53 protein-coding genes and 1 pseudogene (2 of these 54 cut by a window edge) are annotated in these 55940 nt (G+C 65.4%); 21 read left to right on the forward strand and 33 right to left on the reverse strand.

Annotated features, from left to right (window positions below; translation table 11 throughout):
• The 4 genes from MI302_RS02915 to MI302_RS02930 all read right to left on the reverse strand — a co-directional run.
• Positions 1-559: the 5' portion of a hypothetical protein gene (locus tag MI302_RS02915; protein WP_126165135.1), read on the reverse strand. It extends 320 nt beyond the left edge of the window; the window shows 559 of its 879 coding nt (coding positions 1-559); it begins with the start codon at positions 557-559; its stop codon lies beyond the left edge, outside the window.
• A gap of 57 nt (positions 560-616) precedes the next feature.
• Entirely contained in the window at positions 617-994 is a 378-nt protein-coding gene (locus tag MI302_RS02920; protein ID WP_239726152.1) for a transposase, read from the reverse strand.
• A 16-nt stretch (positions 995-1010) separates the two neighbouring features.
• Positions 1011-2044, reverse strand: a protein-coding gene (locus tag MI302_RS02925; RefSeq protein WP_239725401.1) for an IS630-like element ISTth6 family transposase whose coding sequence is annotated in 2 segments (ribosomal slippage) — positions 1011-1555 and positions 1555-2044 — 1035 coding nt in all. Because the reading frame shifts where the segments join, the coding sequence is not laid out codon by codon here.
• Entirely contained in the window at positions 2017-2403 is a 387-nt protein-coding gene (locus MI302_RS02930) for a transposase (RefSeq protein WP_239726495.1), read from the reverse strand. The genes MI302_RS02925 and MI302_RS02930 overlap by 28 nt, the downstream gene beginning before the upstream one ends.
• Before the next feature lie 251 nt (positions 2404-2654).
• Here MI302_RS02930 and MI302_RS12240 point away from each other — a divergent pair.
• A pseudogene (locus MI302_RS12240) lies at positions 2655-3342 on the forward strand (transposase); the annotation flags it as partial.
• Between the two features lie 133 nt (positions 3343-3475).
• A complete protein-coding gene (gene guaB / locus MI302_RS02945) occupies positions 3476-4960 on the forward strand; it encodes an IMP dehydrogenase (protein ID WP_239726153.1) in 1485 nt (494 codons plus the stop codon).
• 20 nt (positions 4961-4980) lie between these two features.
• Here guaB and MI302_RS02950 read toward each other — a convergent pair whose 3' ends face one another.
• A complete protein-coding gene (locus MI302_RS02950) occupies positions 4981-5172 on the reverse strand; it encodes a hypothetical protein (RefSeq protein ID WP_370687358.1) in 192 nt (63 codons plus the stop codon).
• A 40-nt stretch (positions 5173-5212) separates the two neighbouring features.
• On the opposite strand from MI302_RS02950, the gene MI302_RS02955 reads away from it, so the two are divergent.
• Both MI302_RS02955 and MI302_RS02960 read left to right on the forward strand, forming a co-directional pair.
• Positions 5213-6433, forward strand: coding sequence for an IS256-like element ISTth4 family transposase (locus MI302_RS02955; RefSeq protein WP_239725337.1), 1221 nt, complete (start codon positions 5213-5215; stop codon positions 6431-6433).
• Positions 6434-6517: 84 nt separating this feature from the next.
• On the forward strand, positions 6518-6979 hold the full coding sequence (locus tag MI302_RS02960; protein ID WP_038071460.1) for a hypothetical protein: 462 nt from the start codon (positions 6518-6520) through the stop codon (positions 6977-6979).
• 10 nt (positions 6980-6989) lie between these two features.
• Here the strand turns inward: MI302_RS02960 and MI302_RS02965 are convergent, their stop codons facing one another.
• From MI302_RS02965 to MI302_RS03015, 11 genes are all read right to left on the reverse strand, one after another.
• The gene (locus MI302_RS02965; protein ID WP_019551059.1) at positions 6990-8276 is read right to left on the reverse strand and encodes a cell wall metabolism sensor histidine kinase WalK; all 1287 of its coding nucleotides are present in this window, start codon (positions 8274-8276) and stop codon (positions 6990-6992) included.
• A 9-nt stretch (positions 8277-8285) separates the two neighbouring features.
• A complete protein-coding gene (locus MI302_RS02970) occupies positions 8286-8969 on the reverse strand; it encodes a response regulator transcription factor (RefSeq protein ID WP_239726155.1) in 684 nt (227 codons plus the stop codon).
• Positions 8966-9328: a hypothetical protein gene (locus MI302_RS02975; RefSeq protein ID WP_019551057.1), complete on the reverse strand. Its 363-nt coding sequence runs from the start codon at positions 9326-9328 to the stop codon at positions 8966-8968. The genes MI302_RS02970 and MI302_RS02975 overlap by 4 nt, the downstream gene beginning before the upstream one ends.
• 11 nt (positions 9329-9339) lie before the next feature.
• The gene (locus tag MI302_RS02980) at positions 9340-9987 is read right to left on the reverse strand and encodes a DUF502 domain-containing protein (protein WP_038071465.1); all 648 of its coding nucleotides are present in this window, start codon (positions 9985-9987) and stop codon (positions 9340-9342) included.
• A 186-nt stretch (positions 9988-10173) separates the two neighbouring features.
• Entirely contained in the window at positions 10174-10782 is a 609-nt protein-coding gene (locus tag MI302_RS02985) for a helix-turn-helix domain-containing protein (protein WP_015716402.1), read from the reverse strand.
• Between the two features lie 75 nt (positions 10783-10857).
• The gene (locus tag MI302_RS02990) at positions 10858-11088 is read right to left on the reverse strand and encodes a hypothetical protein (protein WP_239726156.1); all 231 of its coding nucleotides are present in this window, start codon (positions 11086-11088) and stop codon (positions 10858-10860) included.
• A complete protein-coding gene (locus MI302_RS02995) occupies positions 11085-11288 on the reverse strand; it encodes a hypothetical protein (RefSeq protein WP_239726157.1) in 204 nt (67 codons plus the stop codon). The genes MI302_RS02990 and MI302_RS02995 overlap by 4 nt, the downstream gene beginning before the upstream one ends.
• Positions 11285-11596: a divalent-cation tolerance protein CutA gene (gene cutA, locus MI302_RS03000; RefSeq protein WP_015716405.1), complete on the reverse strand. Its 312-nt coding sequence runs from the start codon at positions 11594-11596 to the stop codon at positions 11285-11287. The genes MI302_RS02995 and cutA overlap by 4 nt, the downstream gene beginning before the upstream one ends.
• Positions 11596-14013, reverse strand: a complete 2418-nt coding sequence (gene gyrA, locus MI302_RS03005; protein ID WP_239726158.1) for a DNA gyrase subunit A — start codon at positions 14011-14013, stop codon at positions 11596-11598. Before gyrA ends, cutA begins: the two co-directional genes overlap by 1 nt.
• Before the next feature lie 82 nt (positions 14014-14095).
• The gene (aroQ, locus tag MI302_RS03010) at positions 14096-14539 is read right to left on the reverse strand and encodes a type II 3-dehydroquinate dehydratase (RefSeq protein ID WP_015716407.1); all 444 of its coding nucleotides are present in this window, start codon (positions 14537-14539) and stop codon (positions 14096-14098) included.
• A gap of 81 nt (positions 14540-14620) precedes the next feature.
• Positions 14621-15850 (reverse strand): class I SAM-dependent RNA methyltransferase, encoded by a 1230-nt coding sequence (locus MI302_RS03015; protein ID WP_239726159.1) that lies wholly within the window; start codon positions 15848-15850, stop codon positions 14621-14623.
• A gap of 42 nt (positions 15851-15892) precedes the next feature.
• On the opposite strand from MI302_RS03015, the gene MI302_RS03020 reads away from it, so the two are divergent.
• From MI302_RS03020 to MI302_RS03070, 11 genes are all read left to right on the forward strand, one after another.
• Positions 15893-16546, forward strand: a complete 654-nt coding sequence (locus MI302_RS03020; RefSeq protein WP_019551049.1) for a response regulator transcription factor — start codon at positions 15893-15895, stop codon at positions 16544-16546.
• A complete protein-coding gene (locus tag MI302_RS03025; RefSeq protein ID WP_239726160.1) occupies positions 16546-17538 on the forward strand; it encodes a M20/M25/M40 family metallo-hydrolase in 993 nt (330 codons plus the stop codon). Before MI302_RS03020 ends, MI302_RS03025 begins: the two co-directional genes overlap by 1 nt.
• A 5-nt stretch (positions 17539-17543) precedes the next feature.
• Positions 17544-18374: a hypothetical protein gene (locus MI302_RS03030; protein ID WP_126164838.1), complete on the forward strand. Its 831-nt coding sequence runs from the start codon at positions 17544-17546 to the stop codon at positions 18372-18374.
• Between the two features lie 328 nt (positions 18375-18702).
• The gene (locus MI302_RS03035) at positions 18703-19311 is read left to right on the forward strand and encodes a hypothetical protein (protein WP_239726161.1); all 609 of its coding nucleotides are present in this window, start codon (positions 18703-18705) and stop codon (positions 19309-19311) included.
• 50 nt (positions 19312-19361) lie between these two features.
• Entirely contained in the window at positions 19362-20147 is a 786-nt protein-coding gene (locus tag MI302_RS03040; protein ID WP_239726162.1) for a hypothetical protein, read from the forward strand.
• On the forward strand, positions 20132-20734 hold the full coding sequence (locus tag MI302_RS03045) for a hypothetical protein (protein ID WP_239726163.1): 603 nt from the start codon (positions 20132-20134) through the stop codon (positions 20732-20734). The genes MI302_RS03040 and MI302_RS03045 overlap by 16 nt, the downstream gene beginning before the upstream one ends.
• A gap of 56 nt (positions 20735-20790) precedes the next feature.
• Positions 20791-21636, forward strand: coding sequence for a transposase (locus MI302_RS03050; protein WP_038032087.1), 846 nt, complete (start codon positions 20791-20793; stop codon positions 21634-21636).
• A 16-nt stretch (positions 21637-21652) separates the two neighbouring features.
• Positions 21653-24106 (forward strand): hypothetical protein, encoded by a 2454-nt coding sequence (locus MI302_RS03055; protein WP_239726164.1) that lies wholly within the window; start codon positions 21653-21655, stop codon positions 24104-24106.
• Between the two features lie 172 nt (positions 24107-24278).
• Positions 24279-26021, forward strand: coding sequence for an ABC transporter ATP-binding protein (locus tag MI302_RS03060; RefSeq protein WP_239726165.1), 1743 nt, complete (start codon positions 24279-24281; stop codon positions 26019-26021).
• Positions 26018-27844 carry an ABC transporter ATP-binding protein gene (locus tag MI302_RS03065; RefSeq protein WP_239726166.1) on the forward strand — a complete coding sequence of 609 codons (1827 nt, stop codon included), beginning with the start codon at positions 26018-26020 and terminating at the stop codon, positions 27842-27844. Before MI302_RS03060 ends, MI302_RS03065 begins: the two co-directional genes overlap by 4 nt.
• Before the next feature lie 3 nt (positions 27845-27847).
• Complete coding sequence (locus tag MI302_RS03070) at positions 27848-29008, forward strand: folylpolyglutamate synthase/dihydrofolate synthase family protein (RefSeq protein ID WP_239726167.1); 1161 nt, start codon at positions 27848-27850, stop codon at positions 29006-29008.
• Here MI302_RS03070 and MI302_RS03075 read toward each other — a convergent pair.
• The 10 genes from MI302_RS03075 to glnA all read right to left on the reverse strand — a co-directional run bounded on the left by MI302_RS03075 (position 28988) and on the right by glnA (position 40220).
• Positions 28988-30040 (reverse strand): protease complex subunit PrcB family protein, encoded by a 1053-nt coding sequence (locus tag MI302_RS03075; RefSeq protein WP_239726168.1) that lies wholly within the window; start codon positions 30038-30040, stop codon positions 28988-28990. The two genes, MI302_RS03070 and MI302_RS03075, sit on opposite strands and share 21 nt — an antisense overlap.
• A 54-nt stretch (positions 30041-30094) precedes the next feature.
• A complete protein-coding gene (locus MI302_RS03080) occupies positions 30095-30943 on the reverse strand; it encodes an ABC transporter permease (protein ID WP_038030921.1) in 849 nt (282 codons plus the stop codon).
• Between the two features lie 4 nt (positions 30944-30947).
• Entirely contained in the window at positions 30948-31958 is a 1011-nt protein-coding gene (locus MI302_RS03085) for an ABC transporter permease (RefSeq protein ID WP_239726169.1), read from the reverse strand.
• Positions 31959-32011: 53 nt separating this feature from the next.
• Entirely contained in the window at positions 32012-33595 is a 1584-nt protein-coding gene (locus MI302_RS03090; RefSeq protein WP_239726170.1) for an ABC transporter substrate-binding protein, read from the reverse strand.
• A 96-nt stretch (positions 33596-33691) separates the two neighbouring features.
• Entirely contained in the window at positions 33692-34405 is a 714-nt protein-coding gene (locus MI302_RS03095; RefSeq protein ID WP_239726171.1) for an ABC transporter ATP-binding protein, read from the reverse strand.
• Positions 34402-35181 carry an ABC transporter ATP-binding protein gene (locus MI302_RS03100; RefSeq protein ID WP_239726172.1) on the reverse strand — a complete coding sequence of 260 codons (780 nt, stop codon included), beginning with the start codon at positions 35179-35181 and terminating at the stop codon, positions 34402-34404. Before MI302_RS03100 ends, MI302_RS03095 begins: the two co-directional genes overlap by 4 nt.
• A complete protein-coding gene (locus MI302_RS03105; protein WP_239726173.1) occupies positions 35178-36533 on the reverse strand; it encodes a branched-chain amino acid ABC transporter permease in 1356 nt (451 codons plus the stop codon). The genes MI302_RS03100 and MI302_RS03105 overlap by 4 nt, the downstream gene beginning before the upstream one ends.
• The gene (locus MI302_RS03110; RefSeq protein ID WP_126170398.1) at positions 36530-37498 is read right to left on the reverse strand and encodes a branched-chain amino acid ABC transporter permease; all 969 of its coding nucleotides are present in this window, start codon (positions 37496-37498) and stop codon (positions 36530-36532) included. Before MI302_RS03110 ends, MI302_RS03105 begins: the two co-directional genes overlap by 4 nt.
• A gap of 65 nt (positions 37499-37563) precedes the next feature.
• A complete protein-coding gene (locus MI302_RS03115) occupies positions 37564-38736 on the reverse strand; it encodes a branched-chain amino acid ABC transporter substrate-binding protein (protein ID WP_239726174.1) in 1173 nt (390 codons plus the stop codon).
• Positions 38737-38879: 143 nt separating this feature from the next.
• Complete coding sequence (gene glnA, locus MI302_RS03120) at positions 38880-40220, reverse strand: type I glutamate--ammonia ligase (protein ID WP_126178179.1); 1341 nt, start codon at positions 40218-40220, stop codon at positions 38880-38882.
• Positions 40221-40407: 187 nt separating this feature from the next.
• Between glnA and MI302_RS03125 the strand changes: the two genes are divergently transcribed.
• Positions 40408-42066 (forward strand): bifunctional UDP-sugar hydrolase/5'-nucleotidase, encoded by a 1659-nt coding sequence (locus MI302_RS03125; protein WP_239726175.1) that lies wholly within the window; start codon positions 40408-40410, stop codon positions 42064-42066.
• Between the two features lie 61 nt (positions 42067-42127).
• Here the strand turns inward: MI302_RS03125 and MI302_RS03130 are convergent, their stop codons facing one another.
• Positions 42128-42517, reverse strand: a complete 390-nt coding sequence (locus MI302_RS03130; protein ID WP_126170402.1) for an MOSC domain-containing protein — start codon at positions 42515-42517, stop codon at positions 42128-42130.
• A gap of 12 nt (positions 42518-42529) precedes the next feature.
• Between MI302_RS03130 and mutS the strand changes: the two genes are divergently transcribed.
• Both mutS and MI302_RS03140 read left to right on the forward strand, forming a co-directional pair.
• Positions 42530-44965, forward strand: coding sequence for a DNA mismatch repair protein MutS (gene mutS, locus MI302_RS03135; protein WP_239726496.1), 2436 nt, complete (start codon positions 42530-42532; stop codon positions 44963-44965).
• Positions 44962-46665, forward strand: a complete 1704-nt coding sequence (locus tag MI302_RS03140; protein ID WP_239726176.1) for an ATP-binding protein — start codon at positions 44962-44964, stop codon at positions 46663-46665. The genes mutS and MI302_RS03140 overlap by 4 nt, the downstream gene beginning before the upstream one ends.
• Here MI302_RS03140 and rraA read toward each other — a convergent pair.
• Entirely contained in the window at positions 46559-47053 is a 495-nt protein-coding gene (gene rraA, locus MI302_RS03145) for a ribonuclease E activity regulator RraA (protein WP_038032373.1), read from the reverse strand. The two genes, MI302_RS03140 and rraA, sit on opposite strands and share 107 nt — an antisense overlap.
• Positions 47054-47071: 18 nt before the next feature.
• Here rraA and purU point away from each other — a divergent pair, with 18 nt between their 5' ends.
• Both purU and MI302_RS03155 read left to right on the forward strand, forming a co-directional pair.
• The gene (gene purU, locus MI302_RS03150) at positions 47072-47929 is read left to right on the forward strand and encodes a formyltetrahydrofolate deformylase (RefSeq protein WP_239726177.1); all 858 of its coding nucleotides are present in this window, start codon (positions 47072-47074) and stop codon (positions 47927-47929) included.
• 47 nt (positions 47930-47976) lie between these two features.
• Positions 47977-49191 (forward strand): S1C family serine protease, encoded by a 1215-nt coding sequence (locus tag MI302_RS03155; protein ID WP_239726178.1) that lies wholly within the window; start codon positions 47977-47979, stop codon positions 49189-49191.
• Here MI302_RS03155 and MI302_RS03160 read toward each other — a convergent pair.
• From MI302_RS03160 to MI302_RS03180, 5 genes are all read right to left on the reverse strand, one after another.
• The gene (locus MI302_RS03160; protein ID WP_370687359.1) at positions 49188-49589 is read right to left on the reverse strand and encodes a hypothetical protein; all 402 of its coding nucleotides are present in this window, start codon (positions 49587-49589) and stop codon (positions 49188-49190) included. The two genes, MI302_RS03155 and MI302_RS03160, sit on opposite strands and share 4 nt — an antisense overlap.
• Before the next feature lie 40 nt (positions 49590-49629).
• Positions 49630-50607 carry a TAXI family TRAP transporter solute-binding subunit gene (locus MI302_RS03165; protein ID WP_239726180.1) on the reverse strand — a complete coding sequence of 326 codons (978 nt, stop codon included), beginning with the start codon at positions 50605-50607 and terminating at the stop codon, positions 49630-49632.
• 29 nt (positions 50608-50636) lie between these two features.
• Positions 50637-52751, reverse strand: coding sequence for a TRAP transporter fused permease subunit (locus MI302_RS03170; RefSeq protein WP_239726181.1), 2115 nt, complete (start codon positions 52749-52751; stop codon positions 50637-50639).
• A 61-nt stretch (positions 52752-52812) separates the two neighbouring features.
• The gene (locus MI302_RS03175) at positions 52813-53796 is read right to left on the reverse strand and encodes a TAXI family TRAP transporter solute-binding subunit (protein WP_239726182.1); all 984 of its coding nucleotides are present in this window, start codon (positions 53794-53796) and stop codon (positions 52813-52815) included.
• Between the two features lie 54 nt (positions 53797-53850).
• Positions 53851-54942, reverse strand: a complete 1092-nt coding sequence (locus MI302_RS03180; RefSeq protein WP_239726183.1) for a site-2 protease family protein — start codon at positions 54940-54942, stop codon at positions 53851-53853.
• A gap of 68 nt (positions 54943-55010) precedes the next feature.
• Here MI302_RS03180 and MI302_RS03185 point away from each other — a divergent pair, with 68 nt between their 5' ends.
• A protein-coding gene (locus tag MI302_RS03185; protein WP_239726184.1) for an MFS transporter crosses the window boundary here: on the forward strand, positions 55011-55940 show its 5' portion. It continues 267 nt past the right edge of the window; only the first 930 of its 1197 coding nucleotides appear in the window; its start codon is at positions 55011-55013; its stop codon lies beyond the right edge, outside the window.

The following is a 55940-nucleotide window of genomic DNA, read 5'->3' on the forward strand; positions in this document are numbered from 1 at the left end:
GTGGCTCAAGGTTTGAAACAAGAATGTGGAAATTTTCTGGGCCGACCATCATTCCCCCACCTGGAGCCCTAAGCTGCGCAGGCAATTCCTGCTCCGGAAGGCTTCCGGGATTAACGCCCTGCTTCATTTGCTTTACTATCTCCCCCAATTTTACTCGAAGCGCCTGACGATCGCCTTCAGTCAAGGGGAGGGGGAAGCGGCTCAACAGGGCGTACTCTAAGATTTTGACTACTCGATCCTCGTCGGCCCAATTGGTATACTGCTCCTTCACAAAAGCTATCTGTTCATTCCAAAACTCCTTTTCTTCCTCACTTGCAGCTCTAGCCGCCTGATCTCGGGTAAAGGTCTCAAATCGCTTCACACCTTCCTCTGTAAAGAGGGGCGGGGTGTATTCTAGGTTAACTCCCCCCTCTTTTATCTGGTAACGCATTCCAGGAGCAAGCTCCACCCAATCTCCCTTGTCTTGCGGACCGCCAGGCGTCCCACTAGACATGGAGTTTGCCCACCCGTACAACAGCATGGAAAGCGTCATGACCAGCAGAGCCAGAACCCTCGTCATATCTGAACCTCCTTATTTAATGATACCCCCCCTTTCGGTTATTCACTCCGAGGCCCTTCACGCTGCCACCCTGGCCACCCAGGTGGGAGGCAAGCCCTCCCGGGCTAGAACTTGGGCCACAAAGGAAAAGGCCGTCACCACCGCCGTCACCTGCCGACTAACCGCCTTAAGGCCCCGCACCCGTCGCAAACAAGCCGCCAAACCTAAGGAGCCCTTCAACAAACCAAACACCGTCTCCACCTCCCACCTCCGCCGGTACAACCGACGGTAGGCCCCACGCTGAAGCCGCCTCCGGTTGTGCCCAGAAAGGAGCAAAAGCCCCTTCTCCTCTGCAGCCTGAAAAAGCCCCTCGGCATCGTAGGCAGAATCCCCAAGGAGCAGGGAGGGCTTTTCCCCTTCCCAAGAGGCTATCCCCCGCACAAGAGCCCAGCCCACCGGACCATCGTGCCGGTTAAGTACCCTCCCCCAAGATTTTCAACTCCACACCCCCCAGGGCTTTCAGGGCCTGCGCCACCGCCTCCTTAAGCTCCTCCACGCTCCCGTAGTGCCGCCTTGGCATCAGGAACCCCTTCACCCGCCGCCAGACGCTCTCCATGGGGTTCAGATGCGGGCTGTACCGCGGCAGGTAGGCCACCATAAGCCCCCGCTCCCGCCACGCCTCCTTCCTCCCCTCCACCTCCCGGGACCGGTGGAAGGGCGCGTTGTCCATGAACACCTTCAGGGGCTTGGCTAAACCTTCGGCCACCCGGTCCAGATACCCCCGCACCACCTCCCACCGCACCGGCCCCTCCAAAAGGGCAAAGAAAAGCCGCTCCCCCTCCCGTCCCCGCACCAAGTGCCCCACCACGTTCACCCGCCCCCGGGAACCCCAGGCCCGGGGCACCCCCTTGGCCTCCCCCCTCCGACCCCAGGCGTAGGTAGGGGGAAGGGTCAGGGAAAACCCGCTCTCATCCAGGTACCCCACCTCCATCACCCCCTCCTCCGCCCCCTTTTTGCTTCCTCTTCCTCCTCCGCGAAAGCCTTCACCTCTTCCTCCGTGGGCTTTCCCGGAGGCACGTACCGCGTCCGTCGCCACACGTACCCCATGGCCCTCAGGTGCCGGGCCACCACCTTGGGGGCCAGGCGGACCCCGAAGCGCTCGGCTAGGGCTGCCGCAAGCTGCGGGGCGGTCCAGACCCTATCCTCGGCCAGCCTTTCCTCCACGAAGGCGGCCATCTCGGGGGTGAACTTCCTGGGAGCTCCCGGGGGTTTGCGGTAGGCGAGGCCCTGGAGACCCTCCCTCACGAAGCGCCGGAGGACGAGGTAGACCGTGGTGCGGTCCTTGTGGAAGTGCTGGGCGATCTTTGGGGCGGTCCAGCCCTCGGCCGCCAGGCGGACCATCATGGCCCACAGGCGGGTCTTCTTGTGGGTCCTTGGGTCCAGGGAGAGCTCCAGGAGGAGCCGGTCCTCCTCAGGGGTCAGCTGGATCCGAAGTGGGGCCGCCATGTTGAGATGATAAGGGGTTGGCACTTAGCCGGGGTCACGGAGGTCAGCCCCGTAGGGGCTATCTTGTGGGCCAGGATCTCCCCCGTGTCCAGGTCCAAAAGCAGGTGGAGCTTATACCCGTAGACCCACTGCCCCTTGGAATCCCTCCCCCAACGGGCTTCGGGGTCCGTGGCCTGAGCAGGCAGGGCGGTGGCGTCTAAGGCCAGGACCCTTCTTTTGGTCTTCTCCCCCCCTTGCCTTTGCCAAAGGGCCTGCCAGGGGAGGTGTTTACTCCGCTCGCTTACCGTGGCCCGGCTGGGAACGCCGGGCAGGCCCAGGGCCCGGCACAGGGAGGGATCTCGTCGGAGTTCCCGTAGCATGCGTTCCACGGACCAGCCCATAAAGGCGCGGTAGACGTGGATGCGTAGGAGATGGGTGTGGGTGTAGGTTCTGGGGCGACCGGGTTTGGGGCCAGGTTCTGGGACCTGGAGGGAGCGGATCAGTGTGCGCAGTTGCCACTCGGGGAGTTCTGGTAAGCTGGGAGGGGGCTTGGGTGTTCCCACACATTTATCCAAGCCCCTTCCTTGTTGGCGTGTCAATGCATATGCAGGTGAATATCCGAAAGGGGGGTACCCTGAAGGCTTACTTCCCCTCCCTCCCCCACCTCTCCCGTTTCTACCGGATCCGCAAGATGTTCCCCTAGACGGGGAAGCATCCAGAAGGCTCATGGGCTGCTGGCCCACCTCGCCTTAAAGCTCTCCGGGGGACAAAGCCTGCTCCAGGTGGTAGACCTCAAGCCCATCCCCCTGGCCCACGGCCACCGTATCCACGGCCTCTCTCTTCCTGAGGCCGCGGTGGGGGTGGGTCCCCTGGGAGCCTTTGGCGGGTACGTCCTTGTGCCGGTGATGAACGAGCGGGGCCTCTTCTTTCGTTGGACTCTTCTTCCCGGGAATGCCCGGGAGACCTGGGCAGGGGAGCTTCTGGAGGGTTTACCCGCGGTCCTTGGTGACCGGGGGTACAAGATACGCTGACGCGTGACCCGCTGGGTCCAGGGGGTCAAGACACCTTCCTACCGGCTTAGGGGAGGAAAGGTGGTGGAGACGGGGTGGAGAGAGTGGGTCACGCGTCAGCGTAGCTTGTTGGGGAGGGTACGCAACTGGATCGAGACCCGGTTTAGCGTGATGGTACGCTCTTTGGGGCTTCACCGGATAGAGGTTCGGTCCTACTGGGGTCTAGTGGCCCGGGTGAACCTCATCCTGCTGGTCCACAACCTCATCCGTAGCCGGGTGCTCTTGAAAATGGCTAGGGGGGAGCTATGAGGTAGCACACGAAGGTATGGGTATCCGGATAAACGGATAAAGCGGACCCCTAAGGAGTGGGACTTTTGCGTGGGGTGGACTTCGGGGTCTTGGCCCTAGACGGGAGGTCAGGGGGGCATATAGCCTGAAGAACATGTACGAGGGTAAGATCCTCTACGAAGGCCTCACCTTTGACGACGTTCTCCTCCTCCCCGGGTACTCGGAAGTGCTACCCCGGGAGGTTTCGGTGAGGACGCGGCTCACCAAGAAGCTTCACCTCAACATCCCCATCCTTTCCGCGGCCATGGACACGGTGACCGAGGCGGAGATGGCCATCGCCATGGCCCGGGAAGGGGGGCTTGGGGTGATCCACAAGAACCTCAGCATCGAGGCCCAGGCCAGCATGGTGCGCAGGGTGAAGCGCTCGGAGGCGGGGATGATCCAGGATCCCGTCACCCTGCCTCCCACCGCCACCCTCGAGGACGCCGAACGCCTCATGCGGGAGTACCGCATCGGGGGGCTTCCCGTGGTGGACCTTTACGGGAAGCTTCTAGGCCTGGTGACCAACCGCGACCTGCGCTTTGAGCGCAACCTGAAGCGGCCCGTCACCGAGGTCATGACCCCCTTGGAGCGCCTCATCACCGCTCCTCCCGGCACCACCCTGGAGGAGGCGGAGGAGATCCTGCGCAAGCACAAGGTGGAGAAGCTTCCCCTGGTGGACGAGGCGGGTAGGCTCAAGGGGCTTCTTACCCTAAAGGACATCGTGAAGCGCAAGCAGTACCCCAACGCCGCCAAGGACCGCCTGGGCCGGCTTTTGGTGGGGGCGGCGGTGGGGGCGAGCCGGGACCTTCCGGAAAGGGCCGCCGCCTTGGTGGAAGCCGGGGTGGACGTCTTGGTCCTGGACTCGGCCCACGGCCACTCCAAGGGGATCCTCGAGGCCCTCACCTACCTGAAGGAAACTTTCGGCGACAAGGTGGAGGTCATTGCCGGCAACGTGGCCACCCGGGAAGGGGCAAGGGCCCTGGCGGAACGGGGGGCGGATGCGGTGAAGGTGGGCATCGGCCCCGGCTCCATCTGCACCACCCGGGTGGTGACCGGGGTGGGGGTGCCGCAGATCTCCGCCATCCTCGAGGCGGTGGCGGGGGTAATGGACCTGGATGTGCCCATCATCGCCGATGGAGGCATCAAGTACACCGGCGATGTGGCCAAGGCCCTGGCGGCGGGGGCCCATTCGGTGATGCTGGGGAGCATGCTGGCGGGCACCGACGAGGCCCCGGGGGAGGAGGTGCTGAAGGACGGGCGCCGCTACAAGCTCTACCGGGGGATGGGCTCCTTGGGGGCCATGAAGCAGGGCTCCGCTGACCGCTACTTCCAGGAACCCGGAAGGGGAGGGGAGACCGAGGCCAAGAAGCTGGTACCCGAAGGCATCGAGGGCATGGTGCCCTATAAGGGCCCCGTGGCCGATGTCCTCTACCAGATCGTGGGCGGCCTGAGGAGCGCCATGGGTTACGTGGGGGCCCCGGATATAGAAACCTTCCGGCAAAAAGCCCGCTTCGTGCGCATGACCATGGCGGGCCTCATCGAAAGCCACCCCCACGACGTGGTGGTCATCAAGGAGGCCCCCAACTACTCCCGCTAAGGCCCCCCACCCTCTTTGGGCTAGTCCCCGAAGAGTTTCTCGAAGGCTTCCTCGCCCCCCTTCTTGCGGGCCAGGCGGTAGGTGCCGTCCTTTTCCTCCAGTTTTCCCTCCTGCACCAGGGCCTTGAGGGTATCCTCCAGCTCCTTTTTGGAGAAGGCTTCCCCCTCTTCGTCCAGGTAGCGCTGGATCTCCTTGAAGGTGGCAAAGCGCAAAGCCTCCACCGGTCGTGTAAGGATTTATGTGTAAGGGTCCGTGTTTAATAGGGGGGCACACCTTAGCACGAGGAGGTGCCCCGTGGACCAGGATACCTTGCGGATCTTGCTGAGGGAAGCGGTGCGGGAGACAGTAGCCGAGGTTCTGCAGACGGTTCTGGAGCTGGACCGGACGGCCTTCTTGCAGGTGCACGGAGGCCGCAGGAACGGCTACTACCCCCGCAAGCTGGAGACCGCCTTTGGCCAGGTGGACCTGAAGGTCCCTAGGGATCGGGAATCTCGGTATTACCCGGCTTTCCTTAAGCCCTACGTCCGCCGCCTGGTGGACGTGGGGGAAGTGGCGGTAGCCCTTTACGCCGCCGGGGTCAGTCAGCGCAAGGCGGCCGAGATACTGAGCCTGCTCTTAGGCCACCGCTACTCCCACGAGACCCTGAGCGCCCTGACGGACGAGGTCCTGGAGGCGGCAGGAGCCTTCCGCACCCGGCCTTTGCCCGAGGAGATGGCCTTCGTCTACCTGGACGGGCTTTCCCTAAAGGTCTTCAGGGAAGGAGAAGGGATCGTACGGGAAAGCGTGTATGTGGCCCTGGGCATCGCCCCTAATGGGGAGAGGCGGGTCCTGGGGTTTTGGCTGTTGCCCACGGAGAGCGCCCTGGGATGGGAGGGGGTCCTGGGGGAGCTTTGGCAGCGGGGCCTGCGGCGGGTATTGCTCTTCATCACCGACGGGCTGCCCGGGCTTCCCGAGGCGATCCGCAGGGTCTACCCTCAGGCGGAGTGGCAGCGGTGCGTGGTGCACGGGGTGCGGTGGAGCCTGTCCCAGGTGCGCTCCCGGGACCGGGCCCTGCTGGCGGAGGACCTGAGGCGGGTGTACGGGGCGGAGAGCCGGGAAGAAGCTCTTGGGGCCTTGGAGGAGGTGAAGGCCGCCTGGGGTTCGCGGTACCCGGGGGTGGTGGGGCTTTGGGTACAGGATTCGGGGGCCTTCCTGCGGTTCTACGGGTACCCCAAGGTGCTTTGGCCGTACCTGCGGAGCACCAACCTGATGGAGCGGTTTATCCGGGAGCTACGGCGGGGGACGAAGGTGCGGGACCACAAGTTTCCTAAGGAAGAGGCGGTGTACAAGCTTCTTTACCTGGAGTCGGAGAGGCAGGAAGGGAGGTGGGCAGAACGGAAACTAAAGGGGTTCTCGGAGGTGAAGGAGGTGCTGGAGAAGATGCTTCAGGAGCGGTATGCCCCCCGTACACAGACTCTTACACATAACTCTTGACACGACCCCTCCACCGCCCGCATAACCCATGCCTTGCGATCCATACCACCATCCTATCCCCTTTCCCCGTGGCATCCTGGACGTGTGGACCCCTACCGGGAGTACCAGGACTACGTGGTGGCCTCGAGGCTCCTGGTGGCCCTGGGGCTTTCCCGGGAGGTGCTTTCCCTGGCCCAGTATGCCCGGCTTCGCCTTAAGCGCATGGAGCTGGTCCAGAAGGGATGGTTCGGCCGCCTGGAAAGCTTGGATGAGCGCCTGCGCTATGGCTTCTTCAGCAATCCCCTAAAGCTCAAGGAGTTCCTCAAGCGCACCGCCCACGCCCCCTTTTGGGCCTCCCCCCTGGCCTTCGAGGCCCTGCTATTTCCCGAGGAGCAGGCCCGCCTTACCTACCCGGGGCAGGCAGGGGAGTACTACCTGGGCTGGCTCAGGCTACCCCATCTCCTCAGGGATCCCCTGGCCTTTGAGGAGGCCCTGAGGGAGCAGGAGGCCCGGGCCCAAGCCCTTCCCCTCTTCCTCAACGCCTTCCACCGGGTACCCGGCCCTTGATGCCTTGGCCCTAGGCCTCCTCCTCGAGAAGGGGCAGGCGCACCCGGAAGAGGGTCAGGCCGGGCTGGCTTTCCACGGTGATCTCTCCCCCGTGGGCCCTGGCGATGGCCTGGGCGATGGCCAGGCCAAGGCCTGTGCCTCCTCCGGGCCCCCGGGCGAAGCGCTCAAAGAGGCGGGGAAGGAGGTCTTCAGGGATTCCCGGGCCATGGTCCTCCACCTCCAAGAGGGCGTTTCCCCCTTCCCGCTTGAGGCGCACCCAGACCCCTTCCCTCCCCGCGGCCCGCACCCCGTTGGCGATCAGGTTCCTGAGCATCTGCAAGAGCCGGTCCGGGTCCCCAAGGACCTCCAGGGCCTCCCCCTGAAAGGCCACCCCATACTCCCGGGCGGCCTCCTCCGCTAAGGCCTTCAGATCCACGATGTGGGGGTTTAAGGTGCGCTCCGCCTCCCCCCGGGCCAGGGAGAGGAGGTCCTCCACCAGGCGGCGCATCCGCTCCGCGGTGGCCCGGGCGCTCCCAAGAGCTTCGGGGTCTTGGGGGTTTCGCCCTAGCCGGTCCAGGTGGCCGAGAAGCACGGTGAGAGGGGTCCTGAGCTCGTGGCTGGCCTCGGCCAGAAAGGCCCGTTCCTTCTCCTTGGCCTCCTTGAGGGCGAAGAGGAGGCTGTTTACCGCCTCCACCATGCGGCCGAACTCGTCCTTGGGGAGGTTGAGGGGAACGGGGTCCAGGCGCTCGGGGTTACGCCGGGCGATCTCCTTGGCGGCTTCCTCCAGGGGCCTGGCGGTGAGGCGGGCGGTGAGGTAGACCAAGGCCGTGCCCAGGGGGAAAAGAAGGAAGAAGGCCTCGAGGAGGGCTTGTCTCAAGGCCTTTTGCGCCAGGTCTATGGGGGCGGTGTCCTGGGTGAGGGCGAGGATAAGGGCCCCGAAGGGGCTAGGTTGGCTAGGGTGGAGGCCCAAGGGGGTGCGCACCAAAGCGGCGGCGAAACCTCCCTGCCAGATGACCCGGGGAACCTTCCCCACTTCCTTCAGGGCCTCAGGGGGAAGGCGGTGGGCCTCCTGGGTCAGGATCAGGGCCTCCCCATCCTCCGCATAGAGGTGCAGGTAGACACCCCCGGTGGTGAGGAGGGTCCCCGTCTGCCCCTTGCGGTAAGCCTCCGCCGCCCGCTTGGCATCCTCCAGGAGGGTGGCCTCGAGGTGGCCTCTAAGGGCTCGCTCCACTCCCTGTCCCGCCAGGTACAGGGCTCCCACCAAAAAGAGGAGCCAGAGGAGGCTGAAGGACAGGGAAAGCCGAAGCCGGAAGGACATGGGTCCGGGCTAGGTTTCCTCCTCGCCTCTTCCCGGGCGCACCGCATACCCTAGGCCCCGCACCGTGCGCAGGTAGCCGTAGGCCCCGGCCTCGCGGAGCTTGGCCCGGAGATTGGCCACGTGGACGTCCAGGACGTTGGAATCCCGGCCCAAGGATTTGCCCCAGACCTTCTCCTCGATCTCCTGCCGGGGAAACACCCGTCCCGGGCGGCTCATGAGCAGGTGAAGGAGTTCAAACTCCTTGGGGGAAAGCCGCACCTCCTTCTCCCCGAAGAAAACCTGCCGCCTCTTGGGGTAGAGCTCCAGGCGTCCCACGCTCAGGACCTCGCTTCCCTCCTTGTGGCGGAGTTGCACCTGGATGCGGGCCAAAAGCTCGGCGGGGTGAAAGGGCTTCACCAGGTAGTCGTCGGCCCCGTCGGAAAGAAGCCCCACCTTGCGCTCCACGGCGTCCTGGGCGGTGAGGACCAGGATGGGGGTATCGTCGGTGGCCCGGATGCGCCGGGCCACCTCGGCCCCGTCCAGGTCCGGAAGGCCGAGGTCCAGGATCACCAGGTCCGGTTTCCGTTCGCGGTGCTTCACCAGGCCTTCCATGCCGCTTTTGGCCCATTCCACGGCGAAACCCGCTTCCTTTAGCTCCAGCTCCACCAGCCGGGCCACCTCCGCGTCGTCCTCGATGAGCAGGATGCGCTTCATGGCCAGAGCCTTTCTGGAGGGGCGAGGCCATAAACCTCCTTGAGGAGCCTAAGGAGGCTCACCCGCTCCTTGTCCTGCAGGAGGACCACATCCCCGCGGTCGGCCACCCCGGGGAAGGTGCGGGGCTTCTCCCCCGGGAGCACCAGAAGAAGCTGTACCTCCTGGCCCAGCTTGGGGGGTATGGGGGCGGAGAGGGGGATCAGCCTTTTGCCCTCCACCCGCCAAGCCCCGTGCAAGATGCGCAGGTCCTGGGAGAAAAGCCTTAGCTCCGTGCCCGGGGGGAGGCCAGGCCCCAGGAGGGGAGGAAGGGCGGCCAAAACCGTCCCCAGGGAAAGGAGAAGTAGGGCCAGGGGACGCATCGCCTTCCATTCTACGCCGAGGGCCCGGCCTTTTGTGGGAGGGAGGTTAAGGAGCCTGAAGGTTTTTCCGGGAGGAGGAAGCCCGCAGAAACCACGTACTTGAGGGCATCCTCCACGCTGATCTCCAAGGGGATGACCTCCTCCGTGGGCACCAGGATGACCATGCCGCTGGCGGGCACAGGACTCGTGGGCACCAAGACGGCGGTGTACCCTTCCGGCAAGGGGGGGAGCCGGCCGTCCACCGGCTGCACCACGAAGCAGAGGGTGTAAAGCCCTCTCCGGGGGTACTCGATGACTGCGGCCCGGCTGAACTTCACCTCCTGGTGGCCGAAGAGGGTGTGGGTGATCTGCTGCACCGCCTTGTAGATGTCCCGCACGATGGGGAAGAGGAGGAGGGAGCGCTCCAAGGAGACGATGAGCCTTCGGCCCAGGTAGTTTTCCGCCACGGTGCCCACCAGGTAGATGAGCACCCCCGCCAGGAAGAGCCCCACGAAGGGTAGGAGGGGCTGGTAGGTTCGGGGCACCTCGAGGTTCAAAAGGCGCAGGAAGCTCTGGATGTAGCCCCCGGAATAGGTGTAGACCCAGGCCAGGAAGTAGAGGGTGACCAGAAGGGGAAGAAGGGTAACCAGCCCGGTGAGGAACCTCTGGCGCAGGCGCATGGCTTTCAGTTTACGGGGAAACCCCCCTCTCTTGGGCGGGCTGGCGGAGGGGCCTTGGCTTGGGGGCGTGCTTTCCCGAAGGGAAACACCTAGCGGAGGTCTACGGTGCCCCCACACGGGCTTTCCTGGTGTGGGGTGCCCTTGCCGGGGCTCCCAACCTGGCAAGGCCAGGTTGGGGTGGTACCGCTAGCGCCCGTCCCCCCGGCTTTGGGCCAGTTCCTTGAGGCCCTTGATATCCTTTAGGATGATCTTGCCGTAGCCGGAGCGGATGTAGCCTTCCCGGGTAAGTTCCCCGATGACCTTGGTCACGGTTTCCCGCACGCTCCCCACCGCTGCGGCCAGCTCGTCGTGGGTGGCTCGGAGGACCAAGCCCTCCGGCTCCTCGTGGGCCAAGGGGGTTTCCGCCAGCTCCAGGATGGCCGCGGCCATGCGGTTTTTCAGGCGCTGGGTGGCCAGGCGCTCAATGCGCCGGTAGGATTCGGAAAGGGCCTGGGCCAGGCTGAGGAGCACCTGGCGGATCTCCTCGGGATGGGGTTCCTTGGGGAGGGGCTCCGCCACCACCTCGGTCACCGCCTCGGCGAAGTACGTGCGCTCCATGCCTGCCAAGGCCTCCTCGCCGAAGTACCCCCCGGGGCGAACCAGGCGCAGGGTGAGGGCGTTCCCCTCTTCATCCACCGCCTCGAGGCGCACGAGCCCCTCGAGGACCCGGTAGACCCGGTCCCGGGGCCCCGGCACCCCCGGGTACAGGATGACCTCGCCGGGCTTGAAGGTTACGGTTTCGCGGGCCTGGGTCATGGTTACCTCCTTGCCCCCAGGCTACCACGCGGGGAGGATTTTGTAAACCTATAGGTTGCAAAAATCCTCCCCGCCCTACGTTTTGTCCAGGGGCCTTTTACGAGCCACGGGCAGGAGGCGGTCCGTGGCGATCTCAGCTTCCCGGCCCTCCCTCTCGGCCCTTTCGCTCTCCAGCTCCGCCCAGAAAAGGGCCATCTCCCAAACGGCCTTGAGCCGCTCTTCCAGGGGCAGGCTCTGCCACTCGCTGCGGTCGTCTATAGGGGTGGTGAGGGGAAACCTGCGGGCGATGGGCCGGATTTTTCTCATAGCTCCTCCAGATCGCGCAGATCTAAAGGGCGTCCAAAGGCCCCCTTTAGGGTTTTGAAATCCTCGGGGTGGACCACGTAAACCGTTACCTTGGTGAAACGGGGTCGTCCCAAAAAGGCCAGGGCATACCCGCCGATGACCAAAAACCTGGCCCCGGCCCCATGCAGGGCGCGGAGGAAGTCCAGCATGTCAGGGGTCACCGCACGTTCTCCTTAAGCCAGTCCAGGTAGGGCCCGTGCCCCTCGGCGATGGGCAGGGCGATGATCTCGGGCACGGTGTAGGGGTGGAGGGAGAGAACCCGCTCCCTAAGCCGGGGGAAGGCGAAGGTGGTGGTTTTGACGATGAGGAGGACCTCCCGGTCCTCCACCACCTCCCCCTGCCAGCGGTAGACGGAGGTAAGGCCCGGCACCAGGTTCACGCAGGCGGCCAAGCCCTCCTCCACCAGGGTGCGGGCCAGGGTGCGGCCCACCTCCTCGCTGGGGGCGGTGATCAGGACCACCTCCTCCATCACTGTTCCTCCTCCACGGCGAAGGCGCTCACCACCTCGTCGTCCTCGGGGAGGTTCATCACCTTGACCCCGGCGGTGTCCCGGGAGTACTGGCGGATATCGGCCACGGGGGTGCGGATGGCCAGGCCCTTCTTGGAAAGGACCAGGAGGTCCTCCGTGCCCCGCACCTTGAGGAGAGCGGCCAGGCGGCCTACCTTGGTGGAAACCTTATAGGTGATCACCCCCATTCCCCCCCGGCCCTGCAGGGGGTACTCGGCGAGAGGGGTGCGCTTGCCGTAGCCCCGGGTGCTCACCGCCAGGAGGTCCACCATCTCCCCGGGCTTCACCGTTACCAGGGATACCACCCGGTCGCCCGGCTTCTTGAAGCGGATCCCCGTCACCCCCTGGCTGTCCCGGCCCGTGGCCCTCACCTCCTCCAGGGCGAAGCGGATGGCCTGCCCTTCCTCCGTGGCCAGGATGGCCTCGTCCTCGGGGTCGGAAAGGGCCACCCCGATGAGCCGATCCCCTTCCAGGAGGCGGATGGCGATGAGCCCCGCCGCCCCCAGGTTCTGGTACTCCCTTAAGGCGGTGCGCTTCACCAGGCCCCGTTCCGTGGCGAAGACCAGGTAGCCCTCCCCGTCCAGGCCCCTTACGGAAAGCAGGGCGGCCACCTCCTCCTCCTCGGCCAGGGGAAGAAGGGTCTTCACGTGCACCCCCCGGGCCTGCCGGCCCATCTCCGGTAGCTCGTAGACCTTCAGGCGGTAGACCCGGCCCCGGTTGGTGAAGAGGAGGAGGTCCTCATGGGCCTGGGCCACGAACACCTGGATGGCCTCGTCCTCCTCCTTGGTCTTGCCGGCGATCAGCCCCTTTCCCCCCCGCCCCTGGGCCCGGTAGCTCTCCAGGGGAAGGCGCTTTAGGAAGCCCTGGGCGGTGAGGGTGATGACCATGGGCTCGTCCTCTATGAGGTCCTCAGGGTTGAAGCTTTCCTCGAACTCGGTGATCACCGTGCGCCGGGCATCCCCGTACTTCTCCTTGACCCGGAGGAGGTCCTTCTTGACCTCGGCCCAAAGCCGCCCTTCCTCCTCGAGGATGGCCTTAAGCCTGGCGATCTCCTCCATGAGCTCCCGGTACTCCTCTAAGAGCTTTTCCCGCTCCAGGGCCACCAGGCGTTGCAGGCGCATGTCCAGGATGGCCTGGGCCTGGATTTCGCTTAGCCCGAAGCGCTCCATGAGCCCCTTTCGGGCCTCGCTGGCATCCTGGGAGGCCCGGATCAAGGCGATGACCTCGTCGATGTGGTCCAGGGCGATGAGGAGGCCCTCCAGGACGTGGGCCCGCTCCTCGGCCTTCTTGAGGTCAAAGAGGCTTCGCCGGCGCACCACCTCCTTGCGGTGGTCCAGGTAGTGGCGCATGAGGGAGAGAAGGGGGAGGACCTTGGGCTCCCCGTTCACGATGGCCAGGAGGTTCACCGTGAAGGAGGTCTGCAAGGCGGTGTGCTTGTAGAGCTGGTTCAGGACCACCTGGGGGCTTGCCCCCCGCTTGAGCTCTATGGCGATGCGCAGGCCCTGGCGGTCGGACTCGTCCCTCAGGGCCACGATGTCCTCGATCTTCTTGGCCTTGACCAGGGCGGCGATCTGGGCGATGAGGCCCGCCTTGTTGACCTGGTAGGGGATTTCCGTGACCACCAGCATGGGCCTTTGGCCCTTCTCCTCGATGCGTACCTTGGCCCGCACCTTGAGGCTTCCCCGTCCCGTGGCGTAGGCCTCCTGGATGCCTTTCCGGGAGAGCTTCCCCCCGGTGGGGAAGTCGGGGCCGGGGAGGTAGCGCATGACCTCCTCGAGGGTGATTCCGGGGTTGTCGATCATGGCCACCAGGGCATCCACCACCTCGGAGAGGTTGTGGGGAGGAAGGCTGGTGGCCATGCCCACGGCGATGCCGCTCGCCCCGTTTACCAGGAGGTTGGGGATGGCGGAGGGGAGGACCTCGGGCTCCTTAAGGGAGCCATCGTAGTTGGGGCGGAAGTCCACGGTCTCCTTGTCGATGTCCAGAAGCATTTCCGCCCCCAGGGGGGAGAGCCTGGCCTCGGTGTAGCGCTGGGCCGCCGGAGGGTCCCCGTCTAAGGAGCCAAAGTTCCCCTGGCCGTCCATAAGGGGGTAGCGCAGGTTCCAGGGCTGGGCCAGACGGGCCAGGGCGTCGTAGATGGCGGCGTCCCCGTGGGGGTGGTACTTGCCCATGACCTCGCCCACGATCTTGGCGCTTTTCACGTGCTTCCGGCCCGGGAGCACCCCCTCCTGGTAAGCGCCGAAGAGGATCCGCCTCTGGACCGGCTTGAGCCCGTCCCGCACGTCGGGCAGGGCCCGGTCCACGATGACGGACATGGCGTAGTTGATGAAACTCTGTTTAAGTTCCTCGGTGATCTCTACAGGCAGAACCTGGGACATAGCGCTCCTTGGGCGTTTCCGCCTCCTTTAAGTATAGCAACTTCCCCGCCGGGGTCTTCCCCGGCCAGGAGGGGATGGGGCCCTAGGGGGCCCCCACCTCCAGGACCTCCGCCAGGTAGACCAGGGCCAGCTTGTAGGAAAGCACCCCGAACCCGGAGACAATGCCCCGGCAGGCTCCTGCGGTGACCGAGTGCTGGCGGAAGGGCTCGCGGGCGTGGAGGTTGGAGAGGTGCACCTCCACCACGGGAAGGGGCTGGGCCCGTATGGCGTCCAGAAGAGCGTAGGAGTAGTGGGTGAGGGCCCCGGGGTTAAGGACGATGGCTAAAAACCCCTCGCGATGGGCTTGCTGTACCCACTCTATCAGCTGCCCCTCGTAGTTGCTCTGGCGGAAGGCCACCCCTAGGCCCAGCTCCGCTCCCCAGGCCTCGCAGAGGGCTTCCAGCTCCTCGAGGGTTGTCCTCCCGTAAACCTCGGGCTCCCTTGTCCCCAGCAGGTTCAGGTTGGGCCCGTTCAGGATCAGGACCATAGGGGCTCCTTTCCCTACCATTATCCCCCAGGGGGCGGACCCTTTGCTGGCGGGAAGGGCGTGCGCCCGCGGGATCCTGGCCTACTCCTCCCCTAGCCGGAGGAGGGAGAGGACCTCCACGTGGTGGGTGAAGGGGAAGAAGTCGTAGGGCCGGGCGAAGGCCAGTTGGTAGCCACCTCCCACCAGCTCCCCCACGTCCCTGGCCCAGGTGGCGGGGTCGCAGGCCACGTAGAGGACCTCCTTGGGCCGGGACTTCAAAAGGTAGGCCCTCACCTCCGGGGAAAGGCCGGTGCGGGGTGGGTCCAGGACCACCAGGTCAAAGCGGCCGAGATTCCTGGCCTCCTTGGCGTCCCCCCGGTGGAAACGCACGTGTTCTATGCCAAGCCGCCTCCTATCCGCCTCTCCCCGGCGCGCGGCCTCCTTGCTGATCTCCACCGCCACCACCTCCTGGAAACGGGGGGCCAGGAGAAGGGAGAAAAGGCCGCTTCCCGCATAGAGCTCCAGGGCCCGTTTCCCGCCGGAAACCAGGTTCAGGGCCTCCTCCAGGAGTTCCCCCATGGCCAAGGGGTTCACCTGGCTGAAGCTTTCCACGCTGACGGTGGCGGTGAGGGGGCCGAACCGCTCCAGCAGGGTCCTTTCCCCGTAAAGGGGCTGGACCCTTCCCCGGAAGCGGCCCTTGGGGGAGGGTTCGGCCCAGACCACCCCGGCGAACCCCTCCCGCACCAGGGCCCTGGCGGGGCGCTTGAGGTTTTCCGGGTTTCCCCCGATGAGGCCGAGGAGCACCCGGCCCTCGAGGAGGCTTCCCCTTAAGGCCACCTCCTCCACCGGCAAGGGCCAGGTCTTGAGAAGGGAGAAGGCCCAGGCTAGGGGCTCGGCCAGAAGGGGGTCTTCCTCCAGCCGGAAAAGCTCCTGGGTTTCCGGGAAGCGGTAGGCCAGGCCCCCCAGGGGATGGCGGGCGTACTGGGCGGCGGTGCGGTAACCCAGGGCCCTGGGGGAAGGACGGATGGGGGCTAGGGGGAAGGAAAGCTTGGCGATCCGGGTTAAGGCGTCTTCCACCAGGCTTTCCTTAAGGGGGAGCTGGCTTTCGTATAGCAAGGGCAGGTCGGCGGAGGGGGGGAGGGGGTGGGGGTAGCGGTCGGGACGGGGGGTGAGCACCTCCACCTCCTCCAGGAAAAGGGTTCCCTTGCGGCGCACGGGTTTTCCCCGCACCACCTCCCCCGGCAGGGCCCCCTTGATGAGGGCGGCTCCTTCCTCGGTGCGGGCGAGGCCATAACCTCCCGGCACCAGCTTCTCCACGGTGAGAACCTTCACCCTTTCACCCTACACCAAGCCCACCAGCGCTAAGATGGAGGGGTGATTCGGGTACTGTTAGCGGACGACCATGCCCTCTTCCGCCAGGGGCTCAAAAGCCTTTTGGAGGCGGAAGGGGATTTCCGGGTGGTGGGGGAAGCCAAGGATGGCTGGGAGGCCTTGCGCCATGCCCTCGAGGCCAAGCCCGACGTGATCCTCATGGACATCCAGATGCCGAACCTGGATGGGGTGCAGGCTACCCAGGCCATCCTCAAGGAGTGGCCCCAGGCCAAGGTCATCATCCTCACCATGTACCGCCAGGACGCCTATGTCTTTGAAGCGGTGAAGGCCGGGGCCAGGGGCTACCTCCTCAAGGACACGGATGCCAGCGAACTCATCGGGGCCATCCGCCGGGTGCACGCCGGGGAGGTGCTCCTGGATGCTGAGTTGGCCGGGCGGATTATCCAGGACTTTCGGGCCAAGAAGGAGTCCAGCCTTCCCCTCCATGCGGAGCTTTCCGAGAGAGAGATCCAGATCCTCAAGCTGGTGGCCCAGGGCTACACCAACCTGGAGATCGCCGCCGAGCTTCAGCTTTCCGAGAAGACCGTGCGCAACCGCCTTTCCGAGATCTTCCAGAAACTCCACCTGAACAACCGGACCCAGGCGGCCCTTTACGCCATACGGGAGGGGCTGGCCGGACCCGAGCCTCAGGAGTAGTGGGCCCGGTACGGCTTCTTTTGGAGCTTTCCTCCCTGGAGGGGGAGGGGGTGCGGGGGGAGTTCGTGGCCGCCCATCTGCCCAGGGCCCGAAGGGATGGCCTGGGCAACGTGTGGGCGGGGGAGGGGTCGGTGCTCCTCCTCGCCCATCTGGACACGGTGTTGCCGCCAAAGCCCCCCAGGCGGGTGGGGGAGAGGCTCTATGGCCCCGGGGTGGGGGACAACTCCAGCGGGGTGGCCGTTCTCCTCTCCCTTCCCGAGATGCCCGGGGTGGTGCGGGGCTTCACCGTGGGGGAGGAGGGTCTGGGGAACCTCAAGGGGGCCCGGGCCCTGGTGGAGACCCTGGCTCCCGAGGTGGTGGTGGCGGTGGATGGGTACCTTCCGGGGGTGGTGGACCGGGCTTTGGGCTCGGTCCGTTTCCGGGTTACCCTTCTGGGCCGGGGGGGCCACGCCTGGGGGGACAGGGGGACCCCCAATCCCGTGTTTGCCCTGGCGGAGGGGCTTTCCCGGCTGCACACCCTGTTCAAGGAGGTGGGGGGTGAGGCCAGCCTGAACGCCAGCGGCCTCCGGGGGGGCGAGGCGGTAAACGCCATCCCCAAGGAGGCCTCGGCCTTGCTGGAGATCCGCGCTTTGGAGGAGGAAGCGCTTCGCACCCTCTACCACAAGGCCCAGGAGGTTCTGGAGGAGGCGGCCCAACTCCATGGAGTGGAGGTTTCCCTGGAGGTCCTGGGGACGAGGCCTGCGGGAAGCACCGCCACGCCCAGGCTCCTCCAGGCGGCGGAGGTGGCGCTGGCCAAGATCGGGGAAAGGCCCCAGTTCCAGCCGGGTTCCACCGATGCCAGCGCCGCCATCGAACGGGGTATCCCCGCCTTGGCCCTGGGGGTGTACCGGGGGGGTGGGGCCCACACTCCGGAGGAATGGGTGCTTCCCCAAAGCCTTTGGGAGGGGCGGGAGGTGCTTCTGGCTTTTTTAAAGGCCCTTGGCGTAGGATAGGGCGTATGCGCGTGGGTGTCCTGAGGGGCTTCCTGTCCCGGCGATACCTGGGCTTTTGGGAAGCGTATTTAAAGGCCTTGGGGGTGGAGGTGGTGCGGGTGGAGGTGCCGCCTGCCCGCCACCAGCCCTACTGCCTGCCGGTGCAGGAGCTTTTGGCCCAGGTGGAGGCCCTGAAGGTCCAAGGGGTGGATTACCTGCTCCTTCCCGACCTCCAAGGAGGGGTGGAGTCGGAAAAGGGCGGGGGGCAGTGCCCGTGGCTTTTGGACCTCGAGGCCACCCTCCTCCGCTACTTTCCGGGGCTTCCCCCGGTGCTCAAGGTGCCTGCAGAGCTCTCCGAGCGGGTCCTAGGCCGGGCGGGGGAGGTGGGCCACCTCCTCACCCAGAACCCCATGTTGGTGGGGCGGGCCCTGGACCGGGTGCGGGGGCTTTTGAAACCTCCTCCTCCCCTCAAGACCCCCCTGGGGAGCGTGGGGGTGGTGGCCCAGCCCTACCTCCTCGAGGAGGAATCCTTCCGGAGGACGGTGGAGGAGGCCCTGGCCCGGGAGGGGCTCATCCCCTACTTCCCCGACCTGCCCCCGGAGAAACTCAGGGAGGAGGGGGATAGGCTTTTCCCCATGGACCTTCCCACCGACCGGGAACTGGTGGGCATGGTCCACTACCTCCACCGCCTGGGCCGGGTGAGGGGTCTTTTGCTGGTGGTTTCCTACGCCTGTCCCCCCATTCCCGGGATCTTGCGCAAGGCTGTGCGGCGGCTTGCCAAGCCCCACCGCCTGGTCACCCTGGGGGAGGACTGGCAGGAGGCCCTGAAGGCCCTGAAGGAGGAGATGGGGGCTTAATACCCCCCCATGCAGGCCCAAGCCTGCATGGGGGCCCCGGTAGAAGGTCTCCCTGAAGTTTTGGGAGACCGGGAAGTGTAGGAACCGAAAGTAAAGGGTATAAGGGCCCCTGCATAAAGCCTGCTTGGGGTTTTCTCCCAGGGAGGGCCTGAAGGGGTGCGGCCAAGGTCCCAAGGGCCCCCAGGCCCCGGTGGCCTTTGACACGGTTTCACAAAGGCAGCTAAAATTTGGTCCTGGGGGAGGCGATGAACCCTCGAGCCCCAGACGGGCGCCAAGGGCCGGGGAGGAGCCAGTGGCGCGACCGGCCCCCAATGTAGGGAGGTGAAGCATGCGGAAGCCCTTTGGCCTCTGGGCCCTCTTGGCTCTCCTCTCGGGCCTTGCCCTGGCCCAGAACACGGATAGCCACACGGTCACGGTAAAGATTCCCCCGGTTCTCCAGCTCAGCCTGGACGCCACGGACTATCTCTTTGACTTCACCGACGCCACCCTCCAGGGCACGGAGACGGTCACCGTGGGCAATATCCCCTACACCAAGGCCTCCCTGGCGGCCTACCTCAACTTCCTGGACTCCGGCGGCCCTACCCAGGACTTCGCCCCCACGTCCCTTGGGGGAACGACCAACGCCTACGGTACCGTCACCGTCCTTACCAACCGGGGCCAGTGGACGGTGAAGATTGACAGCATCGGGGGCACCCTCACCCTTGGCAACGACCGGGTAAAGGTCTTCGCCGAGAAGGTCTCCGGGAAAGGGAGCTCGTTAACCCCGTCGCCCACCCCTATCGCTTCCGACCTCCCCCTCTTCGGTGCTGGCTCGGTGGGGCAGGGCAAGTCGGTGTACAAGCTCTACTATCTCTTCACCATGGACATCAGCGACGACATCCCTCTTGCTGGCCTGAACGAAAGCATCACCCTCAACCTCCTCCTCTCCTCGCCCTGAGGGGGGAAGGCCGGGGAGGGGCGGAGGCCCCTCCCCCTTTTTAGGCGAACATGAAACGCCTCGCCCTGGGCCTAAACGCCCTCATCCAGCTAGCCCCTGCGGGGCTGACCCTGGCCCTCCTCCTTCCCCCGGCCTCTGCCCAGACGGACCTCACCCTCTCCCCTCCTAGGCTGGAGCTTACCCTCTTGCCCGGGGCAAGCGCGGAGGAGGAGGTCTTCCTGGTAAGCGGCCTTTCCCAGGGGACCCCGGAGAACATCCAAATCCGCCTCCTCCCCTTCGCCCTGGACCCCAAGGGGAACCTGGTGGAAAGCCCGGAGCGGAACCTCTGCCCCCACCTCGAGGTGGCCCCCACGGCCTTCCTCCTCCCCCCCGGGGGGAAGGCTGGGGTCCGCATCCGGGTGAAGGCCCCCGGGGGGGGGGAGGGTACCCTCGCCTGCCTGGTGGTCTTCTCCGCAAGCCCCAGGCCCTTGGAGAGGGGAGGGGTGCGGTTGGCCGTCCGCCCTGAACTGGGCCTTGCCGTCTACCTCACCCTCCGGGGCACGGAGCGCCCGGCCCTCCGGGCGAGGGTGGGGGGAGTGGGGGAGGCCCTTCCCCTCCTCCTGGAGAACCCAGGGAACGTCCTGGAGAGGGTTTCAGGGGAGGCCAGGGTCTTTGACGGGGAGGGCAGGGAGGTGGCACGGCTTCCCCTGGAGGAGGTCCCCGTCTTCCCGGGCGGGTACCGGGAGCTTGCCCTAAGGCCCGACCCTCCCCTCCCTAGGGGGCGCTACCGGGTGGCCCTGATCCTGGGGGGCACCTACGGGCGGTACGCCGCGGAGGGAACGTGGGACGTGCCCTAGCCCTTCTCCTCCTCGCCCTTCCCCGGGCCCTGGCCCAGACCGTCTCCTGCGACGCCGCCGACCTCCTCTTTGACTTCTCCGACCCCGGCCCCCTCCAGACCCTCACCGTGGGGGGGGAAAGCTACTACGTGGCGAACCTCGCCTCCTACCTCCTCCTCCTCTCGGGCACCTCCCCCATGCGCTTCCTCCCCACGCAGGTGGTGGGGGGGTCAGGAGGGCGGGTGGCCTGCACCCTCACCACCTACACCTTCGGAGGCTTCGGGGGGACGCTCTGCGGGGCGGGCACCACCCGGTGCTTCCGGGTGAGCCACGTGACGGGAAGCCTCCCCGTGCCCGGGGACTGGCAGGGAAGGCTCTACGTGCTCGTCCAGGTGGCCTCAGGGAACGCCACGAGCCACGTCCCCACCCCCACCCTTCTCTCCGCTGTGCCCGATGGGCGGGGGCTTGCCAGCGTGGGCCCATTCACCTTCTTTACCCCCGCGCAACTCTGGATCTACTACTTCCTGGAGCTTTCCCCCACCGACGCCTTCCCCTCCCTTCCCGCCCAGGGGGTCCTCACCCTGACCTATAGCCTCCAGAATAACTGATGCCTTCGTGTGCTACTTGATCTGGACCCCTAGGGTGTGAAAGAAAAGGGGGTGCTATGCATCCAAACCGTGAGCACCCCCTCTACTATCTTGACGCAGAAACCCTTCTCGTAGCCACCTACGTTTGGGTGGATGACGAACTCAAGGCCCTCGTCGCCCAAGGTCACAAGCTCCCAAAAAAGCAAAAGCACCAAAAGGCCACCCTGGCAGAGCTCCTAACCCTCGCCATCTTCCTCCTCCTCCAGGGCCAGGACCTCGCCAAAGGCTACCTCGCCGCCAAAACTACCCTGAAGCCTTACTTCCCCTCCCTCCCCCACCTCTCCCGCTTCTACCGGGTCCTTCAAAAGGCTCATGGGCTCCTGGCCCACCTCGCCCTCAGGCTCTCCGGAGGAGAAGGCTTGCTACAGGTGGTGGACCTGAAGCCCATTCCCCTGGCCCACGGACAGCGCATCCACAGCCTCTCCCTCCCTGAGGCCGCGGTGGGGAAAGGACCCCTGGGGGCTTTTGGCGGATACGCCCTCATGCCGGTGATGAACGAGCGGGGCCTCTTTTTCCGCTGGGTTCTTCTGCCCGGGAATGCCCGGGAGACCTGGGGGAGGGAGGTCCTTGAGGGTTTGCCTGCGGTTCTTGGGGACCGGGGTTTTCGCTGGGTCCAGGGGGTGAAGACGCCGCCCTACCGGCTCAGGGGAGGGAAGGTGGTGGAGACGGGGTGGCGAGCCTGGATGGGGAGGGTGCGCAACTGGATTGAGACGCGGTTTAGCGTGATGGTGAGGTCTTTGGGGCTTCACCGGATGGAGGTGCGGTCGTATTGGGGTTTGGTGGCGCGGGTCCATCTCATCCTGCTGGTGCACAACCTGATTCGGAGCCGGGTGCTTCTCAAGATGGCTGGGGTGGAGATATGAGGTAGCATACGAAGGGATGAAAAGGCTCTTCCCCGTCCTCTTCCTCCTCTCCCCGGCCCTAGGGGCCAAGCCCGGCGAGGTGGCCATCCTCCCCTTCCCGGGCCTCCCCCCGGGGGCCCTCGAGGTGGCCTCCGACCTTCCCCTCCTCCTCGCCCCCCAGGCCTCGGACGGGGGAGTGGTCCTGGTGGCGGTGGAGGTGCCCCCTCGCTTCCCCCCTGGGTCCTACCGGGTGTGCCTGGGCCCCGTAGGCGGGGAGGCCCTTTGCCGAGAGGTGACCGTGGAGGCCCTAGCCAAGCTTAGGGCAAAGGTGCCGGGGGAAGCGGTGGGGGGAAGCCTCCGCCTTGCCCTAAAGAACGAGGGGAACCTGCCCCTAAGGGTGTGGCTTTCCCCGGCCGAGGGGAGCGAGGTGTTCTTTCCCCCTCTCGCCCTCTCCCTCCTCCCCGGGGAGGAGGGGGAGGCGGAGCTTTCCCTTTCGGGCTTCGGCCTCCTCCGCTTGAGGGTAGCCTCGGAGGCGGGGGAGGCCTTCTATCTGGTCCGGGTGCGTCCCGAGGGAGGGAAGCCCCTTCCCTACACCCTCTCGGGCCTCCTGGAAGGCGGATACGCCCTGGGTACGGGAACTTCCCTGAGGCTTGCCCTGGAGGGAGCTCTTTCCCGGGAGGCGCGCCTCGCCCTGGCCCTGGAAGGCCCCCATCCCTCCCTCAGGCTGGGGGTGGGGACGGGAGGCTTTTCCTTGGGGTTTAGGGCCACGGGAGGGCGGGGGGTGGAGGAGGCTCGCTTGGGCTTCCGGGAAGGCCCCTGGGAGGGGGCCTTGGGCTACCCCCCCGCCCTGGAGGTGGGCTACTCCGGGGCGGCCTTTTACCGCCTCCGCCTCTCCCCCGAGGCTCTGGCCCTGGGCCTCGCCGATGGTACCTGGGCCTTCTCCGGCACCCTCCCCTGGGGGAGGCCGGAGGGGATTACCTTCCGGCTTGAGCGCTACGGCGACCCCCGCCTCTACGCCCGGTGGGAGGGCGGGGCCTACCTGGGCTTCGCCTCCGGGGGGTGGGAGGGGGAGGGGGGGTTCTCCCCTTCGGGCCCCACCTTTCGCCTGGGGTATGCGGGGTCGGAGGGGAGCTTCACCTACGCCCTCGGCGTGGGCTATAGGGGAGGGCCCACTTTGGGCCTCAGGGCGGGGTACGTGGCCCCTCCCTTTTCCCTTGGGGGGCGGCTAGAGCTTTCCTCTTTTACCGCTGCGCCCTCCTTTGGCCTCGGGGTGGGCTACCGGGAGGCTCCCTTCGCCTTGGGCCTGGACCTTTCCTCTTCGGGGCTTGGGGGCTTCCTGGAGTGGCAGGAGGCTCCCTTCGCCCTGAGGCTCGAGGGGAGGCAGGAGGCTACAGGAGCCCGGTTGCAGCTCTTGGGGAGCTACGCCTTCCGCTTCCCCGTGCCCGAGGAGGCCACCCTCGCCCTCGGAGGGTACGAGGAGGTGCCCCTGGAGGGGCGGGTGGAGCTTTTGGGGAGACCCGTGAGGGGGGCTAGGGTAGAGGGGGGCCTTGCCCCTGTGGCCACGGACGAAGGGGGGCGGTTCCGCCTCTACGCCCCGAGGGCCGGGGCCCGCCTCAGGGCCCTCCCCCCTGAGGGGCTTCTCGCCCTGCCCACCGAGGCCTTCTGGAAACCGGGGGATCCCCCTCCCGTCCTCGCCCTAAGGCCCGCCTCCCTCCTCCGCCTCCGCTGCCAGGGTGGGGGGCGGGGGGCCTACCTGGCGGGGGAGGTGGGGGCCTTCGTGCCCTGTGGCGGGGAGGCCTTCCTCCTCCCGGGGACCTACCGCCTCCTTCCCCAAGCCCTCCCCGGTTTCCGGGCAGGGGAAGAGGAAGTGGCCCTGGAGCCTTTAGGCCAAAGGGAGGTCCTTCTCGCCTTCACCCCTATCCCCACCGCGCCCCTACCCCAGGCGAGGCCCCTGCGGGTGGAGTGGCCCCTCTTGGTGGCCCCAGGGGAGGTGGCCCAGGTGCGGGTGCGCCTGGAGGGGGGGTCCCTCCCTGAGGTGAGGTTTTCCCTCCCCGTTCTGAAGGAAAGGCGGGAGGGGGACGACCTCGTCCTCCTTTTCCAGGCGCCCTGGGAGGCCCGGGAAAGGCTGGAGGTGATCCTTTGGGCAGAAGGGGGGGAGAGCCGGGCCTTCCTCCCCCTTAACCCGGGAAAGGACCTCCTCTTGGTGCGGCTGGACCCCCCTCGAGCCTCCCTGGGGGAGAGGGTAGAGGTGCGGGTAGAGACCCTTTTCCCCGCCGAGGAGGTCCACCTTCTCCTGCCTACAGGGGCTCTCCCCCTCGTGGCGGAAGGGGAGGGCCCCCCGTGGGTCTTTGTGGGAACCTTCCGGGTTGAGGAGGCCCTCCTCAAGGAGGCGCGGAGCCTTACCGGGTCTCTTAGGGCCCTTTCCCTAGAGGTGCGGGCCCGGCAGGGGGAGGTGGAGCGGGGCAAAGAGGTGCGGCTCCTTTTGCGCTAGGCCGGGGCGCCCCTAGCCCTCTCCCCGGGCCCTCCTGGGAGATGGCGCCCTTTCCACCCCGTGCCAGGCCCTAGGGGGCCCTCCCGCTGGCCGGCCACGCCCTGCCGGGTGGAGTGGGGATCTAGTGGGGGGCACCCCGTTTCCTGGCCCGGGCCAGGGTAGACTGGGAGGCATGACCGAGCGGTCAGCCCTCCGCCGCCTCCTGCCCTACCTCGCCCCCTACCGGGGGCCGTACCTCCTCGGGGTGGGGGCAGGCCTCCTTTCCATCGGCTTCTTCGTCCTGAGCCCCTACTTCCTGCGCCTGGCCGTGGATGCCTTGGGTCATGGCGGGCCCTACGGGCGCTATGCCTCCCTTTTGCTTCTTTCCGCCGGGATCAGCGCCCTGCTCTCCTACTTCATGCGCCGCTTGGCGGTGGTGGCGAGCCGCCTGGTGGAGTACGACCTAAGGAAGGACCTGTTTCATCACCTTCTCCGCCTTGACCGGGACTTCTACCAGAAGACCCGGGTGGGGGACCTGATGAACCGCTTGAACAGCGATCTCTCCGCGGTGCGGGAGATGGTTGGGCCGGGGATCATGATGGGTAGCCGCCTTTCCTTCCTGGTCCTTTTGGCCTTTCTTTCCATGTATGGGGTGAACGTCAGGCTGGCCTTCTACTTGACCCTGATCCTGCCTGCCATTGCCTTGGTCATGTTCTACCTCCTGCGCCTTATTGACCGCCGCTACCGGGAGACCCAGGAGGCCTTTGACCAGATCAGCACCCTGGCCCAGGAGGCCTTTAGCGGCATCCGGGTGGTGAAGGGGTATGCCCTGGAAGGGCGCATGCTATCCCGTTTCCAGGAGCTGAACCGCATCTACATGGGTAAGAGCCTGGCCCTGGCCAAGGTGGAGGGGCCCATGCAGGCCCTTCTGGGCTTTCTCATGGGGTTTGCCTTCCTCACCGTCCTCTGGGTGGGCGGGGGGATGGTGGTCCGGGGGGAGATGAGCGTGGGCCAGCTGGTGCAGTTCAACGCCTATTTGGCCCAGCTCACCTGGCCCATTCTGGGCCTCGGCTGGGTGATGGCCATGTACCAGCGGGGTTTTACCAGCTTGAAAAGGCTTTTGGAGCTTCTGGACCGGGAGCCCGCCGTTCGCGACGAGGATCCCCTGCCCCTTTCCGTGGCCGATCTTTCCGGGGAGGTGCGCCTCGAGGGGGTGGGCCTTTGGCGGGATGGGCGCTGGCTTCTTAAGGACCTCACCCTCACCGTCCCCGAGGGCATGACCCTGGGGATCACCGGGCGCACGGGCTCGGGGAAAAGCCTCCTTGCCGCCCTCGTACCCCGTCTTATGGACCCCACGGAGGGACGGGTTTACGTGGGGGGGTATGAGGCGCGGAGGATCCCCCTGGCCACCCTGCGCCAGGCGGTGGGGGTTGCCCCCCAGGAACCCTTCCTATTTAGCGAAACCATTCTGGAAAATATCGCCTACGGTCTGGAAACCCTGGATCGGGAACGGGTGGAGTGGGCGGCGAGGCTTGCCGGCATCCACGAGGAGATCCTCGCCTTCCCCAGGGGGTACGAAACCGTGCTGGGGGAGCGGGGGGTGACGTTGTCGGGTGGCCAGCGGCAGCGGGTGGCCCTGGCCCGGGCCTTGGCCAAGGGGCCCAAGATCCTCATCCTGGACGATGCCCTAAGCGCCGTGGACACGGAAACCGAGGCCAGGATCCTTCAGGGCTTGAAAGGGGTCCTGGGCCGCCAGACCACCTTCCTCATCTCCCACCGCACCGCCACCCTGCGCCATGCAGACTGGATCATCGTTTTGGACGGGGGGAGGATCGTGGAGGAAGGCACCCATGAAAGCCTCCTCGAGGCCGGGGGCCTCTATGCCGAGCTGGACCGCATCCAGCGCATGGAGGTGGAAGGGGAGGTGGAGGGATGAGCCAGGATGCCTCCCATAGGGAGCAGGAGGACGCCTACACCAAGGCCTTTGACCGGGTCCTCTTCGCCCGCATCCTCCAGTACGTGAGGCCCTACCGGGCCCAGGTGGCCTTGGCCCTTCTCTTCCTCCTCCTCACCACCCTCACCGCCGCCCTCACCCCCCTCTTCTTCAAGTGGGCCATCGACGGGGCCCTGGTTCCCAAGGAGGCCAAGCCCCTGGCGGAGCGCTTTGCCCTTCTCCTTTGGGTGAGCCTGGGCTTCCTTCTGGTGCGGGGGGTTAACTTCGCCGCCACCTACGGCCAGACCTACCTGATCCAGTGGGTGGGGCAAAGGGTGCTCTTCGACTTAAGGAGCGCCCTCTTCGGCAAGCTCATGCGCCTCCACCCGGGCTTTTACGACAAAAACCCCGTGGGCCGCCTCATGACCCGCATCACCTCCGACGTGGACGCCATCAACCAGTTCATCACCGGGGGGCTCGTGGGGGTCATCGCCGACTTCTTTACCATCCTGGGCCTCTTGGCCTTCATGATGGTCTTAAGCCCCAAGCTCACCCTGGTGGTCCTCCTGGTGGTGCCCGTGCTCCTCTGGGTCACCGCCTGGGTGCGGAACGGCATGCGCACCGCTTACCGGGAGATGCGCCTGCGCCTGGCCCGCTTGAACGCTGCCCTGCAGGAAAACCTTTCTGGGGTGGAAACCATCCAGCTTTTCGTGAAGGAAAGGGAACGGGAGGAGAAGTTTGACCGCCTGAGCCGGGACCTCCTTAGGGCCTGGGTGGAGATCGTGCGCTGGTTTGCCCTCTTCTTTCCCGTGGTGGGGTTCCTGGGGGATCTGGCGGTGGCGGGCCTCCTCTTCTACGGCGGGGGTGAGGTGGTGCGGGGGGTGGCCACCCTAGGGCTTCTGGTGGCCTTTGTGGACTACACCCGCCAGCTTTTCCAGCCTCTGCAGGACCTTTCGGATAAGTTCAACCTTTTCCAGGGAGCCATGGCCAGCGCCGAGCGCATCTTCGGGGTTTTGGACACGGAGGAGGAGCTCGAGGACCCGGAAAATTCCAAGCCCATCGCCCGCTTCCGGGGGGAGGTGGAGTTTCAGGAGGTCTGGCTGGCCTATACCCCCAAGGGCGTGGAGCCCACGGACAAGGACTGGGTGCTCAAGGGGGTTTCCTTCCGCATCGCCAGGGGAGAGAAGGTGGCCCTGGTGGGGGCCACGGGGGCGGGGAAGACCAGCGTGGTGAGCCTCATCGCCCGCTTCTACGACCCCCAAAGGGGCCGGGTGCTCATCGATGGGGAGGATGTGCGGAACTACCGCCAGGAGGACCTAAGGCGGCACGTGGGGATCGTGCTCCAGGATCCCTTCCTCTTCTCGGGCACCATTCTGGACAACCTGCGCCTTTTTGACGAGACCATCCCCGAGGAGAAGGTGGTGGAGGTGGCCCGGTTTTTGGGGGTGCACGAGGCCATTTTGCGCCTGCCCCAGGGCTACCACACCTGGGTGGGGGAGAGGGGGGCAGGGCTTTCCACGGGGGAAAAGCAGCTTCTGGCCTTGGTCCGGGCCCTTCTGGCCAACCCGGATATCCTCCTCATCCTGGATGAGGCCACGGCCAACGTGGATTCGGAAACGGAAAGGCGCTTACAGGAGGCCCTCTACAGGGCCATGGAGGGAAGGACCTCCATTATCATCGCCCACCGCCTTTCCACCATCCGCCGGGTGGATCGCATCCTGGTCTTCAAAAGAGGGCGCCTGGTGGAGGAGGGTACCCACGAGGAGCTCCTCCAGAAAGGGGGCTACTATGCCACCCTGTACCGGCTCCAGTATGCGGAGGGCTAGGCCATGACCTACCAGGAGGCCACGGGGTGGCTCTTCGCCCAGCGCCGCCAGGGAGAGCGGGGTCTAAGCCGGATTAGGACTCTCCTGGAACGCCTCGGGCACCCGGAGGAGGCTTTTCAGGCGGTGCACGTCCTGGGCACCAACGGCAAGGGGAGCGTGGTGGCCTACCTGGAGGCGGCCTTCCGCGCTGCAGGGCTTCCCTATGGAGCCTATACCAGCCCCCACCTCCTGGACTTCCGGGAGAGGATCCGCACCCACCGAGGGTGGATCCTCGAGGAGGAGGTGGTGGGCTTTGTGGCCTGGGCCAAGGAGGAAGCCTGGCCCGAGCCCCCGGGGTTTTTTGACCTCGCCACCGCCTTGGCCTTTCAGCATTTCCAAAAGCGGGGCGTGGCCTTCGCGGCGGTGGAGGCGGGGGTGGGAGGGGAGAAGGATGCCACCAACATCCTTCCCCGGGTGGCCCTCACCGTGCTCACCAACGTGGGAGAGGACCACCTGGAGGCCTTGGGGGGGAGCCTGGAGGCCGTGGCCCGGGAAAAGGCGGGAGCCTTCCGCGAAGGGGTGCCGGTGGTCACCGGGGCCAGGGGGATCGGCCTGGAGGTGGTGCGGGAAGTGGCCCGCACCCGGGGAAGCCCCCTTTACCTTCTGGACCCCCTGGACCCTCTTTTTGCCCTGCCTGCGCCACCGGCCCTGAAGGGGGCCTTCCAGGAGGAAAACGCCCGGCTGGCGGCAGCGGCCTTGAGGCTCCTCGGATTCCCCGAGGAGGCCATTGCCCAAGGGCTTCGGGAGGCAAGGCATCCAGGCCGGCTAGAGCGCTTTCTTTTGGAGGGGGTGGAGGTGTACCTGGATGGAGCCCACAATCCCCCGGCAGCCCTGGCCCTTAGCCGGGAGCTTTCCGCCTACCACCTGGTCTTTGGGGCCTTTCCCCGGAAGGACGTGAAGGGGGTTCTGGCCCACCTCCTTCCCAAGGCCCAAAGCGTCCGCTACACCCGGGTGGGGGAGGGGGCCTTGGGAAGGGAGCTAGGGGAGCCCTTCTTTGAGGACCCCGAGGAGGCTTTGCGGGATGCCCTAAGGGCGGCCAAGGAGGATGGCCTCCCCATTTTGGCCACGGGCTCCTTGTACCTGGTGGGCGCCTTAAGGGGTAGGCTACTCCCGCGCTTCGGCTAGGACTCGCCCTGAAGGTTCGGTGAAGACCACGCGGCTCACCCGTTCCAGCTCCAGGATCACGTACGGGCTGGTGAGGGCCTGGGTGACGATGGCCCCGGGCCGTGGGCTTTGCAGGTTCAGGATGACCCGGGCGGTTCCGCCTGCATAGGTAATCCCCACCACCTCGAGGCCATACCCCCCGGTGGGCTTTAAGCCCCAGAAGAAGGCGGCCACGCTCCTCGTGCGGAAGTCCACGCTAGGGGCGGGTGGGCGGGGGATGCGGTTCGCCACCACCAGGTTCCAGACCTCGGCGAAGCGGGTCGGGTTGTTGGCCAAGAAGGCCTTGGGCTCGGTTTCCTGGTAGGCGGCATTGGCCCCGCGTTCCAGGATGCGGTAGGCGGGACGGGGTGGGGTCACCACCTCCACTCTAAGCCCGTACTGCACCTGCAGGGCCCCCACCCGGTAACCATCAGGGATGGGGTCAAGGGCCAGAGGCCTTAAGACGGGTTCGGAAAGCTCAAAGACCACCACCTGCCTTCCCCCCCGCCGGGCCAGGATCTCCCTGAGGAGGACCTGGGTTTCCGTCCCGGTGAAGGCGTAGAGGTCCGGGGTCTGGTACTGGGCGGGCTGGACCAGGCTCCGGCTTTCCCCTTCCCTCAGGCTCCCCGTGAGCTGGACCCAGCCCACCCCGTCATAGAACCAGGTGGCGCGCAGGTTGGCCTGGGCGCGGACCTCGAGGAGGCTTCCCTGGATTCCCCGCACCGCCTCGGCCAAGGGGCGGAGGGCAGGTCCCACCTCCCTGAGCACGGGATTTCCCCCCACCCAAAGGGCTCCCGGCACCGCCCAGAGGCTTTCCCCCGAGGCCTTTTCCAGGCGGAGGACCTGGGTGCCGAGCCGGACCTCCCGGGGCTCCCCATAGAAGTAGGTCCAGCGCTCCGTGGCCTCGGGGAAGAGGAGCTGGGCCTCGGCCACCCGGTAGCCCGTGCCTTCCAGAAGCTCGCAGGCGCTGAGGAGAGGCAAAAAGAGCAGGAGAAAGAGGAAGCCTTTTCTCATGGTTCCATGATACCCCTTTGGGGCTTGCTTCCTTCTTAAGGCCGCCTTTAGCCTTTAGCGGCTTCTCGGGTCCAGGGCGTCCCTGAGGCCATCCCCCAGGAGGTTGAAGGCCAAAACGGTGAGCATGATGAAAAGCCCCGGGAAGATCATGGTCCAGGGGGCGTTCATGGCGTAGCCTCCCTTGAAGCTGTCGGCGATCATGGCTCCCCACTCGGGGGCAGGGGGCTGGGCCCCAAGGCCCAGAAAGCCCAAGGCGGCCGCCTCGAGGGTGGCGGTGCCGATGGACAAGGTAGCCTGCACCACCAGGGGGGCCAGGGTACCCGGGAGGATGTGGCGAAAGAGGATCCGTCCATTCCCCGCCCCCAGGGCGATGGCCGCCTGCACGAAGTCCAGCTCCCTTAAGGAGAGGACCATGGAGCGGGCCAGGCGGATGTAGACGGGCACCTGCACGATGCCGATCGCCAGCATGGCGTTTTGCAGGCTGGGGCCGGAAACGGCCACGATGGCGATGGCCAAAAGGGTTCCGGGAAAGGCCAGGAGCAGGTCGGCAAGCCAGCCGATGAGAAGCTCGGTCCTTCCCCGGTAGAACCCGGCCAGGAGGCCCAGGAGGGTACCCAGGAAAAGGCCGATGCTTACCGAGATCACGCCCACCTGGAGGGAGATGCGGCTACCGTGGAGGACCCGGGTGAAGACATCCCGCCCCAGGTGGTCGGTGCCGAAGGGGTGTTCCAGGGTGGGGGGCTTGAGCCGGTTCAGGTAGTCCCGGTCCGTGGTGGGGTCATAGGGCTTCAGCAAGGGGATGAACAGGGCCAGAAGGACCAGGAAGAGGGTCAAAACCAGGCCCACCTTGCCGGAAGGCGATTTCAGGAAACGCCGAAGAGCCTGACGAGTGGGGGTTTCCATGGGTTCACCTGTACTGGATGCGAGGGTCCAAAAGGGCGTAGGAGAGGTCCACCAGGAGGTTGACCAGGACGAAGACCGTGGCCACCACCAGCACCCCAGCCTGGACCACGGGGTAGTCGCGGTTGAGGATGCCCTCGTAGATGTAGGAGCCGATACCCGGCCAGGAGAAGATGGTTTCCGTGAGGATGGCCCCGCCCAAAAGGGTACCGAACTGCAGGCCGACGAGGGTGACCACGGGCAGGAGGGCGTTCTTAAGGGCGTGCTTCAGGATCACCTGGCGCTCGGCCAGTCCCTTGGCCCGGGCGGTGCGAACATAGTCCTGGGAAAGGACCTCCAGCATGGCGCTACGGGTGATGCGGGTGAGAATGGCCAAGGGGATGGTACCCAGGGTGAGGGCGGGGAGGATCAGGTGGCGGATGGCATCCCCTAGGACCTCAGGCCTAAGGGTTAAGAGCCCATCCAGGAGCAAGAATCCCGTGATGGGGCGGAAGTCGATACCCAGATCGGTGGAGAGCCTCCCTCCGGTTGGGAGCCAGTGCAGGTTTACGGCAAAGAGATAGACCAAGAGGAGGCCCAGCCAGAAGACCGGCATGGAAACCCCCACCAGGGAGAGGCTCATGGAAAGCGTGTCCAAAAGGCTGTTTTTCCGTACCGCCGCCAGGATGCCCACGGGGATACCCAGAACCACCGCCACCAAGGTGGCCGCCAGGGCCAGCTCAAAGGTGGCGGGCCAGCGCCTTTTCAGCTCCTCGGCCACGGGAATGGTGGACACGGCGCTGGTGCCCAGGTCCCCGGTGAGGATGTTCTTGACAAAGGTGAGGTACTGGACATAGAGGGGCTTGTTAAGCCCCAGTTTTTCCCTGAGGGCCTCGAGCTGTTCCGGGGTACCCCGTTCCCCGAGGATGGCCTGGGCGGGGTCGCCGGGGATGAGCTGCAGGAACAGAAAGACCAAAAGGGTGATCCCGAAGAGGACGGGGACCAAGCCCAGCAGGCGTCGCAAAACGTAGCTCCACATTTGTCCGCCTCAAAAATCCCGGACCCCCTTAAGGGGGTCCGGGGCGGAAGCACTTAGCGCTTCTCTATGGTCTCAAAGGACTCGGAGCCCAAGGGGCTCGGCACCCAGCCGGAGATGTTCTTGCGTTTGGCCAAAAGGGGTTGGGAGTGGACGATGGGGATGCGCAGGGCCAGGTTGAAGGTGATCTCGTCCGCCTGCTGGTAGAGGCGCTTGCGCTCCACGAGGTTCGGCGTGGTGGCGGCCTTGGTCAGGATGTCGCCGAGCTCCTTCACGCAAAGGGGCTTGCCTGCGCTGTCGAAGAGGTCGGCGATGGGGCAGGCGAAGTGGGGGTCGTAGAAGTTCTGGGGATCGCCGTAGTCCCCGGTCCAGCCCAGCATGTAGGCCTGGAAGCCAGGGGCCTTCTTGCGGTCCGCCAGGTAGCTGGCCCAGTCCTTGGTCTGGAGCTTGACCCGGATGCCGATGGCGGAGAGGTCGGCGGCCATGGCCTCGGCGATCTCCTTGGGGGTGGGGAAGTAGGGCCGGGAGACGGGCATGTACCAGAGCTCCAGGTCAAACCCGTTCGGGTACCCTGCCTCCGCCAGAAGGGCCTTGGCCTTCTGGGGGTTGTACTCGTAGTCCGTGACCTTGGACGACTGGAAAACCTTCATGGAAGGGGGGGTGAAGTGCCCGTCGGTTAGGCCTAGCTTCCCCCAAAAGGCTTGGACGATGGCCTTCTTGTTGACGGCCATGGCGATGGCCTGCCGCACCCTAGGATCGGAAAGGGGCTTATAGGAGGGGTTCAGGGCCAGGTAGCCCACGTTGAAGGAGGGGCGGAAGACGGCGTCCAGGTTGCGGTCGGCCTCGAGGTCCTTCAGGTTGGCCGGGGGGATGTCGGTGGTGAAGTCAATGGTACCGGCCTTCAGGGCCGCCAGGCGGGCGGCGGGGTCCTTGATGACCCGGAAGACCACCCGGTCCACCTTGGGGAAGCCCTGCTTCCAGTAAGTGGGGTTCTTTTCCAGGACCACTTGCTCCCCGGGGCGCCACTCCACCAGGCGGAAGGGGCCCGTGCCCACGGCGCTTCCCGTGGGGGAGCCGTACTTGGCCCCATCCTTCTTGATGGCGGCGGGGCTTGCGATGCCAAAGTAGCCCGAGCCAATGGCGGCAGGGAAGGCGGGGAAGGGCTGGTTAAGGATGAAGCGGATGGTGTACTTGTCCACCACCTGGATATCCTTCAGGATGGAGCCCGGATCCCCCTTAAAGCCGCCGAAGAGCTCCGGCCAGATCTCGTATCGGGCGGCGGCGTCAATGCGGGTGGGGTTCTTGGGGTTCCACCAGCGCTCGATGTTGAACTTCACCGCTTCCGCATCCAGCTCGGTTCCGTCCTGGAACTTGACCCCTTGGCGCAGGCGGAAGGTCCAGATCTTGCCGTCTTGGGAGCTATACCAGCTGGTGGCCAGCCCAGCGGTCACCTCGGTGGAGCCCGGCTTAAAGTCCACCAGGGTGTCGTAGATCTGCCGCTGCACGTAGATGGAGATGCCGTCGGTGATGTTGCCGGGCTCGAGGCTCACCGGCTCCCCGTTGGAGCCGAAAACCAGGGTTTTTTGGGCAAGCCCCAAGCCCAGGGCGACCACAAGGCCGAGAAGGATTTTCCTCTTCATACCTCTCCTTTCCGGGGTATTCCCCTTTGATCCGGACCAAGTATAAAGCGCTCCCATAAGGGAGCGCAAGCCTGGGTATCAGGCAAAGGATGCGGCCTAACCTTCCCCCAGGTAGGCCTTCTGCACCCCGGGGTTTTGCGCCAGGTCCCGGGCCGGGCCTTCCAGGGTAATCTCCCCCGTGGCCAAGACGTATCCTCGGTGGGCGATCTGCAAGGCCAGGCGGGCGTTTTGCTCCACCAGGAGGATGGTCTTGCCCTCCTGGTTCAGCTTTTGGATGGTTTCAAAGATGAAATCCACCAGCACCGGGGCCAGGCCCATGGAGGGCTCGTCCATGAGGAGGATCCTGGGGTTTTGCATCAGGGCCCGGCCGATGGCCAGTATCTGTTGCTCCCCGCCCGAAAGGGTGCCCCCCTTCTGTGCCCGGCGCTCGTAGAGGCGGGGGAAGAGGGCAAACACCTCCTCCTTGCGCTTCTGCACCACCTTGCGGTCGTTTTCCAGATAGGCCCCGATCTCCAGGTTCTCCTCCACGGTGAGGCGGGGGAAGATCTTCCGCCCCTCGGGCACGTGGCCTACCCCCAGGGCCACGATCTGGTGGGCCGGCAGGCGGTGGATGGGTCTTCCCTGGAAGAGGACCTCCCCCTGTCGGGGCTTCACCAGACCGCTGATGGTGCGCAGGGTGGTGCTCTTGCCCGCCCCGTTGGAGCCGATGAGGGTCACGATCTCCCCCTCCTCCACCCTCAGGGAGATGCCCTTGAGGGCGTGGATGTGGCCGTAGTAGGTGTGGACGTCCCTAAGCTCCAGAAGGCTCATGCCGCACCTCCCGCAGCCCCCTTGCCCAGGTAGGCCTCGATGACCCTGGGGTTTTGCCGCACCTCTTCCGGGGTCCCCTCGGCGATCTTGGAGCCATACTCCAGCACGGCGATGCGGTCGGAGATCCGCATGACCAGGCGCATGTCGTGCTCGATGAGGACGATGGTGATCCCAAGCTCCTCCCTCAGGCGCTGGATGAAGGCCTGGAGTTCCTCGGTTTCCCGGGGGTTCATGCCCGCCGCAGGCTCGTCCAGGAGGAGGAGCCTGGGCTTTAGGGCCAGGGCCCGGGCGATCTCCAGCTTCCGTTGCTCCCCATAGGGCAGGTTCTTGGCCAGCTCATCCTTGCGGTGGAGGAGGCCCACGTACTCCAATAGCCTCTTGGCCTCTTCCTCGGCCCGCTTTTCCTCCTTGCGGGCCAGGGGGGTGCGGAATACCGCATGGAAGTAGGGGACGTGGATGTGGATGTGCATGCCCACCAGGAGGTTCTCCAGCACGGTCATGGCCCCGAAGAGGCGGATGTTTTGGAAGGTGCGCCCTACCCCTTCCTTGGCGATTCGGTCCGGGGGTAGGCCGGTCACGTCCTTGCCGAAGAGGAGAATCCTGCCCTCATCGGGGGTGTAGATGCCCGTGAGCAGGTTGAAGAAGGTGGTCTTGCCCGCTCCGTTAGGGCCGATGACGGAGAAGATCTCCCCCTGGTTCACGCTGAGGCTCACGTCGTTCACCGCCACCAGACCGCCGAAGCGCTTGGTGGCCCGGGTGACCTCGAGGGCCTTCATGCCTCCCCCCCTTGTTTTCCTTCCGGAAAAGCAGCCATCTCCGCCTTGTGGCGTTTCTCAGGGATGAGGCCTTCCGGGCGGAAGATCATCATCAGCACCAGGATAAGGCCGAAGACCAGCCTTTCGTACTTGGCGGGATCCACCTGGTTGGGGATTTGGGGCAGGCTGGTGCGCACGAACTCGCTGAAGGTCTTGAGCACGTCCAGGTTGAGGATGGTGAGGGCCGCAGCGCCCAGGATGGCCCCGGGGATGGATCCCATCCCTCCCAGGATCACCATGCCCAGGATGGTGATGGAGGCCAAAAGGGTGAAGGACTCGGGGGATACAAAGGTGCGCTGGGCGGCGAAGATCACCCCCATCACCCCGGAGAAGGCGGCCCCGGTCATGAAGGCCAGGAGCTTGGTGGGCAGGAGGGGGATGCCCATGGAGCGGGCCGCCACCTCGTCCTCGCGGATGGCCACCCAGGCCCGGCCGAAGCGGGAGTTGGCCAGGTTCACGTTCACCAGCACCACCAGGCCGATCATGAGGAGGACCAGGAAGTAGAAGAAGAGCTGGTAATCGGTGGTCCGGTCCAGGTGCACCCCCAGGGTGGCCATCAACTGCCGGAACCAGTCGATGGGAGGGCGTTGCACGGGGGTGATCCCCTGGGGGCCGTTGGTGAAGTTGATGGGGTGGTCCAGGTTGTTGGCCAGGATTCGCACCACCTCCCCCAGGCCCAGGGTGACGATGGCCAGGTAGTCCCCGCGAAGCCTAAGGGCGGGAAGGCCGATGACCAGACCGGTTAGGGCGGTGGTGACGATGGCGATCCCCATGAAGAGGTACATGTACTCCCCGGGGAGGGGGAAGTTCCCCTGCATGAAGTTCTTGGCCTGCTCGCTGCCGAAGATGGCCCAGGTGTAGGCCCCCACGGCGAAGAAGGCGGCGTAGCCCAGGTCCAGAAGTCCCGCCATTCCCACCACCACGTTGAGCCCCAGGGCCATGGCGGCGTAGATGCCGATCTGGATGCCCAGTTCAAAGATGAAGGTGTTGGCGAAGCCCGCCAGGGGCACGGAAAGGAGGAGGATGGCCAGGGCCAGGAGCACGCGGATTCCCGTGGGGATACGGGGCAGGGTGGTGAGGGCCACCAGGATGCCCACCAGGCCGATGAGCCCCAGGGTGTTCCCCGAACGCACCAGGCCCAGGGTGAAGGCCAGGGTGAGGAGGGCTAGGTTCAGGGTGCGCCAGCTGGGGGAAAGCTTAAAGAAGGCGGTGGTACCCAGGGCGATGAGGCCAAATAGGTTGCTGAGGGCTCCCGGGGCCAGGAAGACCAGGCCCAGGTAGGCCAGGTTGAGGAGAAGGGAAAGGGCGTTCATACTTTCTCCTTGACCACCTGTCCCAGAAGGCCTTGGGGCCTTAGGAGGAGGATGAGGATCAGGATCAAGAAGGCCACCACGTCCTTGTACTCCGTGCCGAAGTTGCCGTTTGTGAGGATGGGCAGGTAGGTGCCGAAGAAGTTTTCCAGCTGCCCCAGCACGAGCCCGCCCAGCATGGCTCCCGGGATGTTGCCGATACCCCCCAGCACCGCTGCGGTGAAGGCCTTGATGCCGGGCAGGAACCCCACGTAGGGGGTGATGGTGGTGTACTGCAGGGCGAAGAGCACCCCGGCCACACCCCCCAAGGATCCCCCGATGAGAAAGGTGCGGGAGATGATGCGGTCCGGGTCTATGCCCATGAGGCTTGCGGTGTGGAGGTCCTGGGCCACGGCGCGGATGGCCACCCCCAGCTTGGTGTGGTTCACCAGGTAGGTGAGGCCCAAGAGCATGAGGATGGATACCCCCATGAGGATAAAGGACTTGGTCTGGGCGAAGATGGCCCCCCCAAAGAGCTCCACGGAGCCCTCGAGGTCCTCCACGGTGCGCATGCGCAGGAAGAACTCGTTGTGCCAGAGGCCCTCAATGAGGCGCACCAAGTCCTGGAGGATGAAGGACACCCCGATGGCGGTGATGAGGGGCACCAGGCGGTTGGTGGTGCCCCGCTTCCTCAAGGGGCGGTAGGCGAAGCGTTCCACCAGGATGGCGGTGATCCCCGCCACCGCCCCGCCCAGGATTAGGGCGAGGAGGAGGAGCAGGAAGCCGCTTTCCACCTGGGGGGCCAGGTAGCGGAAGACCTCCACCCCAACCACGGCCCCGATCATGAAGATCTCGGAGTGGGCGAAGTTGATGAGTTCCAAGACGCCGTAGACCATGGTGTATCCCAGGGCCACCATGGCGTAGACAAAACCCAGGATGAGCCCGTCGAAGATCACCTGGGGCAGTAGGGCTAGGATTTGCTCCAGCAAGGTGCCTCCTTTCTCCGGGCCAAGGGGGTGGCCTTCAGGCCACCCCCTTGGGTTGGAATCCCAGTTTACTTGGCCCCTGGAGCGGCCATCTCGATGACGCGGATCAGCTTGTTGTCGGCCCAGTTGCCGGTGGAGGCCACCTGCATAACGAAGTACTTGGCCTTCTTGTTGTCGCCCTTGTCGTCAAACTCAATGGTGCCGGTCAGGCCTTCCATCTTCACCTGGCGCACCGCCTGAGCCACCTGCTCCCGGGTGGGCTTCTTGCCGCCCGCGGCCTTGATGGCGGCCTCGAGGCCAGCCAGGATCACGTTGGCGGAGTCGTAGGCGTAGATGCCGAAGCCCTCCATGTCCTTGCCGTACTTCTGCTTGAAGCGCTGGGCCACCGCCTTGGCCTTAGGGAAGGCGGAAACCGGGCCGGCCACCGTGGTGTAGAAGGTGCCGGCGGCGTTCTCCTTACCCGCCAGGCGGACGAACTCGCTGGAGTCCAGCCCGTCCCCGCCCATGAGCCGGATCTTGACCCCCCGCTCGCGGAGCTGCTTCACGAAGGGCCCGATCTGGCTGTAGATGCCCCCGAAGTAGATGAGCTCGGGCACGGGCCGGGCCGCACGGATCTGGTTGATGATGGGCACGAAGTTGGAGGTCTCCTCGGTGCCCACAAAGGCCACCACCTTACCGCCCAGGGCCTCAAAGCGCTTCCTGAACTCCTCCGCCAAGCCCTGCCCGTAGGCGGTCTTGTCGTGGATGATGAAGACGTTCTTCACCTTCAGGTTGTTGAAGGCGTACTGCGCACCCACAGGCCCCTGGACGTCGTCACGCCCGCAGATGCGGTTCACGTTGGGGAGCTTGCGGTCGGTGACCCGGGGGTTGGTGTTGGCGGGGGAGACCATGACCAGGTTCACCCGGGCGTAAACCTCGCTGGAGGGGATGGCCACGCCGGAGTTCAAGTGGCCCACCACGCCCAGGATGTCGGGGTCGTTGATGATGCGGTTGGCGTTGGCCACGCCCACGTCGGGGTTGGCCTGGTCGTCGTAGGGCACCAGGACCAGGTCAAAGCCCAGGGCCTTGAACCGGGCCTTGGCCTCTTCCACCGCCAGTTCCGCCCCCAGCTTGATCTGCTCCCCCAGGGCGGCCTGAGGTCCCGAGAGAGGCGACTGGGTGGCGATCTTGATGACGTTGGCCTGGCCTAGGGCCATGCCCAGGGCGGCCACACCTGCTACCAGCAAGCCGATTTTCCTCATACGCACCTCCTTAAGAGCACGCCTTCGTGTTGCGGCCTCATTCTAGGGGGGGTACCGGTTCTTGTCAATGCCCCCTCGTAAGTTTATGCCTGACCCATGGGTCAGTCCCTCCCCCCGGAGGGGGAGGGAACCGATACCCCTCTTTAGTATGTGGCCAGGTACTGGTCCAGCTCCCACTGGTGGACCGTGACCCGGTAGTCGTCCCACTCCATCTGCTTGGCCTGGAGGAAATGGGTGTAGATGTGCTCGCCCAGGGCCTCCCGGATGACGGGGTCCTTCTTTAGGGCCTCGAGGGCCTCCCTAAGGGTTCCGGGAAGCTCGCGGATCTTGTGCTTGCGCCTTTCCCGCACGCTCATGTGGTAGATGTTGCGCTGGATGGGGGGCGGGGGCAGAAGCTTGCGCTCTATCCCGTCTATGGCGGCAGCGGCCATGACCGCCAGGGCCAGGTAGGGGTTGGCGGAGGGGTCGGGCATCCTGAGTTCGGCCCGGGTGCCCACGCCCCGGCGGGCGGGCACGCGGATCATGGCCGAGCGGTTGGCCGCCGACCAGGCGATGTTGGTGGGGGCCTCGTACCCGGGGGTGAGGCGCTTGTAGGAGTTCACCAAGGGGTTGGTGATGGCCACCATGCCCTCGGCGTGCTCCAGGAGCCCGGCGATGAAGTGGAGGGCGGTTTTGGAAAGCTGATACTCGGCCTTGGGGTCAAAAAAGGCGTTTTCCCCGTTCTTGAAAAGGGAGAGGTGGGTGTGCATGCCGCTGCCGTTGATGCCCCGGATGGGCTTGGGCATGAAGGTGGCGTGGAGGCCGTGGTTCAGGGCCACCCGCTTCACTACCCACTTGAAGGTGGCGATGTTGTCGGCGGTGGTGAGGGCGTCGGCGTACTTGAAGTCGATCTCGTGCTGGCCGGGGGCCACCTCGTGGTGGGAGGCCTCGATTTCAAAGCCCATGGCCACCAGCACGTTCACCATGTCCCGCCGGGCTTCCTCGCCCTTGTCGATGGGGGCCAGGTCAAAGTAGCCCGCTTTGTCGTGGGTTTCCACCGTGGGCAGGCCGTCGGGCGTGCGCAGGAAGAGGAAAAACTCCGGTTCGGGGCCCGCGTACATGTTGTCAAAACCCAGTTTTTGCAGCCGCTCCACCTGGCGCTTCAACACGTAGCGGGGGTCCCCCTCAAAGGGGCGGTCGTCGGGGTAGGTCACGTCGCAGATGAGCCGGGCCACCCGGCCGCGGGCGGGGTCTTCCAGGGCATCGGGCAGGATGACGAAGGTGTTGTAGTCGGGCTTGAGGAGCATGTCCGACTCTTCAATGCGGGTGAAGCCCTCAATGGAGGAGCCGTCAAACATGATCTCCCCGTCCAGGGCCTTCTCAAACTGGGACTCGGGGACCTCCACGTTCTTGACCACCCCTAGGATGTCGGTGATCTGGAGCCTCAGGAACTTGACCTTCTCCGCCTTAAGCGCCTTGAGGATTTCCGCCTTGGTGTACGCCATTTTTTGCCTCCTTGGTCTGCTGAGGCCGGATGTACCCTACTTCTCCCCAGCAGATTGCGCAAAGTGTACAGCAAATATATGCACACTGTCAAGCCTTAGCCTGTCACCCGTCAAGGAAGGTCTGGCCTCGAGGTTCCTGACCCTAAGCTGACCTGGCCTTGGGTAGACTGAACCCTGGAGGTCGGGTATGTATAAGCGGCGCGAGGTATTGAAGGCAGGAGCAGCTTTAGGTTTGGCGGGCCTGGGCTTGGGGCGGGCCCAGGGAGGGTTCACCCTCACCCTGGTGCACACCAACGATACCCACGCTCACCTGGAGCCCATGGAGCTCACCCTTTCCGGCAAGAAGGTGAGGGTGGGGGGTGTGGCCCAGCGGATCACCTTCTTTGACCGGCTTAGGGCCAGCCGGAAAAACCTCCTCTTCCTGGACGCCGGGGATGTTTTCCAGGGCACCCTGTACTTCAACCAGTACCGGGGCCTGGCGGACCGGTTTTTCATGCACCGGGCCCTTTACCGGGTCATGGCCCTGGGCAACCACGAGTTCGACCTGGGGCCGGGGCCCTTGGCGGAGTTTCTGAAGGGGGCCCGCTTTAAGGTGGTTTCCGCCAACGTGGGGGTGGAGCGGGAGCCCAGGCTCAAGGGGCTTTTTGCCCCCTATGCCGTGGTGCCGGTGGGCGGGGAAAAGGTGGGGGTGATCGGCCTCACTACCCCGGACACCCGGGAGATCGCCAACCCCGGGCCCACCGTGGACTTCCTGGATCCCTATGAAACCGCCCAGAAGGCGGTGTACGAGCTGCTGAAAAAGGGGGTGAATAAGATCGTGGTCCTCTCCCACCTGGGCTACGGGGAGGACCTGAAGCTGGCCAGGAGGCTCGTGGGCGTGCAGGTGATCGTGGGTGGCCACTCCCACACCCTTTTGGGGAGCTTTCCCCACAAGGAGCTCGCCCCGGCGGGGCCCTACCCCACGGTGGTGAAGAACCCGGAGGGCAAGGACGTGTTGGTGGTGCAGGCCTGGGAGTGGGGGAAGGTGGTGGGTCTCTTGGAGGTCACCTTTGACGCCAAGGGGGAGCTCCTTGCCTACAAAGGCGAGCCCATCCTCATGACCCCCGAGGTTTCCCCCGAGGACTTCTTCGCCAAGGAGGCCCTTCTGGCCTACGCCCAGCCGGTCATGGCCCTGATGGGGCAGGTGATCGCCCAGGCCAAGGTGGACCTCATCGGCGAAAGGGCCATCGTGCGCAAGCGGGAGAGCAACCTGGGCAACCTCATCGCCGACGGTATGGTTTGGAAGACCCGGAATGCCGGGGTGCAGATCGCCCTGCAAAACGGCGGGGGGATCCGCACCACCATCCCCAAGGGCCCCATCACCGTGGGGAAGGTCTACGAGGTTTTACCCTTTGGCAACACCCTGGTGGTGATGGACCTAAAGGGCAGGGAGATCAAGGCGGCCCTGGAGAACGGGGTTTCCCAGTGGGAGCAGGGTGCGGGCCGCTTCCTTCAGGTTTCCGGCCTGCGCTACGCCTTTGACCTCTCCAGGGCCCCGGGGGACCGGGTGGTGCGGGTGGAGGTGAAGACGGAGAAGGGCTATGTGCCCCTGGACCTCGAGGCCACCTACCGGGTGGTGGTGAACAACTTCATCGCCAACGGCGGAGACGGCTTCACCGTGCTCAAGGAGGCCCAGGGATACCGGGTGGACACCGGCTTCAGCGATGCGGAAAGCTTCATGGACTACCTCAAGGAGCTTAAGGAGGTGGAGGCGGGCCTCGAGGGGCGGATTGAGGTGCTGAACGAGCCCAAAGGCGAAAGGCCCGCCTACTGGGCCTTTGGGCTTCCGGTAGGGGTTGGCGTTTGATGCCAGCGTAAGGGACCGGGGCCCTGGGGACTTCTCCAGGGCCCCTTGGCTTAGGGTCAAGCTACACGGCTACCAGGACCTGCACAGGGTCGCCCACCCGGACCGTGCCCCCCTCGAGGACCCGGGCGTAAAGCCCCCGGCCCTCGTAGAGGAGCTTGGGAAGCCTGAGGTCAAACTGGGAGAGGCTGGAGCAGACTGTGCACACGTAGGAGAACTCCAAAAGGGCCTCCCCCACCCTTAACCGGGTACCTGGGGGAAACCCATGGGGATCCAGGTCCAAAAGGAGGTTCTCCCCCAAGGCCCCGAGGGGAAGCTCAATGCCCGCCCCTTTGGCCTTCTCGTAGGCGGGAAGCCCCGCCACCAGGACGGCCCGGTCGGGGTCCTTACCCGCATGCCGGTCCCCTTTGGCCCCGAAGTCCGCCAGCAGTTCCAAGACCTCCACCCGGGGTATACCGGGGTTATGATGAGTCCCATGCTCAAGGGTGAAGGCCCGGGTCCCCTTCCCCCTCTCCTGCAGCAGTACGTGGAGCTAAGGGACCGCTACCCCGACTACCTCCTCCTCTTCCAGGTGGGGGACTTCTACGAGTGCTTCGGGGAGGACGCAGAGCGCCTCGCCCGTGCCCTTGGCCTCGTCCTCACCCACAAGACCAGCAAGGACTTCACCACCCCCATGGCGGGGATTCCCCTAAGGGCCTTTGACGCCTATGCGGAAAGGCTTTTGAAAATGGGTTTCCGGTTGGCGGTGGCGGACCAGGTGGAGCCCGCAGAAGAGGCCGAGGGCCTGGTGCGGCGGGAGGTAACCCAGCTCCTCACCCCCGGCACCCTGGTGCAGGAAACCCTTCTTTCCAAGGAAGCCAACTACCTGGCGGCCATCGCCACCGGGGATGGTTTCGGGGTGGCCTTTCTGGACGTGTCCACCGGGGAGTTCAAGGGCACCTTGCTTAAGAGCAAAAGCGCCCTCTACGACGAGCTATTCCGCCACCGGCCCGCCGAGGTGCTTCTGGCCCCGGAGCTCCGGGAAAACCGGGATTTTGTGGAGGAATTCCAGAAGCGATTTCCGGTGATGCTTTCCGAGGCGGCTTTTGAGCCGATGGGTGAGGGTCCTTTGGCCCTGCGTCGGGCCCAGGGAGCCCTGCTGCGTTACGCGGAATGGACCCAGGGAGGAAGTTTCTCCCCTAGGCCTTTCCGCCTCTACGACCCCGGGGCCTTCATGCACCTGCCCGAGGCCACGTTAAGGGCCCTCGAGGTCTTCGAGCCCATCCGGGGCCAGGACACCCTCTTCGGCGTTCTGGACGAAACCCGCACCGCTTTTGGCCGCAGGTTGTTGCAAAGCTGGCTCCGCCATCCCTTGCTGGAGGCGGGTCCCCTGGAGGCCAGGCTGGACCGGGTAGAGCGCTTTGTAAGGGAAGGGGCCCTGCGGGAAGGGGTGAGGCGGCTCCTCTTCCGCCTGGCGGACCTGGAAAGGCTGGCCACCCGGCTGGAGATGGGGCGGGCATCCCCACGGGACCTGGGCTCCTTGCGCCGGAGCCTGGAGATCCTGCCCGAGCTCCGGGCCCTCTTGGGGGAAGAGGTGGTCCTTCCCGACCTGGGTTCCCTTCTGGAGGAGTTGAGGGCGGCCTTGGAGGAGGAACTGCCCCTCAAGCTCTCCGAGGGAGGGCTGATCCGCCAGGGCTATGATCCTCATCTGGATGCCCTGCGGCAGGCCCACCGGGAGGGGGTGGCCTATTTCCTGGAGCTGGAGGAGCGGGAGAAGGCCAGAACCGGCATCCCTACCTTGAAGGTGGGCTATAACGCCGTCTTTGGCTACTACCTGGAGGTTACCCGACCCTACTACGAAAGGGTTCCCCCGGAGTACAAGGCCATCCAGACCCTGAAGGATCGGCAGCGCTACACCCTGCCGGAGATCAAGGAGAGGGAAAGGGAGCTCTACCGCCTCGAGGCCCAGATCCGCCGCCGGGAGGAGGAGGTCTTCCTGGAGCTCAGGGAGAAGGCCAGGAAGGAGGCGGAGGCCCTCAGGGAGGCGGCCAGGGTCCTGGCGGAGCTGGACGTCTATGCCGCCTTGGCGGAGGTGGCGGTGCGCTACGGCTACGTGAGGCCCCGTTTTGGCGATCGGCTTCAGATCCGCGGGGGGCGCCACCCGGTGGTGGAGCGGCGCACCAGCTTTGTCCCCAACGACCTGGAGATGGCCCACGAGCTCGTCTTGGTCACCGGGCCCAACATGGCGGGGAAGAGCACCTACCTGCGTCAGACGGCCCTCATCGCCCTTCTGGCCCAGATTGGAAGCTTTGTGCCCGCAGAGGAGGCCATCCTCCCCCTCTTCGACCGGATCCTTACCCGGATCGGGGCCTCCGATGACCTGGCAGGGGGGCGGAGCACCTTCATGGTGGAAATGGAGGAGGTGGCCCTGATCCTCAAGGAAGCCACGGAGAGAAGCCTGGTCCTTCTGGACGAGGTGGGCCGCGGGACGAGCTCCTTGGACGGGGTGGCCATCGCCACCGCCGTGGCCGAGGCCCTTCACGAAAGGCGGTGCTACACCCTTTTCGCCACCCACTACTTTGAGCTGACCGCCCTGCCCCTCTCCCGGCTCAAAAACCTGCACGTGGCCGCCAAGGAGGAGGAAGGAGGCCTGACCTTCTACCACCAGGTGCTGCCCGGCCCGGCCTCCAAGAGCTACGGGGTGGAGGTGGCCAGGATGGCGGGGCTTCCCAAGGAGGTGGTGGAACGGGCCAAGGCCCTCCTCCAGGTCCTCACCGCCCGCAGGGAGGGAGCGGCGGAGGCAGTACTGGAGAGGCTCATCTCCCTGGATCCCAACACCCTGACCCCCCTCGAGGCCCTCTGCCTCCTGCATGAGCTCAAGGCCTTGGCCCTGGGGGCTCCCCTGGATACCATAAAGGGGTGATCCGCCCGCTTCCTGAGGAGCTCCGGGGGCTCCTGGCCCGGGGCGAGGTGCTCTTTTCCCTCAGAGATGTGGTGCGGGAGCTTTTGGAAAACGCCCTGGACGCAGGGGCCAAGAGGGTGCGGGTGGAGCTTTACGGCGGGGGACGGGAGCGTGCTTTCCCGGAGGGAAACACCTGGCGTGCTTTCCCGGAGGGAAACACCTGGCGTGCTTTCCCGGAGGGAAACACCTGGAGGATCGTGGTGGAGGACGATGGCCAGGGAATCCCCTTGGCCGAGCTTCCCTTGGCGGTGGAACCCTTCGCCACCAGCAAGCTTCTGGACCCCGGGAGGATCACCGCCTTGGGCTTTCGCGGCCAGGCCCTTTACGCTCTAAGGCAGGCCGCCCTTCTCAGGATCCGCTCCCGGCCCCGCTTTCAGGTGGGTGGGGGGCTTCTTCTGGCCCAGGGGGAGCGGGTGGAGGTTAGGGAGGTGGCGGCCCCCCCGGGGACCCGGGTGGAGGTGGTGGGGTGGGAAGGGGAAGGCTCGGAGCGGGAGGTGGCGGAACTGTTAAGGCGCTATCTCCTCCATTATCCCTGGCTTTCCCTGGCCTTTTTCGCAGAGGGGGAGGCCCGGCTCCTCTTCCCGGGTGCGGGGCTTAAGGAGGCGGCCCGGCTGGCCTTCGGCCGGGTCCTGGCGGAAAGGCTCTTGCCCGTGGAGCGGGAAGCCGGGGGCATGCGGCTTCAGGGCTTGCTTTCCGGACCCCAGGCCTCCCGCACGCGGCCCGACCTTCTCTTCCTGGCCATCAACGGCCGCCCCGTGGCCTGGCCGGAGGGTTTGCTGAAGACCGTGCGCCGGGCTTACCGGGAGCTTCTTCCCGAGGGGCATTTCCCCGTGGGCGTCCTGAACCTCACCCTGCCCCTCGAGGCCTTCCGGTTGCGGCTGGATGCCAGGAAGGAGGAGGTGGCGGTCTTGGAGGAGGCGGAGGCCTTTGTGGAGGAAGGTCTGAGGGAGGCCTTCCAAAGGCATAATCTGGCCCGTAGCCTCCCCGAACCCAGGCCCCTCATGCCCTTAAGCCCGCCCACCCCTTCAGGGCTTCCCCCTTTGCGGTACCTGGGGCAGTTCCGGGGCAGCTACCTTCTGGCGGAGGCGGGGGACACCCTTTACGTGGTGGACCAGCACGCTGCCCACGAACGGGTGATCTACGAGGAATTTCTGAGGCGCCTTAAGGAGGAGGGCCTGAAGGCCCTGCCCTATCCGGTTTTGGTGGAGCTTTCCCCCCTCGAGGAAAGCCTTTTGCCGGAGAGGAAGGAGGTTTTGGCTTCCCTCTTTGCCCTCGAGGCCTTTGGTCCAGGCAGGGTCAGGCTCCTGGCGGCCCCTTCCTTCCTCCATCCCTATCCCCTCCTCCTTCCGGAGATCTTCCGCGAGGCCCTGAGGGGAGAGGGGAAAAGCCTCACGGAGCTTCTGGCCCGCCTGGCCTGCCTGCCGGCGGTGAAGGCAGGGCACCCCCTGTCCCGGACCGAGGGCCAGGTCCTCCTGGACGCCCTCCTCCAGTGCCAAACCCCCTGGGTCTGCCCTCACGGCCGGCCCACCCTGCTGGCCCTTAAGGAGGAGGACCTCATCCGGCGCTTTGGCCGCCGCTCTGGGGCGAGGGCAGGAGAAGAATCCCGTCCTCGTCGGCCAGAAGAAGGTCTCCCGGAAGAACCCTGGCCCAGGGGAGGTTAAGGGGTACGTCCACCTCTCCCAGGCCCTCCTTGGCGCTTTTCCTGGGAGTGGCCGCCAGGGCCAGGATGCCGATGGGCACTTCCTTGAGCTCCCCGGTATCCCGCACGGCCCCGTGGATCACCACCCCGGCCCAGCCCCGCTCCCAGGCCAGCCGGGCCAGGTTGCCCCCCAAAAGGGCGGTCTTCAGGGAGCCTCCCCCGTCCACCACCAGCACCTGGCCTCCGCCTTCCTCCTCCAGCACCCTTCGCACTAGGGCGTTGTCCTGGAAGACCTTCAGGGTGCGCACCCGCCCTTGGAAGCGGGTCTTGCCGCCGAAGCTCCTGAAGACCATGGGCAGGGTTTCCGCCTCCGGGTGGGCGTCCGAAAGGTCGGTGGTCCGCCAGTCCATGGGGATATAGTAGCGCCTATGGAAGAGGCGCGGCTCCTCATCACCTGCCCGGACCGGCCCGGGATCGTGGCCGCGGTTTCCGGGTTCCTGTACGCCCATGGGGCCAACATCACCGATTTGCAGCAGTATTCCACCGATCCCGAAGGGGGAACCTTTTTCATGCGCCTGGCCTTCACCACCCCCCACCTGGACCTTTCCCGCCCTGCCCTGGAAAGGGCCTTCCAGGACGTGGTGGCAAGCCGCTTCCAGATGGAGTGGCGCCTGACCTATGCCTCGGAAAAAAAGCGGGTGGCCATTTTAGTCTCCAAGCCGGCCCACGCCCTTTTGGAACTCCTTTGGCGCTACAGGGTGGGGGAGCTTTCCATGGACCTCCGGATGGTGATCTCCAACCACCCCCATCACCAGGAGGAGGTGGAGCGCTTCGGTATCCCCTACCATTTTGTTCCCGTGGAAAAGGGGCGCAAGGAGGAGGCTGAGGAGAGGATCCTGGCCCTTCTCCAGGAGGAAGGGGTGGAGCTACTGGTCCTGGCCCGGTACATGCAGATCCTCTCCCCCGGTTTCGTGGCCCGCTACCCCATGCGCATCATCAACATCCACCACTCCTTTTTGCCCGCCTTTGCCGGGGCCGACCCCTACCGCCAGGCCCACGAGCGGGGGGTGAAGCTCATCGGGGCCACCGCCCATTACGTCACCGAGGAGCTGGACCAAGGGCCCATCATCGAGCAGGACGTGGTGCGGGTATCCCACCGCCACACGGTGGCGGAGATGCGGCGGCTTGGGCAGGAGCTGGAGCGCACGGTCCTGGCCCGGGCGGTACGCTGGCACCTGGAAGACCGCATCCTGGTCCACGGCAATAAGACCGTGGTCTTTGTTTAACCTAGGTCTAACCGGGAAGGCGTAAGGTAAAGCCCGGGAGGTGGTGCATGAACCTTGGTCGGTCCTTTTTGGGTTTTCTGGTCCTTGCCCTAATGGCGGGGGCGGTGCTCTGGTGGGGGTTAAGCAACGGCCAGACCCAGCGCACCCAGCCCCAACCTTCCTCCGATACGGGGCTTTTGGAATACGAGCGCAACACCGTGGAGATCGTGGAACGCTACGGGGACGGGGTGGTATACGTCTCCGTGGTCACCCGGCCGCAAAGCGTTCAGCTCCCTCCGGGTTTTGAGTTCTTCGCCCCCTTCCTCCAGATGCCTCCCCAGCAGGGAACGGGCTCCGGCTTTGTCATTGACAAAGAAGGGTACATCCTCACCAACTACCACGTGGTGGAGGGGGCGAGCCGCATCACCATCAAGTTTCACAACGACCCCAAGGAGTACCAAGCCCGCCTGGTGGGGGCGGCCCCGCCTTTGGATCTGGCCCTCCTCAAGGTGAACGCCCCTAAGGAGAAGCTTGTCCCCCTGGTTTTGGGGGACTCGGATCGGATCCGGGTGGGGCAGAAGGCCATCGCCATGGGAAACCCCTTTGGGTTGGAGTTCACTGTGACCCAGGGGATCGTCTCCGCCATCCGGGAAAACCCCGGGGCCATCGGGGATGAGTCGGGCCTGGTGCCCCAGGTGATCCAGACGGATGCCGCCATCAACCCCGGCAACTCCGGGGGGCCCCTTTTGAACTCCCGGGGGGAGGTGATAGGAATCAACACCGCCATCTTCACCCCCACGGGCCAGTTCGGGGCCGCCCAGTTCGCCGGGGTGGGGTTTGCCCTGCCCATCAACCTGGTGAAGCAGTACCTTCCCGAGCTGAAGGCGGGGAAGACCCTGACCGCGGAGGAGATCGTCAGGAGCCGTCCCCGGCTTGGCGTGTCCCTCATCCCCCTTTCCATCTACCCGGAGAAGCTACGCCAGCAGTACGGGCTTCCCGCCTCCGGCCTCATGGTCCAGGAGGTGGAGCGGAATAGCCCTGCCGCCCGGGCGGGCTTAAGGGCCCCAAGCCGGTTTGCCTACATCCAACTTCCCACGGGGGAGACCCTGCAGGTGGGGGTGGACGGGGATGTGCTCCTGAAGGCCGACGGTGTGCCTTTGACCTCCATCGCCCAGCTTCGCCAAGTGCTCTACGGCAAGAAGCCGGGAGAGGCAGTGGTCCTCGAGGTCTGGCGCCAGGGCCGCACCCTTACCCTGAAGGTAGTCCCCCAGATCCTCCGTTAAGGGGGCCAGAGGAGGCGGAGGCGAAGGCACCCCTTTTCCACGCGGAACCAGGTGCTTCCCAGCTTTAAGGCCAGGCCCACCTCGGAGCAGTAGGCCAGGGTTTTCCGCCTCTCCCTGGCCAGGGACTGATTCCAGGAGTATTCTCCGGCGGTGTAGTAGGCTTCCGTTTCCGGGTCGGTGTAGGCCCGGAAGTCCTGGAGGCGGAAGAGGGGGCGAAACTCCAAGAGGACGGGCCTTCCCGTCACCGAGTTCACGAACTCTACCCTCACCTCCTCCCAGGGGAAGAGGGCCAGGTAGGTTTTCCGGCCACCTTCCTCTACCTCCACCACCCGCACCAGAAAGAGGGCAAGAAGAAAGAGCCAAAGGGCCCAACTCCGAAGGAGCTGAGCCCAGGCCAACCTCCTTAGGGTCCTTCCCTCTGGCATCCCTTGGAGGGTTCTACCTCAGGGCCCCGGCTTCCCGGAAGTAGCGCAGGGCCCCCTCGTGGTAGGGGATGGTGCCCCCCACCAAGCGGACGGCGTTTTCCAGGGTGGTGCCCCGGGCGGCGGCCACCGCCTGGCGCAGGGTGGCCAGGTTCTCAAAGGTGGCCTTGGTGAGGGCGTAGGCGGCCTCCTCGGGGAGGCTTGACGGGCATACGAAGAGGTTCCAGAAGGTGAGGGTGGGGGTATCGGCCCGGGTTCCGTAGACCGCCTTGGGGATCACCCCAGGGCCGGCGAGGCCGGGGAAGCGCTTCTGGAAGGTCTGCACCACGGTGCTCTTGGGATCCAAGGGCACCAGGTGGATCCTCTGCCCCTTCCGGGCCAGGGCGGCGGAAAGCTCGGTGATGGCCCCGGTGGGGAGGCCTCCCGACCAGAAGAAGGCATCGATGTTGCCCTCGGCTAAGGCGTTGGCGCTTTCCTGGGCCCCCAGGCGCTCCTGCTTGGCGAAGTCCTTGGGGGAGATCCCGGCGGCCTGCAGGACCAGCAAGGCCTCCACCTCCGTGCCCGAGCCCGGGGCCCCGGTGGATACCCGCTTGCCCTTGAGGTCCTGCACCACCCGGATGCCGGTGCCCTCCCGGGTTACGATGTGCAGGAAGTTGGGGTACATGGCGAAGAGGATGCGCACGCTTTTGGCGGGTTTCTCCTTAAAGCGATCGTGCTGGCCGGTGTAGGCCAAATAGGCGGAATCGGGCAACACGGTGCCGCAGTAGTAGGTGCCCCCGCCTGTGCGGTTTTCCAAAAGGAGCAGGTTGTCAATGGAAGCCGCGGTCTGGATGGCCTGGGCCTCGGCTACCCCGGCTTTGCTCCAGATCTCCGCCAGGGTGGTGCCGTAGTAGAAGTACACCCCCCCCACACCCCCGGTGGCGATCACCACCTTGGGCTTCTGGGCAAGACCCAAACCCGCCAAGGCCAAGAGGATCAACAGGGCTCTCTTCATAGCCTTACCTCCTTTCCTTCGGCCTTACCCTAAGGCTTCCCGCGCGCTCCCGTCAACCCTTTGCGGAAGAAGGGAAGCCCGAGCAGGAAGGCTGCCAGGTTCAGGGGTCCGTAGGGCGCGAAGAGGAAAACCGCAAGGATGCCCAAAGCCCAGGCTTCCCAGCGCGCCAGGGGCCTGCGGGTATACCCCGCGGCGGAGGCGGAAAGGTAGACGATGCCGATGGCCACGGAGAAGAAGCGCTCCAGGATCATGCCCCAGGCCTCGCCGGGAGGGGAGTTCTCCAACACGGGCACGATGAGGAGGGCGGTGCCCGAGTAGGAGAGCAGGAAGAAAAAGCCTACCAGATATTTGGCGAGGGCTACCCGGGCGGCATAGACCCCGGTGACCAGGGGGTTGGTGCCGAAGACGCTGGCTGCGGCGTAGGCGGAAAGGGCCACGGGCGGGGTTACATCGGCCAGGACCGCATAGTAGAAGAGGAACATGTGGGTGGCGAGGATGGCGGCGGAGTCGGGGATGCCGTTTTGCTTGGCCAGGGCGATGATGGCCGGGGCGGTGAGGGCCGAGGTGAGCACGTAGGTGGCGGTGGGGGGCACTCCCATGCCCAGGATCAGGCTGAAGATGGCGGTGATGAGGGTGGCGAGGAGGAGGCTTTCCCCCGATACCTGCTGGAGAAGCTGGCTGAACTTGGAGGGAAGGCCGCTAATCACCATCATGGCGAAGATGAGGTTGGCGGCGGTCACGGCTGTGCCGATGGGGAGCAGGGTGCGGAAGCCCTCGGAAAGCCCCTGGAAGATGGGAGCCAGGTTCTTAGGCCTCAGGGTGGGGTCCAGATAAGTGAGGAGGATGAAGAAGAGGAGGGCCAGGCTGGCGGCGGTGCGCACCTCGTAGCCCATGTAGAGCATGGCGATGATGAGGAGGATCGGCAAAAAGAGGGTGCTATAGCGAAGGATATAGGCCCTTCGGCTCATGCCCAGCTCCGCTCCCACGGGGGGCAGGCCCGCCTTTCGGGAGTAGAACTCGTTGAAGGCCAAAACGGCGGTTAGGTAAAGCAAGGCCGGCCCCAGGGCCATGATGATCACCTTCAGGTAGGAGATCTGTAGGATTTCCACCATGATGAAGGCGATGGAGCCCATGACCGGGGGGGTGATGAGGGCAATGGTGCCCGCGGTGGCCACCAGGCCTGCTGCCACCAGGCGATCGTAGTTGGCCCTTTCGTAAAGGGGCTTAGTGAGGGCGGCCACAAACTGGGTGTCCGCGGCCCCGGAGCCGGAAAACATTCCCATGAACACGCTGGCCAGGCCGGTAACCCGTCCAGGGGTGGCGGGATGCTTGCCCACCAGGGCTAAGGCCAGGTTGGCCACCACCTTCCCCAGGCCCAAGGCCCCGATCATGCCGGAAAGCAAGGTGAAGTAGACCAGGTACTTGGCGGAGACCCCGGTGATGAGCCCGTAGATGCCGGCCTCGGTTTCGTTGAAGGTTTTGCCCAGTAGGAGGTCTATTCCCTGGCGGTTTCCCCTGAAGGCCCCGGGGAAGAGGTCAGCATAGAGGTTGTAGCTGAAGAAGAAGAGGACCAATACAGGCATCACCGGACCCAGAAGGCGGTAGACCAGGCCCAGGACCAGCATGATGAGCCCGAAGGACATGGCCATGTCCCAAGGCTCGGGAAGCACCGCCCGGTAGACCAGCTCCTCAAAGAAGCGGAGCTGGTAGAGGGTGGGGAAGAGGGCCAGGAGAACCGCTAGAAGGTCGGCAGGCGGTTTTAAGCGCGGGAGGATTGCAGGCAGGGCTGCCACCCCCCAGTACAGGAGGCCCACCGCCTTGGCCTCCCACGGCAGGTTTACCCCGGGCACGCTGGGAAAGAGGAAGTTGTAGAGGGGGATCAAGGTGAAGGCGAAGTACACCCAGGCCCCTAGGGTGCGCTTCCTTGGGAGGTAGAAGGAAACGAGATACCCCCCAAGAAGGAGAAAGAGGACGTGGGTGCTTCGCTGAAGCTGGACGATGTCCAGGATGGGGATTTCGGCCTTGGCCAAGGGGGTGAAGGGATGAAGGACCAGATACAGGCTGTAAAGAGCTCCCAGGATTAGGATCCAGTGGGTCAGCCGGGCCAGAGGGGTGGATGGAGTCTTGGGATGTTCTAGCTCCATGGTTTCCTCCAAAAAAGCCCGGGGCCTGGAGGGTTCCAGGGCACCCGGGCTAAGGCATGGCTTACTTGACGAGGCCTTTCTCCTTCAGGTACCGCTCGGCTCCCGGGTGGAAGGGGATGGGGAGCTTCCCGTAAAGCCTGGCGGTGGCCTCGAGGCTGGTGTCCTTGGCGGCGGCCACGGCGGTGCGGAGGGTATCCAGGTTCTCGAAGACGGCCTTCATGATGGCATAGCCGGCCTCCGCGGGCAGGGTGTCCGGGCAGACCACGATGTTGCCGGTGACCAGCCCCGGCACGTCGGTGCGGGTGTTATAGACGTTCTTGGGCACCTTGTAGGGATCCACCAGGCCCGGGAACCTCTTCATGACCACCTGGGCGGTGGTGCTCTTGGGGTCGATGGGCACCAGGTAGATGCGGTCCCCTTTGCGGGCGAGGGTCTGGGAGAGCTCCACGATGGAGCTGGTGGGCACGCCTCCCACCCAGAAGAAGGCGTCCAGGGTGCCCTCGGCCAGGGCCTTGGCTCCCTCCGCCACCGGAAGGCGTTCCCGCTTGGCAAAGCTTTCCGGCTTTATCCCGGCCCCCTGCAGCACCAGAAGGGCGAGGTTCTCGGTGCTGGAGCCGGGCTGGCCCGTGGAGACCCGCTTGCCCTTCAGGTCCTGGACCACCTTGATGCCGGTCTTTTCCGTGGTCACGATGTGGATGAAGGAGGGGTACATGTAGAAAAGGACCCGCTGGTTTTTGGCTGGCTTGTCCTTAAAGCGAGGCTCCTCCCCGGTATAGGCCAGGTAGGCGGAGTCGGTGGTGGTGAGGGCGCAGTAGTAAGTGTTACCCGAGGTTCGGTCCCGCAGGAGTTGCAGGTTGTCGTAGGACCCCCCGGTCTGCACCGGCTGGGCCTCCGCCACCCCGGCCTTGTTGAGAATGTCGGCCACGGCGGTGCCGTAGTAGAAGAATACGCCTCCGGTACTCCCGGTACCTATCACCACCTTGGGCTTCTGCGCCAGGCCAAGGCTTAGGGCTACCAGACCGATGAGGATAAGGACTCTCTTCATGGTCGCCTCCCGTATACTTTTGCGCCCCTAACCTACCCCACCGCCCTCCGCCTGTCAAGGTGAGGAATGCCCCAGCATCCGCACCTGGAAGGCCCTTAGGAGGTCGGTTTTGCTGAGGATGCCCACCAGGCGGCCCCCTTCCATCACCAGGGCCCGGGCATAGCCGTGCTCCGCCATGCGCTCCAAGGCGGTGAGGGCGTCCTCCTCGGGGGAGAGGATCAGGGGTTCTTTTAGGTAGTGGACCACCGGGGCCAGGGGGTTGGCGCCCTCCAGCCCCTCGAGGCCCACCACCCCCAGGACCCGCCCTTCCTCCACCACGGGAAAGCCGGAAACCTTGTGGGCCAGGGCCAGTTCCAGGACTTCCTGGACCGTAAGCTCTGGGGGGATGACCAGGGGGTTTGGGGTCATGAGGTCCTTGGCCTTCAACCCGCTTAAGGCCTGGGCCAGCAGAGTGCCCTCTACCTCGGCCCTCGAGGCCATGTACACGAAAAAGGCAATCAGGACCAGGAAGGGGTTGAAGACCACAAGGCCGAAAAGCCCCAAGGCCCAGGCCACCACCTGGCTCAGGGCCAAGGCCTGCCGGGTGGCCTGGAGGTAGGGTTTGCGCATGGCCAAAAGCGCCCGGTAGACCCGGCCTCCGTCCAAGGGCAGGGCAGGGAGGAGGTTGAATAGCCCCAGCATCAGGTTGACCAAGGCCAAATAGTGGGTGAGAAACCCCAGGGCCCCGGATTCCGCCTGCACCAGACGGAAGAAGAGGGCCAGGGCAAAGCTCACCGTCGGGCCCGCCAGGGCAATCCAGAGCTCCTTTTTGGGTTCCCTGGGAATCCTCTCCATCTGTGCTACCCCGCCCAGGAGCCACAGGGTGATGCGTTTGGTTTCTATACCGAAGCGCCGGGCTACCAGGGCGTGCCCGAGCTCGTGTAAAAGCACGGAGGCGAAAAGGCCAAGGGCCGCGGAAAGTCCTAGAAGGAAGGGCAGGGTGCCCTGGAGCAGGGAGGGGTCCTGAGGAAGGCCAAATAGCTCCAGATAAACGGGCAGGTTGCTGCCGATGAGGAAGGCCAGGAGGGGCAGCATCAGGAGAAAGGAGAAATCCAGGTAAAGGGGGATCCCCAGAATGCGGAACAGGGGAAAGCCGCGCTGAAGCATGCCTCAGTATAGGCACGGGCTGGCGGTGGAGTTGGTAATGACCGGTCAGTCAGCCGTAGGATAAGGGGGTGCTGGCCTTGGCCCTTCTGAAAGACCCTCTTTATCGTTCCTACTGGCTTGCCCTTTTCACCTCCCAGATGGGCACCTGGATGCAGTCGGCGGCCCAGGGATGGCTGGTCCTCCTCCTTACGGGAAGCGCGGAGAGGCTTGGGCTGGTGGTGGCCTTGCAGTTCCTCCCCTCCTTGCTGTTCTCCCTTCCCGCCGGGGTTTTGGCGGACCGTTACCCCAAGCGGAACCTTCTTATTTTTACCCAGGGGGGCATGATGGTTCTGGCCCTCTTCATGGCCTTCCTCATCCTCACTGGGCAGGTGCGCTACGGCCACGTGCTCCTCTTTGCGTTTCTCTACGGGGCCCTCAACGCCATGGACCTCCCGGTGCGCCAAAGCTTCACCGTGGAGCTGGCGGGCAGGGACCGGTACCCGGGGGCTATCGCCCTTAACTCCTTTGGCTTCAACACCAGCAGGTTGTTGGGGCCGGCCCTGGCTGGGGTGTTAATCGCCCTCTTTGGCGTGGGGGTGGCTTATCTGGCCAATGCCCTTTCCTTTTTGCCCCTTCTCTTCGTCCTGCGCCGGGTCCCTTTGGGTCCTAGGGGGGAGGAAGGGGATGGCCGCTGGTGGCGGGAGGCCCAGGAGGGGGTGCGGTTTGTCCTCGAGCATCCCGTGGTGCGCCGGGTGGTGGGACTGGTGCTCTTCGCCAGCCTCCTGGGCATGAACTTCCAGACCCTGGTGCCCTCCTATGCCCGGCTGGTGCTGGGGCTTTCCGCCACGGGTTATGGTGGCCTCCTTTCCAGCGTGGGGTTGGGGGCCTTGGGGGCTGCCTTGGTCATGGTCCTCACGGGAAAACCCAAGCCGGAGAGGCTTCTTCTTGGGGTCTTTGCCCTGGCCCTGGCCCATCTGGGCCTCTTCCTGCCCTACGCCTTCCTGGTCCCCTTCTTTTTG

It is taken from the genome of Thermus sp. NEB1569, assembly GCF_022385295.1.
GTDB lineage: Bacteria > Deinococcota > Deinococci > Deinococcales > Thermaceae > Thermus > Thermus scotoductus.

Excerpts from the sequence above, each read along its gene's own strand:
- MI302_RS02930 (WP_239726495.1), bottom strand. The coding sequence starts at position 2,403 with ATGCTACGGGAACTCCGACGAGATCCCTCCCTGTGCCGGGCCCTGGGC.
- guaB (WP_239726153.1), top strand. The coding sequence starts at position 3,476 with ATGTACGAGGGTAAGATCCTCTACGAAGGCCTCACCTTTGACGACGTT.
- MI302_RS02965 (WP_019551059.1), bottom strand. The coding sequence starts at position 8,276 with ATGTCCTTCCGGCTTCGGCTTTCCCTGTCCTTCAGCCTCCTCTGGCTC.
- MI302_RS02970 (WP_239726155.1), bottom strand. The coding sequence starts at position 8,969 with ATGAAGCGCATCCTGCTCATCGAGGACGACGCGGAGGTGGCCCGGCTG.
- MI302_RS02975 (WP_019551057.1), bottom strand. The coding sequence starts at position 9,328 with ATGCGTCCCCTGGCCCTACTTCTCCTTTCCCTGGGGACGGTTTTGGCC.
- MI302_RS02980 (WP_038071465.1), bottom strand. The coding sequence starts at position 9,987 with ATGCGCCTGCGCCAGAGGTTCCTCACCGGGCTGGTTACCCTTCTTCCC.
- MI302_RS02985 (WP_015716402.1), bottom strand. The coding sequence starts at position 10,782 with ATGACCCAGGCCCGCGAAACCGTAACCTTCAAGCCCGGCGAGGTCATC.
- MI302_RS02990 (WP_239726156.1), bottom strand. The coding sequence starts at position 11,088 with ATGAGAAAAATCCGGCCCATCGCCCGCAGGTTTCCCCTCACCACCCCT.
- cutA (WP_015716405.1), bottom strand. The coding sequence starts at position 11,596 with ATGGAGGAGGTGGTCCTGATCACCGCCCCCAGCGAGGAGGTGGGCCGC.
- gyrA (WP_239726158.1), bottom strand. The coding sequence starts at position 14,013 with ATGTCCCAGGTTCTGCCTGTAGAGATCACCGAGGAACTTAAACAGAGT.
- aroQ (WP_015716407.1), bottom strand. The coding sequence starts at position 14,539 with ATGGTCCTGATCCTGAACGGGCCCAACCTGAACCTGCTGGGGACAAGG.
- MI302_RS03030 (WP_126164838.1), top strand. The coding sequence starts at position 17,544 with ATGCGCGTGGGTGTCCTGAGGGGCTTCCTGTCCCGGCGATACCTGGGC.
- MI302_RS03035 (WP_239726161.1), top strand. The coding sequence starts at position 18,703 with ATGCGGAAGCCCTTTGGCCTCTGGGCCCTCTTGGCTCTCCTCTCGGGC.
- MI302_RS03040 (WP_239726162.1), top strand. The coding sequence starts at position 19,362 with ATGAAACGCCTCGCCCTGGGCCTAAACGCCCTCATCCAGCTAGCCCCT.
- MI302_RS03050 (WP_038032087.1), top strand. The coding sequence starts at position 20,791 with ATGCATCCAAACCGTGAGCACCCCCTCTACTATCTTGACGCAGAAACC.
- MI302_RS03055 (WP_239726164.1), top strand. The coding sequence starts at position 21,653 with ATGAAAAGGCTCTTCCCCGTCCTCTTCCTCCTCTCCCCGGCCCTAGGG.
- MI302_RS03060 (WP_239726165.1), top strand. The coding sequence starts at position 24,279 with ATGACCGAGCGGTCAGCCCTCCGCCGCCTCCTGCCCTACCTCGCCCCC.
- MI302_RS03065 (WP_239726166.1), top strand. The coding sequence starts at position 26,018 with ATGAGCCAGGATGCCTCCCATAGGGAGCAGGAGGACGCCTACACCAAG.
- MI302_RS03070 (WP_239726167.1), top strand. The coding sequence starts at position 27,848 with ATGACCTACCAGGAGGCCACGGGGTGGCTCTTCGCCCAGCGCCGCCAG.
- MI302_RS03075 (WP_239726168.1), bottom strand. The coding sequence starts at position 30,040 with ATGAGAAAAGGCTTCCTCTTTCTCCTGCTCTTTTTGCCTCTCCTCAGC.
- MI302_RS03080 (WP_038030921.1), bottom strand. The coding sequence starts at position 30,943 with ATGGAAACCCCCACTCGTCAGGCTCTTCGGCGTTTCCTGAAATCGCCT.
- MI302_RS03085 (WP_239726169.1), bottom strand. The coding sequence starts at position 31,958 with ATGTGGAGCTACGTTTTGCGACGCCTGCTGGGCTTGGTCCCCGTCCTC.
- MI302_RS03090 (WP_239726170.1), bottom strand. The coding sequence starts at position 33,595 with ATGAAGAGGAAAATCCTTCTCGGCCTTGTGGTCGCCCTGGGCTTGGGG.
- MI302_RS03095 (WP_239726171.1), bottom strand. The coding sequence starts at position 34,405 with ATGAGCCTTCTGGAGCTTAGGGACGTCCACACCTACTACGGCCACATC.
- MI302_RS03100 (WP_239726172.1), bottom strand. The coding sequence starts at position 35,181 with ATGAAGGCCCTCGAGGTCACCCGGGCCACCAAGCGCTTCGGCGGTCTG.
- MI302_RS03105 (WP_239726173.1), bottom strand. The coding sequence starts at position 36,533 with ATGAACGCCCTTTCCCTTCTCCTCAACCTGGCCTACCTGGGCCTGGTC.
- MI302_RS03115 (WP_239726174.1), bottom strand. The coding sequence starts at position 38,736 with ATGAGGAAAATCGGCTTGCTGGTAGCAGGTGTGGCCGCCCTGGGCATG.
- glnA (WP_126178179.1), bottom strand. The coding sequence starts at position 40,220 with ATGGCGTACACCAAGGCGGAAATCCTCAAGGCGCTTAAGGCGGAGAAG.
- MI302_RS03125 (WP_239726175.1), top strand. The coding sequence starts at position 40,408 with ATGTATAAGCGGCGCGAGGTATTGAAGGCAGGAGCAGCTTTAGGTTTG.
- mutS (WP_239726496.1), top strand. The coding sequence starts at position 42,530 with ATGAGTCCCATGCTCAAGGGTGAAGGCCCGGGTCCCCTTCCCCCTCTC.
- rraA (WP_038032373.1), bottom strand. The coding sequence starts at position 47,053 with ATGGACTGGCGGACCACCGACCTTTCGGACGCCCACCCGGAGGCGGAA.
- purU (WP_239726177.1), top strand. The coding sequence starts at position 47,072 with ATGGAAGAGGCGCGGCTCCTCATCACCTGCCCGGACCGGCCCGGGATC.
- MI302_RS03155 (WP_239726178.1), top strand. The coding sequence starts at position 47,977 with ATGAACCTTGGTCGGTCCTTTTTGGGTTTTCTGGTCCTTGCCCTAATG.
- MI302_RS03165 (WP_239726180.1), bottom strand. The coding sequence starts at position 50,607 with ATGAAGAGAGCCCTGTTGATCCTCTTGGCCTTGGCGGGTTTGGGTCTT.
- MI302_RS03170 (WP_239726181.1), bottom strand. The coding sequence starts at position 52,751 with ATGGAGCTAGAACATCCCAAGACTCCATCCACCCCTCTGGCCCGGCTG.
- MI302_RS03175 (WP_239726182.1), bottom strand. The coding sequence starts at position 53,796 with ATGAAGAGAGTCCTTATCCTCATCGGTCTGGTAGCCCTAAGCCTTGGC.
- MI302_RS03180 (WP_239726183.1), bottom strand. The coding sequence starts at position 54,942 with ATGCTTCAGCGCGGCTTTCCCCTGTTCCGCATTCTGGGGATCCCCCTT.